The following is a 57,671-nucleotide window of genomic DNA, read 5'->3' as shown; positions in this document are numbered from 1 at the left end:
AGCTATGGAGAGTTTGTCTTAACATCTTACTACACAGGCGGACGAGCATCGGCTTTATACTATGGCCTTGACAAGCAAAGTACAGATTTCAAAAGTAAAGAACGTGATATGGATAAATCAATAAATGCGTCCTACTCATGGGATAAAAACTCTGCGTCAGGAGATTTCTCTATTGGAACAAAAGATGGCAATTCTTCCACAGCAAACGAATCTTTTTCAGAACTGCGCGTCTCTATTAAAACATTGGGTGGAGCCTATGGATATAATGTTGCAACACCTCCTTATGACGTTAAAAACACTTCCATTAATTTAACAAGTTGGCTTCAATCATTAAACGATTCAAGAACACATACAATGATTGACATTCAAGATGGCGGACTTTATCCCATATCGGATTTTATTTTGGAAGAAAACTTTAAGCAAAGATATAACGACACCCACATGGATTTTCAGCACCAAGAACAACTTGAAGAACCGTATATAGAAATAATGAAAGTATACGTCCGCAAAAGTAGATCGGGAGAGAAATTATATGATATTGTACCCGTGCTAAGCACAAGACAAGGAGATAAGCTCATTTTCTCAAATTCAAGTGCAGCAAGTCAATCCGATGCAGAATTAAAAGCGAACAGTGTTGCCGCAACCTTTACCGAAAAAAGTAATGCTATAAAAAATGAAAAGAGCAAATATTATAAACTAGCTATCAAATCTAATCCGAATAAAGTAATAAATCCTATCCTACAAACCACATTATCATTTTCAATAAACGACGTAGACGAAGCTGGAATGTATAAGTTTAAAAATGCAAATACCAATATTTGGTATATCTACAATCCGACATCGTTATATTGTTTTGCATACTACGACGATGATTATATTCTTGATGCATACGGGATCTTAGACTGGGTAAACAGTATACCTGTAAAATCCGTTTCAATGACGACTTTATATCAACGATATAGAATATTCGGTTTGTAATGAAGAGCATTAATAGATATTCACCAATAAAAAAGACAATCCTTTTAAGGAAGAGGTAAAATACGTATCATTTATTAATTCAAATTATTCGCTTATGAAAAAATTATTATTACCTTTGACCATTCTGCTGTTTTTCGGATTAGTCATATCATCATGTTCTTCAGACGATATACTTCAAAGAGAAAACAACGAACAGCCAAACATTGTAAAAAGAAACAATGAGAAAGCTCGTGAGGCTGGCATAAGATTATTAGAATCATTTGGAATGACAAAAAGTCGTTCATTAAGTACTAGTGACTATCCGGACTATTATGGAGGAAGTTATATTAACGGGGATGGTAAACTTGTTGTTTTTCTTAAAGGAGAAATAGAAAGTACCAAAGCTACTCTTATAAGGTTAATAGGCGAGAATGATGTCATATATACGCAAGGCAATTATTCTTATACGGAGTTGAATAATATTCTAACCAAAATAACTTCATTTATTAGTAGTAATAAAGATTCTCAAATTGCTAAGAATATAAAATACTATTATCTAAATGATTTTGAGAATAATGTCGTGGTGGAACTTAACAGATTTAATGAAATGGAAATAAAAGAATTTAAATCAGAAGTAGTGAACTTTTCAGGAATTGTATTTAAACAATGCACTAGAAAATTTCAAGACCACTCATTATCGCCTGGAAGTTCTATAGGCACACCTAAAGGCACTGCGTCAATGGGCTATAGAGCTACTAGATTTAACACTGACGGTTTTGTTACCGCAGGACATGCTTATAACACAGGCGACCCGGCATATTATAATAATACACTAATCGGTAGTTGTGATCTTTCAATCCAAGGAGGTTCTGTTGATGCAGCATTCATTAGTATAACAAATTTCTCCCTCGTTCCCAATAATGGAAATCTTACCGGAGAAGAATATAATATTTGGGCAGGAGATAATGTAACCAAGTTAGGAGAGACTATAGCTCAATCTGAAGGTTATATTACGAGTACCAATGCAAACGTAAATGTCGGAGGAATAAGTTATACAGACATGGGAGAAGCTACATATTTGAGTGCTTCCGGTGATAGCGGAGGTCCAGTATATCTGACAAATAGTAAAAAAGTAATAGGCATACATAAAGGAAGCACAGCTTTTACATCTATATTTGTTAAGGTTGATAATATAGCATCAAAACTAAATGCTCATTTTAACTAATATTCATCAATGGATTGGATAAGTAACTTATCCAATCCATTTCATATTTAGCTTATGTTCAAATTAATATCTATTTTGATAACCAATGGAATTGTTTTATTCATGCTAATCAGTTGTCATAATAAAACAAGCAATTCAAGAAACACTATAAATCTTGAATATGAAAATAATGCCGACTCTCTAAATTCATATAAAATGGATATATCACATTTCATTCATTCCATCGAGCCAGGAGAAACGATTGTAGAAGAAAAACAAATGCAAGGGAAAGAATTGATCACAAGAAAAAATGAGAATATAAAAGTCTACTTTTTATTACAAGACCCTTGTTCAAAAGACGGATTCTTGAATACTGAAATTACAAATGATACAAATGATACCATTTTTTATATGAACGATCTCTTTTCATACTATAAGGAAAGTAATGATTCATGGCTTCCTCTCGTTTATCCAAGTAATTATGTAAAAAATGATATTGGATATTCAATACCTTCTCAAAAGAGCATCCAAATCAAGTTCTTTTTACCTCCTCAAAAAGAATACCCTAAGGGGAAATACAAACTACAATTGCTATTTCATAGTGCTTCGAAAGATACTTACTATTATATTAATAAATTTTTTCTAAGTAACGCATCCAAATAAGTTATTAATTAATCAATCCATTTTTTATTATTATGAATACGAAAAAAATTATTGGGATTTCTTTATTATCCCTTTGCATTACATTCTTCATGAGTTGTAGTGATGATGACACTCCAAATGATCCGGCAGACACCATCACACTCAATATGCTTAATGAGCACAATGGAAAAACTTATTTAGGCGAATCAGGAACTTATATCAATGAAGCTAATAACTTCGTCACATCTTCTAATTTCATTTCTGACGTAGGAAATGGCGCAGGAGTTGGAGCAAATATTCTACCCTCGCTAACCAACCTCACACACGAAGTAGCGGTTACGCCGGGGCATATTTATCAGATTTTTGATAAAAATACACTTATAGATTTTCCGTCAGGTAATCGTGCTATTCAAGTAGAAGCAAGTTATTACCAAGTCTATGTTGTATCCAAAATATTAAATAGCGACATGACTATCGGTGCAATTGTAAAATACATACCAGTTGTCCCTGACAATAATGAACTGCCTGCATATAGGTATAATATTGGAAGTCTTCACTACATAGGTGAAACGGTTGAATTAGCATTACCCCCAAATATTGAATTTTTCTTGAAAGAACATAGCGCAGGTAAAAAAGGATTAAATGTAACATCTGCCAATAACAAATTAAGAATAACCCTAACTAAAGCACCTGACATAGTCTACGGACCTTATGGAACATTCGACCTTTATATCCGTTCAAATAATGTCTTTACAGTCGTAGAAGTGAATGTGAAATAAGAGCTTTATTATCCAGTAGAACTAAGGGAAAAGGAGAGGAATAAACATCTCTTTAATTATTGGTATCTTCATACAGTTGTTCTGAAGAGCAGTCGTACGAACCTGAAAAGATTACCTCTTTAACCCTAATGTATGACGATAAAACAGAGAAATTCGGTTTTAAATTTGCTACAAAAATGTCATACGGATATATTCTACAGAGTGATAAAACATCAGAATATCATGCAACGATATCCTGACGCCGGTATCACAGAAGTAAAAGTGAATCATGTTTGGAAGGACAATGGGATAATCCAATTAGGAGGACTTACATTTTAATTAAATTGAAAAAAGGAGGTTATTAACAAACGAAGATTGCCCTTTCATCGTTTGTCATGGAATCTATATCCAAGTCCCAGCATCAGATTGCTGGGGTCTTTAAACTTGCTCAACTGATATCCCACGTGCAAAAACAAATGCCGGGTGACATAAGTTTTGAGAGCCAGAATCTGGTAGAACCCTTTTGTATCATCCCCACTGTATATCAAGTTCCGACCGACGCCGACATTGATAGAGAAAACAGGCATCACCAGTTCTGCCCGAAGAGATAACCCCATGGCAAATTGCTTACGGAAAGGAGGACGATGAAACTTCAAATCACCCGAGTAGAACTCGCCCACTCTATACTCCTTAAGATTGGCACTCTCATCATATTGCGCATCTGCAGAAAGCCCTGTCCGAAAATAGTTATTGAAATTATACATCGGGGCGAAATTGATGCCCGCCACTCCGAACGAACCGGGAATCAGACTCGACACATCGTCTCCAATCAGTCCTCTTTTGCGGGTGGCTCCGTAAATCACCAAGTCATAGCTGACGTGAGGCTTTATAAAGAGCCGTCCGGGAGTGATGGAACCGGGCGCCTCATCCGCGCCCAAAGTACGTACGATGCCGACTCTTCCTCCAATAACATTAAGACCGCCATTAGGATAATGCGTGTTTCCATTGGAGAAATGGGTGAGATCTACGCCTGCCGCCAGTTTCCAATACCTGTGAACTTGCCAGTTCAGCAAAAAGCCGAGATTGATGTATGCATTGATCTTGGAGCCAACCAACACGTTTTGCGGATTGGATAGTTCGTCATATTTCTTCCAGCCAAAAGAAGCTCCGAAGTTCCATTCGTAATCAAGCGATAGGCGGGGCAACAGTTGCGCGATACGTGACCCTTGAAAAGCGTATACCGACACCGGATTTCCCAATTCAACGGGACTAAAGAAGGTATGGTAGGAAACGCCAATACCCTGATAGGTATGAGGAAAGAGCCTGCCTAGATTGGATTCTTTGCCGAATCTGAAAGCGTACTTGAAATGGAAAGAAAGCGATTGGTCGATTTTCTTTTGTTGCGCATTGTCTCCTTGCAGAAAACTATGGGTGGAGACGATATAGCCCGGACGGATGTCAAAGCCGAGCTGATGGCGGATCAAGGGATGGCTGACGCTGTCGTTCCGTTGTCCGATGATTGTCTGGGCTTCCAGATTTACGTTGATTGCCGGATGTACCAGAAGGCAAAGGAGGCACAGCAACCGTATGGTGTTTCTATTTCTAATCATTAATATGCTAGTTATTGAAAGGTTAGTTGTTGAGAGGAACATCCCTGTGTGTTATGTGATATTTTACAGGCATTTCGCTATGTAACGTACCGCTTACGATTCGTTGTTTCTTGGTTTTGGGGTGAGAAACATAGAGGGTATATCGCGTTTCCAACCAATCATACACCATCCATAAGGTATAGGTTCGAGCAGTCCGGGGAGGGATTATGTCTTCTTCCTGTTCCGTACTGGGGCAAGACAACATTTGTTGTGCAGAAATGAACGACACCCGTTTACCGTTCATCCCTAAATATCCGTCTTTCATGCTTGGTATTTCCACCGTCAGACCGGCTTCACCCAGTAGTTGAAAAGCTTCGGGCACATCGCTTTTGAATCTCATAAAATGGTAAAAAGACTCAAAAGGGGAAAACGTGTATGTAGAAAAAACATCTGTAAAGTTATGAAAGGAGACGCCTTCTTTTCTCTCTGTCTTGTTTTCCGGATTGTAAGAATATGCATCCAAAGAATAAGTGATGCTATCCATTACATATCTGTCTGTCGGAGAGATCTCGACATGTATCTCCTGCCACTCATACTCGTTGCTTGCCGTGAGTTGAAATTGAAAAGGAGCGGAAAGGGCATTCTCGCCCACCGTTATCTTCACTTCTTCGGGATAAACACGTTCGATGGTGAAATCAATCATCTCCCCGACACACACAATCTTGCCTAATCCGTTCAGCAATGGACCTTGATCATTTGTTACCAGGCGATTGTCCGCATCATATACTTTATATTGAAAGGGAAAACCGGAAGCTGTATACATTGTTAACCAATCCCAATTGGCAGCTGCAAATTGAATAGTGGCAACATCCCCGTTCCCGTCCAACATCAGTTCGGAATCGGAAGGACGGAAGTCGTCGACAAACACGTCTCCGTTACAACCATAAAACTCCCCCAGGATGAGAAGACAGATTGTCAGGTATAGGAATCTTTTCATATTGTTTTCTCTCTTGTTCATGCTCTTTTATTCTCTACGGACAAAAGTAACATATATTTTCAGGAACAGCATACAAACCCGCATTAAGAAGTGTTATTATCACCTGATTAATTACCATATACAGTGGCGGACGCTAAAACGGAGCTAAAACAATATATAGCAAGCAGATGGAGAGAAGTTACTAATTAATCAAACAGTTCTTTCAATACCTCCAGTGATTTCAATGCCGGAAAGTCCGGCAGATGCAAACGATAATAATCATTCATGATCGTCAGGCAGCGAGTACGCTCCGCACGGCTCATACCGAAAAGATGCATGGTCTCATAGTTCATGCGCATCAACTGACGGAGACGGGCGGCCTCTTCAGGATTGATATAAGAAGAATGTAGCTGGGGACGAATAGAAGTGAAACAGGCATTCAATAAATCGAAGTAATCGCCGGTATGATAATCTTCCAGATTCGGGTAAAGCCCCAGAAAACGCGAAAGACGCATCAGGAAAACCAGATGGAAATTGGCAAATCCCTCTCCACACTCGTCCAGCCAAATGATAGAATGTTGCAGATAGGCGAATAACGGACGGTTCTCCGCCTCCTCCCGGATAGCCCTGTAAAGAAACTCCGACAGGAAAAGTGCCATCGAAGACTTATACGGATCATAAGGTATGGAAGAAAATGGATAAAAGGATTTCGCTTCCTTCACACGATAGAGTGTTGCATTGGGCCGATAGTCGGCCTCGAACTCGATAAAAGACAACGGTTGGAAAAGTACGGATTTTACAGCCGCCTTCCGTGAACGGGGTACTGTTACAAGGAAAGAAGCCCTGCCGGACAACTCTGTATACATATCTACAATGATAGAAGTATCATTGTATTTTAATGTATGAAGAACTATTCCTTTCGTTTTTTGCAACATAACCAAATAACCTCGTTTCCAATCCGAAGCAAAGTTACAAAAAAGACAGGCCGATTGGAGACTTTTCAGAGGCATTAACAACAAAAAAAAGAAATCATGCTTCAACAATACATTAATTATAGCCAGCTATAAAAAGAGTCATAAGCACATAGATTGTATTTCATTATATATAATAAGGTATATTCAAAAACAGTTCCTCGAAGTTTTTACATAATAAAGACGCTTTTTTTACAAAAAGCAAAAGCTTATATCCCATTGAATATCAACGCAAAACGAAAGTTACTTTGAAAAAAAATACATATTCCACGAAAATTTTCCCATGAATCATTTGTCAGTTTCAAAAAAGTTCCTACCTTTGCATCCGCAATCGAGAAACAAACACAGATTCGAGAAAGCAAAACGCAGAAATGCAACAATAGGATGGCCCGTTCGTCTATCGGTTAGGACGCAAGATTTTCATTCTTGAAAGGGGGGTTCGATTCCCCCACGGGCTACAAGTTAAAAGAATAAAGAACTAAAAAAATAGATTAGTCGAGATGGCAAATCATAAATCATCACTGAAAAGAATCAGACAAGAAGAGACTAGAAGACTTCACAACAGATATTATGGCAAGACCATGAGAAATGCTGTTAGAAAGCTTCGTGCAACTACTGATAAAGCAGAAGCAGTTGCAATGTACCCAGGCATTACAAAGATGTTGGATAAGTTGGCTAAGGTGAATATTATTCACAAGAACAAAGCTAGTAATCTGAAATCTAAGTTAGCTCTTTACATCAACAAGCTCGCTTAATAGAAAGAATTTTATAATTCTACATAGCATCCAGGCTGAACTTTTAAGTTCGGCCTTTCTTGTTTATAACCCATTGAATATCAAACTTATCAAGATAGCGGAGAATCCACTCACATTCTTTATTTTTCACTGATTATTCTTCGTCAAGTCGACAATTTTCACTATATTTGCTCTGTTATTAAAGTTAGAAAGGCAATTATGAGCGAAGAACAAATCACTCCCAATAACGGGTCTTATTCTGCGGATAGTATCCAGGTATTGGAAGGTCTTGAAGCAGTAAGAAAACGCCCTGCGATGTACATTGGTGACATCAGCGTCAAGGGACTTCACCATTTGGTATACGAAATCGTTGACAACTCTATCGACGAAGCATTGGCCGGATATTGCGACCATATCGAAGTAATAATCAACGAAGACAATTCAATCACAGTACAGGACAACGGACGCGGTATTCCGGTGGACTATCACGAGAAAGAAAAGAAGTCGGCACTGGAAGTTGCCATGACTGTACTGCACGCCGGAGGTAAATTCGACAAAGGATCTTACAAGGTATCCGGAGGTTTGCACGGTGTAGGTATGTCTTGCGTAAATGCGCTGTCTACCCACATGACTACGCAAGTATTCCGTAATGGCAAAATCTACCAGCAGGAGTACGAGATCGGTAAACCGCTTTACTCTGTAAAAGAAGTCGGTACAGCCGACATCACGGGAACCCGCCAACAATTCTGGCCGGACAATACCATCTTTACAGAAACGGTATACGATTACAAGATTCTGGCTTCACGCCTGCGTGAATTAGCTTATCTGAACGCTGGTCTCCGTATTTCCCTGACCGACCGTCGAGTTGTGAACGAAGACGGAAGCTTCAAGGGTGAGCAGTTCTATTCAGAAGAAGGCTTGAGAGAGTTTGTACGTTTTATCGAGTCTTCACGCGAGCACTTGATTAACGACGTTATCTATCTGAACTCGGAAAAACAGGGAATCCCTATTGAGGTGGCTATCATGTACAATACCGGATTCTCCGAAAACGTTCACTCATACGTTAACAATATCAACACCATTGAAGGTGGTACACACCTGGCAGGTTTCCGCCGTGCGCTGACCCGTACGTTGAAGAAATATGCCGAAGACAGCAAGATGCTGGAAAAAGTGAAGGTTGAAATCTCGGGAGATGACTTCCGCGAGGGTTTGACTGCCGTTATCTCCGTAAAAGTGCAAGAGCCACAGTTTGAAGGACAGACTAAAACGAAGTTGGGTAACAACGAAGTGATGGGTGCTGTCGACCAGGCAGTGGGGGAAGTATTGGCATATTATCTGGAAGAGCATCCGAAGGAAGCAAAAACGATTGTAGACAAGGTGATTCTCGCCGCTACCGCACGTCATGCAGCAAGAAAAGCCCGTGAAATGGTACAACGCAAGTCCCCAATGTCAGGAGGCGGTCTACCAGGTAAATTGGCTGACTGTTCGGATAAGGATGCAACGAAATGTGAATTATTCCTCGTCGAGGGAGATTCGGCAGGTGGTACTGCCAAGCAGGGACGTAACCGTATGTTTCAGGCTATCCTCCCATTGCGCGGTAAGATTCTGAACGTAGAGAAAGCCATGTATCACAAGGCTTTGGAAAGTGATGAAATCCGTAACATCTACACAGCCCTCGGTGTTACTATCGGAACTGACGAGGACAGCAAAGAAGCGAATATCCAAAAGCTGCGCTATCACAAGATCATCATCATGACCGATGCCGACGTCGATGGTTCTCACATCGACACACTGATCATGACGTTCTTCTTCCGCTATATGCCACAGATTATTCAGAATGGCTATTTGTACATCGCTACTCCCCCGCTCTACCTCTGCAAAAAAGGTAAAGTAGAAGAGTATTGCTGGACAGATGCACAACGCCAGAAGTTTATTGACACTTACGGTGGCGGTTCGGAAAATGCAATTCATACACAGCGCTACAAAGGTTTGGGTGAAATGAACGCCCAGCAATTGTGGGAAACAACCATGGACCCCGAAAACCGTATGCTGAAACAAGTAAATATTGACAACGCCGCAGAAGCTGATTATATCTTCTCTATGTTGATGGGTGAAGATGTAGGACCACGCCGCGAGTTTATTGAAGAAAATGCAACGTATGCAAATATCGACACATAATTTAAATAATTACGTTTTATAAACCAACCTCACATCTTACAACGAGGAAACGCCGATGGCGAAGGAACATCCTTCGATCGGCGTTTTTCTTTTGCCCAAAGGGGCTTTCATATTCAAATCGTTCAACCGTCCATCTCTTAATAAAACCTAACAGCAGAAACGTTTTCCATACAAAATCACTATCTTGCATAAAAAGCAAAGAAAACATAACTATGAAAATGAAAACTACTGCTCCTAATCCGTTATTTGCAAAGATCAGGTTGTTTCTTATTGTATTGACTTCCTGCGTAATCGCCACTTGTATTTTCTTGATTATTATTCATCCGGAAGTATGGATGATACCGACATGCGGAATTATTATCGCATTGTGTATTTTACTATATCAGGTATATTGCATACGCAAGAACCGGAAGAGAATTTAAATGTACTGTTGCTTTTTCAGTTCTTCGGCAACAGTGACCAGCTCTTTGTACCATTCTTCACCGAACTTACGGATTAAAGGCTCTTTCAAAAACTGATATACGGGAAGATTCTCTTTTTTTCCCAGCAAAACCGCTGCTTTGCATATGTCCCAACGATTATAATTCACCGCTTTATAAGGTCCGTAATCTCCAATCCGGATAGGGTAAAGATGGCAGGACACCGGTTTATAGAAAGCAGTCTTTCCCGCTCGATAGGCCTTTTCGATTGCGCAATAACAACAACCGTTCTCATCATAACAAGTAAACACACAGTCCTTATTATTGACAATAGAAGTCACCAAATCACCTTCCTGATCCGTATATACCACTCCTTGCTTTTCAATCACCGCACGTGCCTCCGGAGCCAGTTCGTCCCAGATAACCGGCAAAACTTCTTCCAACTCCATCACCTCATCCAGCTCTACCGGAGCACCGGCATCACCTTCAATGCAACAAGCACCCTTACAGGCACCCAGATCGCAAAGAAACTTCTCCTGAAATACATCAAGAGATACTACTACATCACCTATTTGTATCATTTTAAACCTTATGTGAGACAAAAAGGGCGGAGTTCTACTCCGCCCTCCCAATTATAGAAATTTAAATTACTTAATCAAAACGTTTCCGTCCATTTCAGCCGGAGCAGCCAGACCCATAATCTTGAGAATAGTCGGAGCAACATCTGCCAGACGACCGTTTTCTACTTTCGCAGTTTTGTTCTCTGTTACATAAACACAAGGAACAGGGTTCAAAGAGTGAGCAGTGTTCGGAGTACCGTCTTCGTTCAAAGCGTGGTCAGCGTTACCATGATCAGCAATGATAATTGCTTCGTAATCCTGTGCTTTGGCAGCTTCAATTACATCTTTCACGCAAGCATCTACAGCAATAACAGCTTTCTCGATTGCTTCATAAATACCGGTATGACCTACCATGTCACCATTAGCGAAGTTCACTACGATGAAATCATATTTGTTCTCGTTGATGGCAGCCACCAGTTTGTCTTTTACTTCGAAAGCGCTCATTTCCGGCTTCAAGTCATAAGTAGCCACTTTGGGAGAAGGAACAAGAATACGATCTTCTTTGTCAAACGGAGTTTCACGTCCACCATTGAAGAAGAATGTTACGTGTGCATACTTTTCTGTTTCAGCGATATGAAGTTGGCTCAAGCCTTTAGAAGCAAGATATTCGCCCAATGTATTAGATACATTATCTTTGTCAAACAGGATATGAACACCCTTGAAAGAAGCATCGTACGGAGTCATACAGTAATATTGCAGGCCCGGGATAGTGTGCATACCGGCTTCCGGCATATCTTGTTGAGTCAATACAACAGTCAACTCTTTGGCACGGTCATTACGGTAGTTGAAGAAGATAACCACATCACCTTCTTTGATTGTTCCGTCGCAGTTGGCATTCACAATCGGTTTGATGAATTCATCTGTAACACCTGCATTATAAGAGTCCTGCATGGCCTGAACCATATCGGTAGCTTTCTCACCTATGCCGTTTACAAGCAGGTCATAAGCTTCTTTTACACGTTCCCAGCGTTTGTCACGGTCCATAGCGTAATAACGGCCGATGATAGAAGCAATCTTGCCTGCAGATTTCTCACAGTGTGCAGAAAGTTCTTCGATAAAGCCTTTACCGCTCTTCGGGTCAGTGTCACGACCATCCATGAAGCAGTGGATAAATGTATTGTCGATGTTATATTCTTTAGCGATATCGCAAAGTTTGAAGAGATGAACGAGTGAGCTGTGTACGCCACCGTTAGAAGTCAGCCCCATAAAGTGAACACTCTTTCCGTTTTCTTTTGCATAAGAGAAAGCAGAAACGACTTCAGGATTTTTCAGGATGCTATTATCAGCACATGCACGATTGATTTTTACCAAATCCTGATAAACCACGCGTCCGGCACCGATATTCAAGTGACCTACTTCCGAGTTACCCATCTGTCCGTCGGGCAAACCTACGTTTTCACCGCTTGCCTGAAGTTGAGAGTGAGGATAAGTAGTCATCAGATAATCCCAGTAAGGAGTGGGCGTGTTGAAGATTACGTCGTCTTTCTTTTGGTCACCTAATCCCCAACCATCGAGGATCATTAAAAGGGCTTTCTTACTCATAATATTTCAATATTTAAATTATCACTCTGATTTTCGGGCGCAAAGGTACAAAAAAGATGGTTACGTAAACGTTTAATCTATGTTAAGTTACAGGGCAGAAGTGCACCAGGCTATGAATGTTTTTCTTACTTTGTAAAAGTACTTTCAATATATTGATCGAAAAACACGATACAAAAGGCGGAACCTACTTCATTTTTCCGTACCTTTGCATCGCTTTAAAAATAAAATCATAGAAATATGGACGATTCAAACCCGCGAACGTGCACAACTAGTATTAATTAAAGCGAACAGAGTCATTGAAACCTGATGCCTCTGCTCGTGTCAAACAAACGAAAGGAGGCAATAAGATGAGAACGTATCTTTATTGTGAAGCTGGCTTTGTGGAAAAAGCTCAATGGCTTCCTAACAGCTGGGTAAATGTAGTATGCCCGAATAACGATGACTTTGAATTTCTAACTCAAACTCTCAACGTACCCGAATCATTTCTTAATGACATAGCCGATACGGACGAACGTCCGCGTACGGATACGGAAGGCAACTGGCTATTGACCATTCTTCGTATCCCTGTACAGATTGCGCAAAACAGCACTCTGCCTTTCAGCACCGTACCAATTGGTATCATCACCAACAATGAGATCATTGTGTCCGTCTGTTATCATAACACTGATCTATTACCGGATTTTATTGAACACACCCGCCGAAAAGGGATTGTTGTGCGCAACAAACTGGATCTGATTCTCCGGATCATCTATTCTTCTGCCGTGTGGTTCCTGAAGTATCTAAAGCAGATAAACATAGACATCAGCGCCGCAGAAAAGGAACTGGAGCGAAGCATCCGCAACGAGGACCTGCTCCGGCTGATGAGACTGCAGAAAACACTTGTCTACTTCAACACTTCCATCCGCGGAAATGAAGTAATGATAGGAAAGTTAAGAACTATCTTCCAGGATACGGATTATCTGGACACAGAACTTGTGGAGGATGTTATTATCGAATTGAAACAGGCACTTAACACGGTGAATATTTACAGTGATATTCTCACGGGAACAATGGATGCTTTTGCCTCTATTATCTCCAATAACGTGAATACGATCATGAAACGTATGACAAGTTTATCCATCGTCCTGATGCTCCCGACATTGATTGCCAGTTTCTATGGTATGAATGTGGATATTCATCTGGAAGAGGTACCCTTCGCTTTCTCTTTGATTGTACTCTTCTCCATTGGATTGTCAACTCTTGCATTTGTGATATTCCGGAAGATAAAATGGTTCTAATACAAAAAACAGCTCACCATCTGTGATCCTTTAGAGGACTCTAAGACGGTAAGCTGTAAATTATACGTTTTTTATTCGATAGAGAATTAATTAAAAGAGAATGTTTAGAGAGAGAAATTAAAATATCTTATCCTTCTTTATTTGCTTTTCTTCCGCCCAACGGAATAGAAACTCCAACGAATCCGTTCACAGAGTTAGAGTTCTTACCTAAGAACATATAGTCAGTTCCGACAAACAGAGGACCTAATTTCAGACCCAGACCGAAAGATTTACCTGCTGACTGGATAGCTGAGTAGCTAAGTGCTACATTGAACCAGCTTTTCGGACGGTAGTTTGCAGAGAATGTTAATTCTGTAAGAGCATCAGGCTGTACAAAACGAGTTGTTGACAATACACCTACTGCTAATTTGTTATTGAAGAATCCATATTCTGCACCTAATACTAGGGTAGAAGCAAGACGAGATTTACGGGACTTGCTTGCTTCTTCCGTTCTAAGTTGCAACATTTCATAGTCAAGTACGTCACCGCCACTAACACGCTCCATATATCCATTAGCATCCGTCTGCAAATCCTTTATGTTATTTTCAATAGCAGTAATACTTCCAGGGATATTATTAGGATCAATACCTGATGTGTAGTCACTTCCCTTCATATCAATGCCTGCTGCTTTAGCATTAGCTATTTGAGTGCTACTTTTCGACCATGATATAAACCCCAAGTCCAAAATAGAAGCAGATACAGTCAGATTATCCATAATCTTGTAAGACGCTCCCAAGTCAATACCGAAGCCGTAACCTGCGATTCCCATGTCTTTGCTCTCAAATTCGAAATCACTAATATAATCCTGTCCATCTTCCTTTTTCAAATTCAATCCTTTGAAAGAACTTTCCAAATGAGCATCTACTGCCAGATTAGCATGGTAGCCCTCAATTTCACTTCTTAACTTCGTAATATCGTCAACACCCAAACTAGATAAATATGCTGGATCCTGTAATTGATTAATACGGGCATCACTAGGCAAATTAGCATTCATCGCAACTTTATTAAGTTTCAACTCCATGTTGCCAATACCCAATAAAGCTTTCACTCTAGCACCAACCGTCAAACGGTTATTAATCTGACGTGAAAGTCCTAAACCAACTTCAGTATAAGCATTGATATTCAATTGCTGACCACTAATATCATAGTTACTATTTCTCCAGTTTTCTTCAACTGTTTCCATCTCATTCAAGAAGGTAAACATATTCTTTGTCAGGTTAGCACCAATATCTGTACGAAGACCAATATTGAATGACCAGAAGTTTTTTCCTTTATACCATCCTGCAGAAAGAATTTCTGTACTGAAGTTTACATTCAGTTTATTATTATCTTTCAGACGATTCATGAAATCCGGTTTAGTGTAGAAATCATCGCCATCATCAATAATGTCAATGATATCCTGATAACCTAACGAAGTAGAACCAACCGTTGCATTGACAGCACCGATCACCGGAAGATTGAAGTAACCTTTAGTCGGTGTTAAAGCCGGATTCAGTTGTTGACGATAGTGAGTACCTTCCATGAAATAGGAAGTACGTAAAAACTGTGCATTTGCAGAAAGAGTGCAAACCAACATAATAAAAAATACCCCAATGAGCTTAGAAGACCATAATAGCTTGTTCGTTGCCATGATTTTAAACTTTTTAATTCTTATTATTGTTCGCAAAGATATAGCATTTCAATAACAAATAAAAGCACTAGGCAACACTTTTTTAGCCTAAACGGAACAATTTCACGGTTATCCGTAACAAAATCGTGCTTATTCTGCAAAAAAATGTAGAAAATATGTGCAAAATGAAATAAAGCGTCCTTAGAAGTTCAAAGTCAACTGTCCATCTCCCAACAGGTTGAACGTCATGCGATGGTAAGGAGTAGTGCCACGTTCGGCAATGGAGGCACGATGTTTTTTAGTTGGATAACCTTTATTGTGGTCCCAGTCATAATATGGAAATTCTTCGTGAAGACGGTTCATATAATCGTCTCGATATGTTTTGGCTAAAATTGAAGCTGCTGCTATCGAAAGATATTTCCCGTCTCCTTTCACTACTGTAGTATGGGGAACACCGGGGTATTTAGTGAAACGATTACCGTCGATCAGTAAATGTTGGGGACGGGTGGACAACTGGTCCACTGCACGATGCATCGCCAGAAAAGAAGCCCGCAGGATATTTATTTCATCAATTTCTTCCGGTGACACAATGCCAACTGCCCAAGCTATCGCTTCTTTCTCTATTACCTCACGCAATGCATAACGTTGCTTTTCGGTCAGTTGTTTGGAGTCATTCAACAGTTCATTCTTAAAATCCTTCGGAAGAATAACCGCAGCAGCATATACCGCTCCCGCCAAACACCCACGACCGGCCTCATCACATCCGGCCTCAATCAGATTCTCGTTCAAATAAGGTAATAACATATTTATCGCTTCTATTTTGATACAAAGGTAATTCAAATAAGAAAAAGGAGACTTGTTTTGTCTCCTTTTTCTTATTTCTCTTCTGCTTTTTTAGAATAAACTCCAAGCAACAGTAAGTCCTGCCATCACAATGGCGACCATACTCATAAGCTTTATCAAAATATTCAAGCTCGGACCGGAGGTATCTTTAAACGGATCACCTACTGTATCTCCTACTACGGTTGCTTTATGCACTTCACCGCCTTTTCCACCAAAGTTACCTTCTTCCACATATTTCTTTGCGTTATCCCATGCACCTCCGGCGTTAGCCATAAAGATAGCCAACACGAAACCACTGCTCAAGCCACCAATCAGCAGACCGAGTACGCCGGGAACACCAAAGATAAATCCTGTAAGAATCGGAGCAACAATAGCAATCAAGGAAGGAATAACCATCTCACGCTGCGCACCCTTTGTCGATATTTCAACACAACGTTCGTAATCCGGCTCGGCCTCTCCAGTCAGAATACCCTTTATGTCACGGAACTGGCGGCGCACTTCGTCAACCATGTGTCCTGCCGCACGTCCTACTGCATTCATTGTCAAACCACAAAACAGGAAAGCCATCATTGAACCGAGGAACATGCCCGAAAGTACTTTCGGATTCATCAAGTGTACTTCGTAATAATCCATGAAGTCGATAAAAGTGGCATTTGCTACACTGATAGAACTTCCATCTGCAAAAGTCAGGTCTACATTACCGAGACGTGTCAGGCCGATTCGGATTTCTTCAATATAAGAAGCCAGCAAAGCCAAACCTGTCAGTGCAGCGGAACCTATAGCAAAACCTTTTCCCGTGGCGGCAGTTGTATTACCCAATGAATCGAGCGCATCAGTACGTTTGCGAACTTCAGCACCCAGGCCGGACATTTCCGCATTACCTCCCGCATTATCCGCAATCGGCCCGTAAGCATCCGTTGCCAATGTGATACCTAAGGTAGAAAGCATACCGACAGCTGCAATACCGATACCATACAATCCCATGCCTACATTACCGAAATCACCTCCAGAAGCCAACAGATAGGAAGCAATGATACCAATCACTACTGCAACCACAGGAATAGCTGTAGAAAGCATACCCAAACCAATGCCGGAAATAATGACGGTAGCAGGTCCGGTCTTACCACTTTCACTTAGTTTTTGGGTAGGGCGATAGGATTGGGAAGTGTAATATTCCGTAGAACGTCCGATGACAATACCTACCAACAATCCGACTACTACGGCACAAGAAATCAAAATCCAGTTATCAAGCTGCAAGAACCACAGGATTAAGAATGTAGCTGCAACAATAAGCACGGAGCTAAGGTTCGTACCGAAAGCCAACGAACCGAGCAAATCTTTCATAGTTGCATTCTCTTTAGTACGGACAGCAAATATACCTATAATAGAAAGGATAATACCAACAGCTGCAATCAACATCGGAGCAATAACCGCCTTGAATTGCATCACTGTATCTGCCGAATGGATAAAAGCAGCAGCACCCAGTGCAGCTGTTGCCAGAATCGAGCCACAGTAAGATTCATATAAGTCGGCTCCCATACCGGCTACGTCACCGACATTGTCACCGACATTATCGGCAATGGTGGCAGGATTACGAGGGTCATCTTCCGGAATTCCGGCTTCTACTTTACCTACCAAGTCGGCTCCAACATCGGCTGCCTTCGTATAGATACCACCGCCTACACGGGCAAAGAGTGCTTGCGTAGAAGCACCCATACCGAAAGTCAGCATGGTAGTAGTAATTACACAGAGTTTATGAGTAGGTGTCAGCGCATCAGCAGGAATCACTGCATTCAACAACAGATACCAGAAAGATATATCGAGCAATCCCAGACCAACTACAACTAATCCCATCACCGCGCCGCTTCGGAAAGCAATCCTCAACCCTGCATTCAGAGAAGTGCGGGCAGCATTAGCGGTACGAGCCGATGCATAAGTCGCCGTCTTCATCCCTAGAAATCCGGAAAGTCCGGAGAAAAATCCGCCTGTAAGAAAAGCAATGGGAACCCATGCATTCTGTACATGAAAGCCATAGGCCATAATTGAAAACAGAATAACCAACCCCAAGAATACCCAGCCTACTATTTTGTATTGCTGTTTCAGATAAGACATAGCTCCTTTGCGCACAGCAGCAGCTATCTTTATCATTTGGGGTGTACCTTCGCTCTCTTTCATCATTTGCTTATGAAAGTAATAAGCAAAGCAGAGGGCTAACACGGAAGCGACTGGAACCAGCCAGAAAAGAATGTTGTCCATAGGATCAATTTTTAAAGGGTTTACGAAGGCTAAAAGTATGGAAATCAAACGAAATAAGCAAGTAAAAAAGAAAGAATTTATAAAGCTGAATCATTCTATCTTTTATACATCTCTTTAAACAAATGAACATGCTGTGGTTATTTACTTTATCCCTTATTTCCGCACTGGTTATGAACATTTCTATTTCACCACAGAGGACACCGAGTATACAGAGGAAAGAAATAATCTGTGGTGAAATGATTCATTTCTATGCCATTATAATTATCTTTGCAGCATTCTATGCCCACAAACTAACTAATACCTAATTAATTATTAAAAAACCATGAAGAAACTTTTCGTATTACTTATGGCATTGTTTACCCTGGCGCAAGTGGACGCCCAAGAAAAGAACGTTATCCGCATCGCAACGGACAACACTGACTTAATTCTCCAAGTAGCTCCTAACGGACGACTCTATCAGGTTTATCTGGGCGATAAGTTACTGAACGAGAAAGACATCAACAACTTTTCTCCTTACGTAAAAGGAGGAAGTGACGGTAGCGTATCCACCCGCGGATGGGAAGTATATCCGGGCTCCGGCGCCGAAGATTATTTTGAACCGGCTGTAGCCATCACGCACAATGACGGGAACCCGAGTACGATTCTCCGCTATATATCATCCGAGCAGAAGGCAGTGGCGGGCGGAACGGAAACGATCATTCAACTAAAAGACGATCAATACCCGGTGGAAGTCACACTGCATTACATCGCTTATCCGAAAGAAAACGTCATAAAGACGTGGAGTGAAATCAAACATGCAGAAAAAAAGCCTGTGACCTTATGGCGTTATGCTTCTACAATGCTTTATTTCTCCGGAAACGAATATTACCTGACAGAATTCAGTAGCGATTGGGCAAAAGAAGCACAAATGAGCACACAACCTCTGTTGTTTGGTAAAAAGGTGATCGACACCAAACTGGGAAGCCGTGCTGCCATGCACACCCACCCGTTCTTCGAGCTTGGTTTTGAACAACCGGCACAGGAAGCACAGGGACGTGCCATGCTAGGTACTATCGGATGGACAGGAAACTTCCAGTTCACTTTCGAAGTGGACAACGTAGGTAATCTCCGTGTAATCCCTGCCATCAATCCTTATGCATCTGATTATGAACTGAAGCCGAATGAAGTGTTTACAACTCCTGAATTCATCTTTACTTTCAGCAACAACGGTACGGGCGAAGCCAGCCGCAACCTTCACGCATGGGCACGTAACTATCAGCTGAAAGACGGACAAGGCGACCGTATGACTTTATTAAACAACTGGGAAAATACTTACTTCAAATTCAATGAGGAACTGCTTGCCGAACTGATGAAGGAAGCTAAACATCTTGGTGTAGATATGTTCCTGCTGGATGACGGCTGGTTTGGCAACAAGCACCCACGCAACAGTGACAATGCCGGACTGGGTGACTGGGAAGTGATGAGATCCAAACTGCCGGGCGGTATTCCTGCCCTTGTACAGTCTGCCAAAGAAGCCGGAGTGAAATTTGGTATCTGGATTGAACCGGAAATGGTTAACCCTAAAAGTGAGTTGTTCGAAAAACATCCCGACTGGGCTATCCAACTGCCTAACCGCGAAACATATTATTACCGTAATCAGCTGGTACTCGATCTTAGCAATCCGAAAGTACAGGACTTTGTATATGGTGTAGTGGATAAGATCCTGACAGAGAATCCGGAAGTGGCTTTCTTTAAATGGGACTGTAACTCTCCAATTACAAATGTTTATTCTCCATATTTAAAAAATAAACAGGGACAGCTTTATATCGACCATGTACGTGGTATATACAATGTATTGAAACGTATCAAAGACAAATATCCGAACGTGCCAATGATGCTCTGCTCCGGCGGTGGCGCCCGTTGCGACTACGAAGCTCTGAAATATTACACAGAATTTTGGTGCAGCGACAACACAGACCCGATAGAACGTCTGTTTATCCAGTGGGGATTCTCACAAATCTTCCCGGCAAAAGCCATGTGTGCACACGTAACCAGCTGGAACAAGAACACAAGCGTGAAGTTCCGTACGGATGTGGCAAGTATGTGCAAACTGGGCTTTGACCTTGGACTGAAGGAACTGAATGCAGACGAACAGACTTACTGCCAGAATGCAGTTGCCAACTGGACGCGTCTGAAAAAAGTGATTCTGGACGGCGATCAATACAGATTGGTTTCTCCCTACGATGGCAATCACATGTCTCTCATGTATGCCTCACCGGATAAGAACAAAGCTGTGCTTTATACCTACGATATCCACCCACGTTTCGGTGAGAAACTGCTCCCGGTAAAACTTCAGGGACTGGATGCGAAGAAAATGTATAAGGTGAAAGAAATCAACCTGATGCCGAATTCCAAATCGAATCTGGCTGCCAATGAGAAAACTTATTCAGGAGATTATCTGATGAAAGTGGGAATCAATGCTTTCACAACAAATCAGGCTTTCAGCCGCGTAATTGAGCTGACTGCTGAATAAAAAGGAAGGAAATAATCGATAAAAAAGGGGGATTCGCTGTTATCAGCGTTTCCCCTTTCTTTTTACATACAATAATATTCAATTCATCTTCAATCGCAACAGCTGTTTCAATGGTTACAACTATTCTATTAGACGGAGGAAGTCTCTAAAAAAGTTGCAGCTACACCGTAACTTTTTACGATATAGCTGCATTAATGTTAAAGAGAGAGAATTTATATAATATAAGCATGGTCTCACGACCCTCCTGATATTCAATGAACATTTTGTTTCTTTACCTATTAGACGCACGAAAGCTCAAATCACTGCACTCGAGGCCCTCTTTTTTTAGTTAAAGAATAAAAAAAGCCGCTACTCCACAGGAATAGCAGCTCATATCTTTAAAACATCTTGCTGACACGTTCAATTCCTGCCACCAAAGTGTCTATTTCCGATTTGGTATTGTACATGGCAAACGAAGCACGTACAGTTCCTTCTATGCCAAGACGTTGCATGAGAGGTTGTGCACAATGATGCCCTGTTCTCACGGCAATACCTAGACGATCCAGCAACGTGCCGAGGTCGAAATGATGGATATCTCCCACCAGGAAAGAAATGACCGCTCCCCGTTCGGCTGCTTCACCGAATATACGTATATGGGGGATTTCTTTCAGACGTTGCAAAGCGTAAGTTGTCAGTTCATGCTCATGGGCGGCTATCTGTTCAATGCCATGTCCGTTCACATAATCAAGGGCTTTTGCCAGTCCGGTAGTTCCGATATAGTCGGGCGTACCGGCTTCAAACTTGAAAGGAAGTTCATTAAAAGTGGTCTTCTCGAAAGAGACATGCTGAATCATCTCTCCTCCTCCCTGATAAGGTGGAAGGCGATCTAACCATTCTTCTTTTCCGTAAAGCACTCCGACACCTGTCGGGCCATATATCTTATGGGCGGAGAATACCAGAAAATCGGCATCCAACTCCTGTACATCTACTTTCATGTGAGGAATAGACTGTGCAGCATCTATCAGGCAAGGCACACCATGCGCATGAGCTGTTGCGATCATCTCCTTCACCGGATTCACTGTACCCAGTACATTCGATACATGAACTACGCTGACTATTTTCGTACGTTCGGAAAATAGTTTTTCATATTCATCCAGCAGAAGTTCGCCTTTATCATTCATCGGGATGACTTTTATGGCAATTCCTTTACGGGCAGCCAACAGTTGCCAGGGAACGATGTTGCTATGATGTTCCATCACGGAAACAATCACTTCATCCCCTTCTTCCATAAACTCGTCGCCGAAGCTGGAAACAAGCAGGTTGATACTTTCTGTTGTTCCGCGTGTAAAGACAACTTCATTCGTGCTATGGGCATTGATAAACTCACGTACCGTTTCACGGGAAGCTTCATGCAGTTCCGTAGCTTGCTGGGAAAGATAATGTACGCCGCGATGCACATTGGCATTGACGGAATAATATTCATCCACCAACGCATCAACCACCAGACGGGGTTTCTGTGTTGTCGCACCGTTGTCGAAATAAACCAAAGGTTTACCGTAAACCGTACGGCTCAATATCGGAAAATCTTCACGTATCTTTTGAATATCCACGTTCATTATTTTTTAGTGGTTACTTACAAATGGCACAACCCTGACATCTATTCAACTCGCCACGGAAACGTTTCTCTACCAATAGATGCAAACGATCTTTCAGCGCTTCCAAACGAATGGTATCGATCACTTCGTTGACAAATGCGAACATCAACAGCAGACGGGCTTCTTTCTCTGCAATACCGCGCGAACGCATGTAGAATAATGCGCCTTCATCCAACTGGCCTACTGTTGCTCCATGCGAACATTTCACATCATCCGCATAAATCTCCAATTGAGGTTGTGTATACATTCTTGCATCACGCGTAGCACAAAGATTCCGGTTAGTCTGTTGGGAATTCGTATGTTGTGCATCGGGACGCACGAGTACCAATCCGGCAAACGCACCTACCGATTGATCGTCGAGTACATACTTGAACAGCTCATTGCTGGTACAGTTCGGTACGGCATGGTCAATACTTGTATGATTGTCTATATGCTGGTTCTTATCGGCAATTGCCATACCACAGAGGTTTATTTCAGCTCCTTCTCCTGCCAACAACACTTCGGTCGTGTTGCGGGTAGTACCATTATGCAAAGTCATTCCGTTGAGCAATACATTACTGTTGGCCTCTTGCTTTACATACAGGTTACTGATACGAACTGTGCTTGTATGTGTTTCTTCCAGTTCATACATATCGAATACCGCATTCTCACCGGCAAATACTTCAATAACTTGTGTCGCCAGGAAGTTCACATTATCCATTGCATGGTCACAAATCAGCAAACGGGCTTGCGCGCCATCCTCCAGGATAATCAGTACGCGACGGTTCACCATAAAGTTAACATCTGCACGCAGGATATTTACCAACTGGATTGTTTTTTCCACCACCACATTCTTCGGCACATAAAAGACAACGCCATCTTGTGCAAAAGCGGTATTAAAAGCAGTCACACCATCTTTGGAGGTATCTGCCAGTTGACCGTAATATTTCTTCACCAATTCCGGGTGTTGCTCGGCCACTTCTTTCAGACTACCGAAAATCACACCTTCCGGCAGATTTCCTGTGGGAAGCGCTCTATTATAAAATGTGTCATTTACCACAAAATACAAGGAGGTACTCATATTCGGCACATCACACTTAAACACTTCATACGGATTGACCGGAATAGCCAAACGATTCAAGTTCAAACCGAAATCCGGTTCAAAGTACTTGCTCACATCCGTATATTTGTACTTCTCCATCTTACGGGTCGGAAATCCGAGTCGCTCAAAATCGGCAAATGCTGACGCACGAGGCGCATTCAGCACTTCGGCACTATGCTTACAGATCATCGCTTCCGTCTGTGAGAAAAGTTCTATATATTGTTGTTCAACCATCATCGTTTTATATTTGTCATTCTCCTACTTCTTTCTTGATCCAATCGTATCCTTTTTCTTCCAGTTCCAGAGCAAGTTCCGGTCCGGCAGTTTTTACGATACGACCTTTATAAAGGACATGCACAATATCAGGCTTGATATAATCGAGCAAACGTTGGTAGTGGGTAATAACGATTGTACTTGTTTCAGGAGTTTTCAACTTGTTCACCCCTTCCGCAACAATACGGAGCGCATCAATATCCAAACCGGAGTCTGTCTCGTCGAGGATGCTCAAACGCGGTTCTAGCATAGCCATCTGGAAAATCTCGTTCCGTTTCTTCTCACCACCGGAAAAGCCTTCATTCACCGAACGGTTAGCCAGTTTATTATCCAACTCTACCACCGCACGTTTCTCACGCATCAGTTTCAGAAACTCACTGGCTGTCAGTGCAGGCAGACCTTTATATTTACGTTGCTCATTCACAGCAGCACGCATAAAGTTCACCATGCTCACACCCGGGATTTCCACCGGATACTGGAAACTAAGGAAGATTCCTTCATGGCTACGATCTTCGGGGCTCAACTCCAACAGATCCTTTCCATAAAAAGTGACCGAACCTTTTGTTACCTCAAAAGCCGGATTACCCACCAATACGGAGGAAAGCGTACTTTTACCGGAACCATTCGGTCCCATAATAGCGTGCACCTCACCGGGATTCACCGTCAGGTTAATACCTTTCAATATCTCTTTGCCATTAATGCTGGCATGCAGGTCTTTTATTTCTAACATGATATATTTACGATTTTACGATTTACTATTAAAAAGTCAACATCACCCCACGCTTCCTTCCAATGAGATGGTAAGCAGCTTCTGTGCTTCTACCGCAAACTCCATCGGAAGTTTATTCAACACTTCCTTTGCATATCCGTTCACAATAAGTCCGATAGCATCTTCTGTCGGAATACCGCGCTGGTTGCAATAAAATATCTGGTCTTCACTAATCTTACTTGTCGTAGCTTCATGCTCTACCACTGCCGTCTCATTGTGAATATCCATATACGGGAAGGTATGTGCACCACACTTATCTCCCAGCAATAGAGAGTCACACTGGCTATAATTACGGGCATTATCCGCTTTCTCGGCCACGCGTACCAACCCACGATAGGAGTTCTCACTATGTCCGGCAGAAATGCCTTTACTTACAATCGTACTACGAGTGTTCTTACCCAGATGAATCATCTTCGTTCCGGTATCTGCCTGCTGATAGTTGTTCGTTACAGCTACGGAATAGAATTCAGCAGTCGAGTTATCGCCCGTCAGGATACAGGAAGGATATTTCCAAGTGATTGCCGAACCGGTTTCCACTTGTGTCCAGGATAATTTACTGTCCACTCCTTTACAGTTACCGCGTTTAGTCACAAAGTTGTATACACCGCCCTTGCCTTCTGCATCTCCCGGATACCAGTTCTGAACGGTACTGTATTTTACTTCTGCACGGTCGTGCACAATGATCTCAACGATAGCGGCATGCAGCTGATTCTCATCCCGCATCGGAGCCGTACATCCTTCCAGATAAGAAACATACGAATCATCATCCGCTATAATCAGCGTACGCTCAAACTGTCCCGTGTTACGGGCATTGATACGGAAATAAGTGGAAAGCTCCATCGGGCAACGTACTCCTTTCGGAATATACACGAAAGAGCCGTCAGAGAACACTGCGGAATTCAACGCTGCAAAGAAATTGTCCCGATAACCTACTACCGAGCCCATATATTTCTTCACCAGATCCGGATGCTCCCGCACGGCTTCACTGAACGAGCAGAATATAATTCCTTTCTCCATCAGCGTTTCCTTGAAGGTAGTCTTTACGGAAACAGAGTCCATAACGGCATCCACTGCCATTCCACTAAGAGCCATTTGCTCTTCCAAAGGAATTCCCAGTTTATTAAACGTCTTTATCAGTTCAGGATCGACTTCCTCCATGCTCTTCGGTCCTTCTTTCTTCTTTGTCGGATCGGCATAATAAGAAATCGCCTGATAATCAATTTCAGGGATACGGAGATGTGCCCAGGTAGGCATTTCCAGCGTCAGCCAATGGCGATACGCTTTCAGTCGAAACTCCAGCAACCACTCCGGTTCGTCCTTTTTCGATGAAATCAAACGAATGACATCTTCATTAAGTCCACGCTCAATGATGTCCGTATGCACCTCTGTGGTGAAACCGTATTTATATTTCTCCTCCGCAAATTTCCGGACAAACTCATTATCAGTCTTCTTTTCAAGTTCGTCTTTCTGATTGGGTTTCATTTTATTGGGTTCTTGTTGCATCTTTATCTTTATTCTCTAATATATATTGTTGCGTCATATTCTTCGCAGCAGGGAAAAAGATCCCCGCAAACGTTTCCATCGGATAATATAACAAAGATTCTTCCTTTTTTGTTGCACTAATTAACTTATTATCGCTGTCCACAAACTCTATCGCACCAATCACTACACTCGTTAACAACAGAAACTTAAGTGCTCCCAGCCCACTTCCTAACCAGCGATTCAGCCAGTTCAGCGAAATAGCCTGCATTGCTTTTGTCAATAGCGAGGCAATCAATACAAAGATCAATGGTACGGCAATCCAGATCATGATAAAAGCCAACACTTGCGCAACTGTCATTGAATCCGTCACTGTCGGGCAAAGCTTTTCCGCCAAAGAAGCATACAGAGCTTTCGCTGCCAACAGACCGACTATTAACCCCAAAATAGAAGCCAACTGACGAATGAAGCCTTTTACAAAACCTACAATCGCTCCGGCGCCTATTACAATAAGGATAATTATATCAATCGTTGCCACGTTTATTATGTTATAAGCTATAAACCAATAAGTCGTATATAAGCTGATTATAATGAGAAGGTGCCGAATGATAAAAAATAAGGTGGTAAGGTGGTGTTCTGCAAACAGTACCACATTACCACCTCTTTATCATATCATGACCTCTGCTATATTATAACATTATAATACACTTATAACCTTACTATATTTACAGCGTCTGTTTCACTTCTATTTCTTCGAATGTCTCGATCATATCGCCTACCTTCATGTCGTTGCAGTTCACCAGACTGATACCACACTCGAAGTTTGTACCTACTTCCTTCACATCGTCCTTGAAACGTTTCAATGCGTTGATGTTTCCGGTAAAGATCACAATACCATCGCGGATCAAACGAGCCTTGTCGCTGCGTTTCACCTTTCCGGTCTTCACCATTGCTCCGGCTACAAGACCGACTTTCGTAATATTGAATACTTCGCGGATTTCGATGGTTGCAGTAATCTGTTCCTTTACTTCCGGAGCCAACATACCTTCCATAGCAGCCTTTACCTCTTCGATTGCATCGTAGATGACAGAATACTTACGGATGTCAACACCCTCTTGGTCGGCCATCTTACCGGCAGCACCCGAAGGACGTACCTGGAATCCGACAATAATCGCATCCGAAGCAGCAGCCAGAGAAACATCAGATTCAGAAATTGCTCCCACACCCTTATGGATAACATTTACCTGAATTTGTTCCGTAGACAACTTAATCAACGAATCGCTCAACGCTTCCACAGAACCATCCACGTCACCCTTAACGATGATGTTCAATTCCTGGAAGTTACCCAAAGCAATACGACGACCCAATTCATCCAATGTAAGGATCTTCTGCGTACGCAAACCTTGTTCACGAGCCAGCTGCTCACGTTTATTAGTGATCTCACGAGCTTCCTGATCGCTTTCGACTACATGGAATGTGTCACCTGCGGCAGGAGCACCATTCAATCCCAGAATCAATGCCGGTTCGGAAGGTCCTGCTTCCTTGACGCGTTGGTTACGTTCGTTGAACATAGCCTTCACACGTCCGTAGCTGGTTCCCGCCAATACGATGTCTCCTACTTTCAAAGTACCGTTAGATACCAATACAGTAGCTACATATCCGCGTCCCTTATCCAGTGAAGATTCGATGATGGAACCCGTAGCATTACGGTTCGGATTTGCCTTCAGGTCGAGCATTTCCGCTTCGAGCAATACTTTTTCCAGCAAGTCTTCCACACCCATACCTTTCTTGGCAGAGATATCTTGTGACTGATATTTACCACCCCATTCTTCAACAAGGTAATTCATTGCAGCCAGTTCTTCTTTAATCTTATCCGGATTTGCAGTCGGTTTATCTACCTTATTGATTGCAAATACAATAGGTACACCGGCAGCCATCGCGTGATTGATCGCTTCTTTCGTCTGTGGCATCACGTTATCATCGGCAGCCACAATAATGATAGCAATATCCGTTACTTTGGCACCACGTGCACGCATAGCGGTAAACGCTTCGTGACCCGGAGTATCGAGGAATGTAATACGACGACCGTCTTCCAATTGCACGTTATAAGCACCGATATGCTGGGTAATACCTCCGGCCTCACCGGCAATTACATTCGCCTTACGGATATAGTCAAGCAAAGAAGTCTTACCGTGGTCAACGTGTCCCATCACCGTTACAATCGGAGCGCGCGGTTGCAAATCTTCCGGAGCATCTTCTTCTTCAACGATAGCTTGTGCCACTTCCGCACTTACATATTCAGTCTTGAATCCGAATTCTTCAGCCACCAGATTGATGGTTTCAGCATCCAAACGCTGGTTGATGGAAACCATGATACCAATACTCATACAAGTAGCGATAACCTGGTTAACAGAAACATCCATCATCGTTGCCAATTCGTTAGCCGTAACGAACTCGGTCAACTTCAATACCTTGCTGTCTGCCATTTCCTGATCTTCCAGTTCCTGCATACGGTTGGAAGCCATTTCACGTTTCTCTTTACGGTATTTGGACGTTTTATTCTTACCTTTGGTTGTCAGACGTGCAAGGGTTTCTTTTACCTGTTTTGCTACGTCTTCCTCGCTCACTTCCTGTTTGATAACCGGTTTCTTGAAGCGATCTTTATTGTTGTTATTTCTTCTGTTGTTATTTCCCTGTCCATTGGCCTGGCCACCCTGACCGTTACTATTGCCGCCTTTACCCTGTACATTAGGTCTTGGAGCAGCAAAGTTGGAGGTTGCAACATTGTTAACGTCCACCTTCTCTTTATTGATACGGTTACGTTTCTTCTTGTTAGCAGCCGCTTCCGCACTGTCCTTAGGTCCGCTCTTCGCCAATTTAGAATCATCCTTACGGATTTCCTTGATGATAGCTTCCTTCATCAACTTCTTCTGATCCTGACGGATTTTTTCCTTTTCTTCACGTTCGCGACGTTTCTCTTCCTTCGATTTCTTCTTGGGACGAGTAGACTGATTCAATGCAGCCAAGTCGATCTGACCGATCACATTAATCTTTGCGCCTAATTCCGGTTGACGGATTTTGAAAACACCATCATCCTCCGGAGCCTTTTCCGCTACCGGGGTTACTTCAGCCTGTGCAGTTTCCACCTTTTCTTCTTCTTTATGTTCTTCCGCCTTCACAGGTGCAGCTACTACTACCTTCGGCTCTTCTTTTTTCACTTCTTCTACTACTTTTTCAACTTCTACCGGCTTCGTCTCCACTACAGGTTCCGGCACTACTACGGGTTCAACCACCACTGGAGTAGGCTCTACTACAGAAACAGGAGGTGTCACCACCTCTTCCTTCTTCACCTCGGGTTCTCTCTTCTCGGGCTCCTTTTTCACTTCGGGTTTAACGACAGGCCGTTCCACAACCGGTTCTTCCTGTTTCTGTTCCGGTTCTTTCTCTACCTTTTCAGGTTTACGACCGTTCAATTTATCCAAATCTATTTTTCCGACAGGTTTAAACTTCGGACGTGCATCCTCAGGTACGACTGTCTTAATCACATCTTCCGACTTCGGTTTTTCGGGCTGCTTTTCGAAGCCCTCAATCGATACCGACGCCTTATTACGTTCCTTATTCTGACGTTCCTGTATGAAACGCTCCGATTCAAGTCTAAGGTTCTTATCTGTACTAAACTCCTTTACGAGTATAGCATATTGCTCCTCGCTAATTTTAGTATTAGGATTAGCCTCAACGGTATGCCCTTTCTTTTGCAGGAACTCAACTACCGTCGCGATTCCTACGTTCAAATCTCTTGTAACTTTGTTTAACCTTATCGTCATATTTTAAAATTAATGAATAAATGGAGCTTGTTTAATTGAAAATTGAGAATTAAGAAATAAAAGTCTGCTGCATTATATTGTATCGCAACTTTTAATCTTTAATTTCATCTTTATTTTCAATTGAAGGATCTTCTTCTTCAAACTCCGATTTCAAAATGCGTATTACCTCGTCCACTGTCTCTTCTTCCAAGTCCGTCTTTTCAATCAACATCTCACGAGGAGCATTCAACACAGCCTTCGCTGTATCGATGCCGATAGCTTTGATAGCGTCGATCACCCATCCGTCGATTTCGTCTCTAAACTCGTCGAGATAGATATCTTCGTCAGCTACATTCTCATCCAACTCACGGAACACGTCGATAGTGTACTCAGTTAACATACTGGCCAGTTTGATATTCAAACCGCCTTTACCGATAGCCAGCGAAACTTCTTCCGGTTTGAGGAATACCTCTGCTTTCTTCTCTTCCTCGTTCAGACGAATAGAAGAAATCTTAGCCGGGCTTAAAGCGCGCTGTATAAACAATGAGATGTTCGATGTATAATTGATTACGTCGATGTTCTCATTGCGAAGTTCACGAACAATGCCATGAATACGACTTCCCTTTACACCTACACAGGCTCCTACAGGGTCGATTCTGTCATCGTAAGATTCCACCGCGATCTTGGCACGTTCGCCGGGGATACGGGCAATCTTCTTGATGGTAATCAAACCATCATTAATTTCGGGTACTTCCATCTCGAACAGGCGTTGCAGGAAAACGGGAGAAGTACGTGACAAGATAATCTTAGGATTATTATTCTTGTTATCCACGCGGGCAACTACTGCACGAGCCGTTTCACCTTTACGATAAAAGTCGCTCGGGATTTGTTCGGTCTTAGGTAACAGCAATTCGTTTCCTTCATCGTCTAAAAGCAACATCTCTTTTTTCCAGATCTGATATACTTCTGCATTGATGATAGTACCTACCTTATCTATATATTTATTATAAATACTGTCTTTTTCGAGTTCCAGAATCTTGGAAGCCAGTGTCTGGCGAAGATTCAGGATCGCACGACGTCCGAACTTGGCAAAGATAACCTCGTCAGTCACCTCTTCACCTTCTTCGTAAGAAGCATCAATTTTCTGTGCTTCGCTCAACGAAATCTGCATATTCGGGTTAGTCAAATCTTCATCGGCCACAACTTCACGGTTACGCCATATCTCGAAGTCACCCTTGTCCGGGTTCACGATTACGTCGTAATTTTCATCGGTGCCAAACATTTTCGCGATTACGCTACGGAACGACTCTTCGAGTACGCTAACCATCGTCGTTCTATCGATATTCTTCAGTTCCTTAAATTCCGAAAATGTATCAATCAAGCTGATTGTTTCTTCTTTTTTGGCCATAACTATTTAAAGCTAATTAAGTATTTAGTATATTTTATTTGCTCATAAGTGAAGGTTTCGTCCTCTTCTACCAATTTCGGGCGCTTTGATCCTTCGGTTTTTACTTTCTTTTGTACGCCTACCGTAAACTTCTCTTCATCGGCATCTTTCAGTATACCGGCCAGCTTCCGTCCGTCTCCGGTCAGCACTTCCACCTCTTGTCCGATGTGGATATAATACTGTTGCAGAACTTTAAAGGGTTGTCCGATCCCAGCCGACCCTACTTCCAGTTCATAATCTTCCTCTTCGCGGTTCAGTTTCGACTCTATGAAGCGGCTAAGCTCCACGCAATCTTCAATCCAAACACCTTCTGCATGGTCTATTTCAACCACAATCTTGTCATCCGGGCTCACGGTTACCTCTACTAAAAAGTAGTCTTTTCCTTCCAGCCACTCTTCTACAATCTGACAAACAGTTTTCTTTTCTATCATTTATTAGCTATATAAGAACAAAAAAAGGAGCTTAATTGCCCCTCCACCTTTCATCCGTTTTCGGTTGCAAAGATATAAATAATCTGTTCGACTACAAAACATTAAAGAAAAAAAGTATGAATTAACAGTGCTATATTCGTATCTTTACGCCGTAATTCAAAAAATAACGACTATGGCACATCGTCTCAACACAAATAAACAGTTTATGGTAGGTAACGGAATTCTTGCTTTTGCCGTCATTTTTGTCGTGGTTATTTTTGTCTATATGAGCATGCGGCTACAACGGGAAAAGCAGGAAGAACGTCATTTCATCGAAAGCTATACGATCAGTCTGGTAAAAGGTTTTGCCGGAGATTCTATCTCTTTATTTGTCAACGACAGTCTGATCTCCAACAAAACCATGTCGGAAGAACCTTACACTGTAGAAATAGGACGTTTTGCCGAACAGAGCGCCTTGTTGATTGTAGATAATAACACAGAATTAGTGTCTACGTTTGATCTTAGTGAAAAAGGAGGAACTTATCAGTTCGAAAAAGAATCAGACGGGATTAAACAATTAGCCAAGTAATAAAAGTATTAACTAAGTCTGTGCCACCATATTGGCACAACCATGCCATCGCATTGTCACGACTGTGCCAGCGTGTTGACACAAGTGTGCCAACACGATAGCACTATCCTGGCAATAAAATATTCTAAATCTCCGTACGATACTTTCTCAATTCCCCCCGCAAAGCCAATGCTTTTCCTTCTGTAAATTGATTGAGCAATACCCAAAATCGTTCGCTATGATTCATCTCGCGAGTATGACATAATTCGTGCAGCAACACGTAGTCTATCAAATGAGAAGGTAACAGAACCAGGTAATAGGACAAATTAATATCCTTTCGAGCCGAGCAACTGCCCCATCTGCCCTGACTGGAGTTTATTTTCACACTCGAATAAGGAAGTCCGCATTGCTTGGACAAGGAAGCCAAACGTGAAGGAAGGATACTTTTCGCATTCCGCCTCAACGATTCTTCAATCACCTTATGCAACCAGCTTTGCAGTTTCTCGTCCGTAAAATCCGCATGAGGCGGACAAACAATTTCCATAACCCCCAACCGGGAATTAGCCAAAAACTGATCCTTTTCACCGGACACCAAGGACAACTTAAAGTGTTCCGCATCAATTTTATAGCCCAAATCAATCAATGGCCGGGCTAATTTTTGACGGGAGGCCAGAAGTTTACCACGCAGATTCTCGATTGCCTGCTTCACTTCTTTCAATGTAGTGCCGGGAGGAACTGAAACATAAACAGCATCACTCTTTGTACGAAACACAAGACTCCTCGCACGTGAATTGACACGCACTATCAGACGTCCTAATTCGTCATCTTCTACGATCTTATCCATTATAATCCTCCTATCAACAGCCACAAAAGTAATAAAAAAGAAGATTCCAATGAAAAACTTCGCGGAAGATGCAACTTTATATCAGTTTCTTCCGTCTAACTGTCATATCAATCATAGAAAAACATAATTATGAAAACAAGTTTATTGCTCGTATTAGTCACCGGATTGTCTCTAGTACTTACTGCCGGCTCTTGCTTGCAGGGAAAACACGTAGTAGGCAGCAAAAACTACATCTCCCAAGAAGTAAAAGCCGATCATTTCAATGAAATCAAACTATTGGGAAGTGCCAATATCAGTTATCACCAAGACACACGCAGTCACGTGGAGATACATGGTTCCGACAACATTATACCACTTGTAGAAACGTATGTAGACGGTAATACATTAATGATAAAATTCAAGAAGAATGTCAGTATATGGAAAGGAAAACTGGAAATAAAAGTTTTTGCTCCGGAACTGAATAAGCTGTCAATCAACGGATCGGGAAATATAAAATTAATCAATGGAATACAAACCTCTAAAGATATCGAGTTCCATATAAATGGTTCGGGGAACATTCAGGGAGAAGGGCTTAATTGCCGAAGAATGGCTGTTTCAATTAACGGATCGGGAGATGTTAGACTGCAACAAATAGAGAGCCAGGAATGTCAGGCAGGAATTTCAGGTTCGGGTAATATTAATCTTAAAGGTAAAGCCATTCAAGCAAAATATGCTATTGCCGGATCGGGAAACATTCAGGCCGCAGATTTAGAAGCAGAGAATACGGATGCAAGTATCAGTGGATCCGGAAACATCAGTTGTTATGCAAGTCAAAAACTGGTTGCCCGCGTGAAAGGAAGTGGCGATATTGCTTATAAAGGCAATCCACAAGAAGTGGATGCTCCACGGAAAAACATACGGCAGATCAAATAAAGACAATTTGAACAAATACAGTCTAAAAGCATAAAAGGGCTACTGCATCACGCGGTAGCCCATTTATTTAGTTAGTTTTAATCTAAAAATTTGAGAGAATTGAAAACTTCACAGTTTCGCCTTCGTTGTTGTTTTAATTAAGCACACTAACTATATTATATGTTTAAAGCAAATGAAAATGTCTATTCGTTTATAACTTGCACCTTGTGGTTAACCCTCGCCAAACTATCGGCTAGAACCTGTTCCGCTTTCACATCATTTGAAATAGCGACCGATGGTGCTGTTACTTGTTTACCAATGGTATCCGTTGCCAATACACTTCCGTCATCTCCGGAGAAAGAATGTTGTGCCACATTCCCCAAAGAAAGGATGATTGCAATCACGGCAGCGGCTTTGAACAGAGGAATAAAACGACCGGTCAGTGTCAAGCGTTTCGCTTTTACGACCGTAGGCTCCACCTCTGCCAGAATACGTGCATCAAAGTCTTCGCCCAGTCCTACTTCCTGCTGAACCTGTTGATAAACAAACAGGTTTTTATAGCGAAGCAAATGAGCAGGAACTTCCTCCTTTGCGAAGAAGTCGCGCAATGTTGCTTCCTCCTCAACGGAAGTTTCGCATTGCCAGTATCGCTCCAGGAGCTGTTCTATATCCTTATAATCCATATTCGTCAATTTCTAAATACCTTTGTTTTACTTTTTGTCTGGCTCTGAAGAGGTTCACTTTAACTTGTTCCTCTGTCAGATTCAGCAACCCTGCAATTTTCTTATAGCTTTCACCTTCAATGTCCCTCAGTTGCATGATAAGCCGCTGTTTTTCGGGAAGTTCGTTTACCAGTCTATTAATAATGTTCATTCTTTCATCATGAATCATCTGGTCATACGGACTGTTTGCATCAGGTTCTTCTTCCATCTCGGGGGTGAGTTCCACGTTTTGAGCTTCTTTCTTTTGACTTCGATCTATCGCCAGATTCTTTGCCACTGTCAGGCAATAGGCTTCGACCGATTCAAATTGAGACCACTCATCACGCTTATTCCACACTCTTATCATGGTGTCCTGAACGACATCCTCGGCTTCGGCCCTATCCAGGGTGATTCTGAGAGCCAATCGAAAGAGTTTATCCTTCAACGGCAAAATATCGTTTCGGAAGCTGATTTCTTGCATCTCTATAATAATGACGGGCTAGGATATGAAAAGTTACAGTCGCCCACTACTTTTTTTGAATTATTTTTTTATTCTTGTTCCACCAGAGTTATTAATCGCTGATGCTAAGGTGATTACCACTTCAGATACTCCTGCATTTATTGCTTCAAAAGAATTCTCCAACTTGGGAATCATACCTCCCTGAATAACGCCATCAGCTACATATTGTTCAAATTCGGCACGGGTGATTTGGGGAATCACACTGTCGTCATCATTCTCGTCACGCAGCACGCCTTTCTTCTCAAAACAATATACCAATGTCACATCAAACAAGGCCGACAACGCTTTCGCTGTCTCCCCAGCAATGGTATCTGCATTCGTATTCAGCATATTGCCGTGGCCGTCGTGCGTCAATGGAGCCATCACAGGAACAACGCCTTTATGTATCAAATCCGACAATAAAGTAGCGTCCACCTGTTCCACATCTCCCACAAACCCGTAGTCTACTTCTTTCACCGGACGTTTCACCGAACGGATTACATTCATATCCGCACCGGTCAATCCGAGTGCATTGACTCCGCGTGCTTGCAGACCTGCCACAATATTTTTATTCACCAATCCGCCATACACCATCGTTACGACTTTCAATGTTTCGGCATCGGTAATCCGACGACCATTTACCATCTTGCTTTCAATACCCAGTTGTGCGGCAATCTTTGTTGCCGAACGACCGCCACCATGAACCAACACTTTATGTCCGTCGATAGCGGCAAAGTCATTTAACAACTGACGAAGGGTGGCTTCCTCTTCTACGATTTTGCCACCCACCTTAATAACTGTTAGTTTTTCTCTCATTTCTTGATTTCTAATAAGTTCACCGAATGGAGAATCCGGCTCCGGCCCCCTGCCGGTTATTCCAAATAAGTATATCCGTAAAGCCCCGAACGATAGTTGGAAAGGAATTCTTTTCCTTCTTCCAAAGAAATCTTTCCTTCTTTCACTGATTTCGTCACCCAAGTTTCGAGCGTACGTACCAGTTTCTTCGGATTGTACTGCACATAGTCCAACACCTCCGCTACCGTTTCTCCGTCGATAATCTGTTCGATATTATATCCTTTCTCGTTCACCGAAACATGCACGGCATTCGTATCACCAAACAAATTATGCATATCTCCCAAAATCTCCTGATAAGCTCCCACCAGGAACACAGCCACATAATAAGGTTCTGTTTTCTTCAGTGCATGTACAGGCAGATAATGAGCCACGTTACGGGTAGAGATAAAGTTGGCAATTTTGCCGTCCGAGTCGCAGGTTATATCTTGCAAGGTAGCCGAACGCTCCGGTTTTTCATCCAACCGCTGAATAGGCATGATCGGGAATATCTGGTCAATTGCCCAAGAGTCAGGAAGTGACTGAAACAACGAGAAGTTACAGAAATATTTATCGGCAAGCAGTTTGGACAATCCACGGAATTCATCGGGCGCATGCTTCAAACCGGCTGCAATCTGATTAATCTCACGTGTAATAGACCAATACAGACGCTCGATTTGTGCGCGGGTTTTCAGATCCACGATTCCATGACTGAACAAGTCCAGCGCTTCCTCCCTGATCTGCTGCGCATCGTGCCATGCTTCCAACATCTTGTTCTGGTTCAGCGAATCCCAGATTCCATATAACTCCTGCACCAATTCGTGTGCATCCGGAGCAATTTCCTCCTCGTCATCCCATTCGGGCAATGTAGCGGTTTCAAGTACCTCAAAGATAAGAACAGAATGATGTGCCGTCAATGCACGTCCACTCTCCGTTATGATATTCGGGTGTGGGATACCATTTTTATCGCTCACGTCCACCAAAGTAGAAATAGAGTCGTTTACATATTCCTGGATGGAATAATTCACGCTGCCTTCGCTATTGGACGAACGGGTTCCGTCATAATCCACTCCGAGTCCACCGCCAATATCTACAAATTCCACATTGAATCCCATCGAATGCAACTGCACGTAGAACTGTGAAGCCTCACGCAAAGCCGTTTTGATACGACGTATCTTTGTCACCTGACTGCCGATATGGAAATGAATCAATTTCAAACAATCCTTCATCCCTTTGCTCTCCAGGAAGTCGAGCGCTTCGAGAAGTTCACTGGAAGTCAAGCCGAATTTGCTGGCATCACCTCCAGACTCTTCCCACTTTCCGCTACCGGAAGAAGCGAGTTTGATACGTATACCGATGTTAGGCTGCACATTCAGCTGTTTTGCCATCTTTGCAATCAGCTTCAGTTCGTTCATCTTCTCTACAACGAGGAAGATACGTTTACCCATTTTCTGGGCAAGCAAAGCCAGTTCGATGTAACTTTCGTCTTTATATCCGTTACAGACAATCAATGAGTCAGAATCCGTATTGACCGCAATCACTGCATGGAGTTCCGGTTTGGAACCGGCTTCCAGTCCGAGATTGAACTTCTTTCCGTGGCTGATAATCTCTTCCACCACCGGGCGCATTTGGTTGACCTTAATCGGATAAATTATAAAGTTCTCGGCTTTATAACCATACTCTTCGGCCGCTTGTTTAAAGCAGGAAGACATCTTTTCAATACGGTTGTCCAAAATATCCGGAAAACGTATCAACATGGGAGAAGCCACATCACGCAATTGCAACTCATCGACCAGTTCTTTCAGATCGACAGTCACTCCGTCTCTACGAGGTGTAACAACTACATGACCTTTGTCATTAATACCAAAGTACGAGGTACCCCAACCTGTGATGTTGTAGAGTTCCTCAGAATCTTCAATACGCCACTTTCTCATTTTCTGTTATTCAGTGTTTTTAGTAAATAATTGGACGGCAAAAATACGGATTAATCTACATGTTGGCAATTAATTAGACATTAAATCTTTCAAACGGTCCATATAACCACTATTTCCGTTACGGGCGTCATAGCGACGTGCCAGCTCTTCTGCCTGTTGATAGAAATAATTGCGAAGTTCGTTTACCTGATAAATTCCATCCGGACGATAAAGCGGGAACTCTTCCGGCAAAGACAACGAGACTTCCGGACGGGTTTCATATTTCAGAGCCTCTACCATATCACAGGAGAAACGATAACTCTTCAGCGTATTAGTACGCAAACTCCAACCAATACAGCGTTCAGCATATTCCCAAGCTCTTTCCGGCTTCGTCATCATATTATAGGCAATAAACAATCCCAGATAGAGCAAAAGATATTCATCCTTCTCTCTTCCCACCAATGCTTCTTCGGCACGTGCACACATATCGGCGGCAATCTCCGGTTTACCTGCTTTCTGCGCATAATAAGCAAGCTTCAAATAGGCCCGCAAATTGGCTTCATAACAAGTGATCTGCTTATTAATCAACGGTTGCGCGCGGCTGTAAGCCTCATCAAACTGTCCCGTTTCCAGATAATAATCCAGCATAAAGTTCAATTCACAAGCCTCACACGACTGATCGTCTATCTTCTCATTCAACATTTTATCAATGTATTCTTTCGCCTTGTCATACTGCCGCATCCAGACACATTCCACAGACCAGCGGTGATAATAACTCCGCAAAGAATACCCGTTCCGGAGGATACGGGTTTTATAATCCTCCCCAATTGCCTGTACCTGCTCCATCGGGATCTCCGGAAGATCGAACGTACAAGCCCATATCCACTTATATTTCCACAACAAGTCATCTTCCTTAATCACATCCTTGTGGTTCTCGTAATCATCCAGAATTTTAGAGAACACGGTAATCTCTTCAGCATCCGCCGAAAGAAGATTCAGTTCATAAATAAGATCCAGTCTCAACTCCGTAGCCCATTCCACATCTTCGTTCTCATCGGCGATGCGGATAGCTTCTTTCAATAGATTGGCTTTTTCGCGGGGATGCAGGTTGTTATTCTGTGTCTGCAACAGCAATTTTTGTATTTCAAGTGTGTATCTCATACTCTTTTTTAATTCAGGAAATTTATAAAATCATTCATTTTCGAAGTCATCAGTTCACTTAGCGAATGGTTGAAAAGCTCCATTTCTTCGCTGTTTACCGGATATTTACCTTGCAGAAGCGATTGTACATACAATATATGCACCACATGCTGAAACAGTTTATTGTCTCCTTGTATTTGCAATAAGGTCTGCACCATTTCATTATCCGCATTGAAAGTGAGTGTCGGCGGAATCTGCTTTGTAGTATTCACAGCTCCCAGTACAGCCGCCAACGGATTATTAGCACTTTTAGCGGCATTCTCCTTTTCCTCCGCCACAAAAATAACCGGAATATCCACCGGAGTAAAATGCTTCAGACGACAGATACAGCCAAACCGCTTCAACAACTCGTTCGCTTTCACCTCAAAAGCCTGAAACTCCTGGTTCGCCTCCACTTCACCAAACTGCTCCAGCAACCGTGAAGGAGATATTTCATCCAAAGTAAGTTCCGGATTCAGGCGGACATACTTTTTCAATAACGTTTCATCAAACGTATAAGCAGCATTCACGACCAGCCAACCCTGTGCTCCGGCTATACGCCGCACTTGCCGGAAATCCTCCAGATTCTTGGTATAACATATCACATTGCTTGTCGAACGAATACTTCCAAAGCTACGCAAACCCTTATTGGTTTCAAAAGGAAGATAATCCATAAACAAACGAAGCAATTCATTATCCTCCGAAGCAATCGCCTTGATATGAAAGTGATGAACATCCAGAATCCGATTGAACATGGCACGGTCATTCTGCACCAATCCCCGCAGATAATCCTTGATAGCCACCCCGATCTCTTTCCGGGCATCTTTCAGTTGGTCATTACTCACCAAAGACTCCCGGGAAGCGGTAGACAGCAACCCGTCCGCATTCACCAGACAACGGATAAAGAAAGCCCACGACGGCAACAGATTGCAATCATCCTCACTCAACAGCATACGTTTGAGATAGACCTTATGAGAGTTGCGCACTGAAAATTGTGTACGGAAAGGCAGGACATAAAGCACCCCTTCCACCTTGCCGCTTTCAGTATAGATCCGGAAAGCATCGAGAGCAGACGACTGAAACACTTTCGCCCCATAATCCAGCAACTCCTTACGAGTCGCCTTCGGGTCAAGCCATACAGGCGAAGGCGTATTTACCAACTCCTCTTCCCCCTGATAATGCAGATAGATAGGATACGGCAGCACTTCTCCGTAACCGACCAGTATCTTCTTAAATGTTTCATATTCAAAAAGATGCATCCAATCTCCTTTCGGGTGCAATACTACCTGCGACCCGATGGGCCGTTCTTCGTCTGATAAAGTCAGCTGATACGTCCCATCCACTTTTCCACACCAGCAAACAGGCTGTCCGCCCATTGCAGAACGACTCTCTACGGTGATTTCATTGGTCACCACAAAACAAGATAACAATCCGATACCGAACCTTCCGATAAAATCGTCCGCATCGGGAGTATCCCGCTTTGAGCTCTCCCCGATAACAGTCAGAAAGCGATAAACTTCCTCCTCTTTCAGTCCGATACCATTATCCCGAAATACCACTGTCTTGTCCTCATTCAGAAAGACATCGATGCGACCTTTATAATTCTCGTCAATATTGCGTAGTGCCGTGATGGCATCTACGCAATTCTGCAACAGTTCGCGAACAAAAGTATTCGGGTTACTATAAATGTGCTCTGATAACAGGGCAATCATACCTTTAAGATTGACCTGAAACAGATTATTTCCTTCTTTTTCCATGTTCCTCTTTTACTTCCTCCTCCTTCCGGTGATTTTAAGAGCTTTCTCATTGCCATGCTCTGCGGCCTTTTCGAACCACTCCATTGCAATTTCATCGTTTTCTTCCACGCCATTTCCTGTCAAATAGGCATTTCCAAGTTCAAATTGTGCTTTATCGTTATTTTTCTCGGCAGCTTTCAGCAACCATTGCACTGCAGCTTCCGGATCAGGGTTACAACCTTCGCCATACATCATCATCTTGCCCAGATAATAAATTGCAGCGACATTCTCATTCCCCGCCGCATCCGTGAACCAGCGATAGGCCTCGGCATAATTCTGTTTCACACCTACTCCGTTATAATAGCAAAGTCCGGTACGATACATACTTGTCGTATTTCCATTATCCGCAGCCAGTGTATAATATTTAAAGGCTTCCGTTTCATTCTCTTCCACTCCGATACCCATTTCATAACAGATACCCAGTCCTTCACTATACCATTCATATTCGGCAGCTTTCTTGAAATAAGCAAAAGCCTTTTCCGACTCATTCAGGCTATCATAGTCATACAGATAATATTCACCCACACGCAGCATAGCCATCGGAATCTCATTAGCCACTGCCTTTTCATACCATTCCACTGCCGTTTTATTATCTTCCAGACAGGGACCGCAACCGAAGAAATAATAATCTCCCATCTTAAACTGAGCATAGCCATAATCCTGTTCAGCAGCCTTCATCATATATTCCACTGCCTTCTGTGGATTCTCTTCCACGCCATTACCATTCTCATAAGCCATCCCCAGTTCCGTCAGACAACGGGCTTCATTCTTTTCCGCCCCTTTACTAAACCATTCGAGTGCCCTATCCCAGTTTTCTTCCGTTCCGATACCTTCTCTATAGCAACGTCCCAAAGCAAAGATCGCATCATTATCGTCCGCTTCAGCTGCCTTTGTATACCAGGCAAAGGCCTCTTCCGGTTTCACTTCACCAAGAACACCCTTTTCCATATAAAGACCTACACGGAACATTGCATAAGGATAACCCTGTTCGGCAGCCTTGCTAATCAGTTCAAATGACTTTTCATAATTCTTCTCCACTCCATCGCCATTCTCATATAAGAATGCCAGTTCCACAAGGGCAAAGCAAGCACCCAGTTCGGCCGCTTTTTCATAATATTCCCTTGATTTTACAGGGTCCTTCACACCGCTATATCCATTAGCCAGATAAAGAGCCACACGGCAATACCCATCGGCATTATTCAGTGAAGCCGCTTTTTCATAAAACTCTAAAGCCTTCACATAATCCGGTTCTTCAGACAAGAAGCCACGTTCATACATCCAGCCCAAACGATAAGCTGCACTTCCCGAACCCAATTCAATGGCTTTCTCCAACAACTCTTTCGCGCGATTCATGTCTTCCGGCACCAAATCACCGTTGAAATAGATATTGGCCAGTCCTTCGATACCTTGTATGTAATCATCCTCCACGCAGCGGTTCAGACACATCAGTCCACGTTCCACGTCCTTATATTCATCATTATACAGGTAGATCAATGACAGTTCATACGCACTGTATGGTTCACAATAAAGCATGCCCTTTTCCAGCCACTCAATCGCCTTAGGCATATCCAGCCATTCCTCTTCCTGATAGTTATATCCCAGGAAATTGGCGGCAGACCACACACCGGCATGCCAGGCCTTTTCCCAAAGTTCGAAGCTCAGTTCTTTCGGTTTATTCAGTTCCGGATAACGAAAATAAAGCGTAGCCATATTTTTAAGACTATAAAGATTGGGAACAATTTCCAGAGCTTTTTCGTAGTAAGCAGCTTCCTCTGCCACGTTACCTTCCGCCCTGTCGAGCGCATCTCCCAACGACGCATATACATGAGCACGCAAACGTTCACCTTCAGGCAGTTCGGCAAGCAGGTCATTCCGTATCTGTAATGCCTTTGCTTTATCTCCTGTAAATTCTTCGACAAAAGCACGATAATGCTTTCCCCACCAAATAGCTTCGGGAGAAGTGAGAGCGGCAAAACGCCGTTCCCCCTCTTCTTTATCTTGTTCACAATAAAATCCCATGTATCGCCAATAGGCAACAGTTGCTTCCGCTTCAGCCCACCCCATATCGGCAGCTTTCTCGTAGTATGGAAACAAATAACTCATATCCCGCTTTCCATAACGGGCTTCAGAATATTGTGCACCTTTCTGCGCCCATCCCGCACCGCTAAACTCTGCTACACGGTCGCATACCTGCATCACCTTTTCCCACCAGAATTCATATTCTTCCGCGTTGAGTTCCACCTCTACGTTACAGTCAAAAGCACTGAATATCAGTTCAAAAAAATCTTCTGTTAATTTTTCGTCTTCTTTTGTGTCCAAAGCATATTCACATACAGCCAATGCCTCCCACCAGTTTTCCGCACTTAATAATGAAGCCGGTGTATACTGCGGAAACCATACCCTTGCAGGTTGTCCGGATGCTTTAATTTTAGCGGATAACTCCTCAAATTTCTCTTTTAAAGTTTTCATGATATAGACTTTACCTTAATTTTGTGTCACTAGTCAATAAAAATCTCATAACGAGTGCAAGGTACAAATATTGACCGAATGCACAAACAAGAGTCTCAAAAAAAACGAAGTTCCAACAAAAAGAGAACATTACAACTACCTGATTTCTGAATACAGTAAAATTCCTCCCAATAATCATTCATTATCAGGCACAAATTACACACATTCCACAGCTTTCCAAATGACGATTACACAAAATATAACGACTGTTACTTCTACAACCCCAAAAGTTGTCGCAAACATTGCACCGATGTTTCAATCTGCCAACGATCTTCCAATTCGTCTGCATTAAAGATATATTGTGCCTGATGATAAAAAGGAGCACGCTTCTCGAGTGCCTGAATAATGAACGCTTTCAGTTCTTCATCCTCTTTACCCTGAAGAATAGGACGTTGTTGTTTAGCCACACGCAAGCGCCTGAACAACACATCCGGATGCACCTCCAGAAAAACAGTCTTTCCGGTCCGGTTCATAAAATCCATATTATCATAAAAACAAGGCGCTCCACCCCCCGTCGAAATTACCACATTCTCAAACTCGGCTACTTCATGGAGCATATTTCTCTCCAGCTCCCTGAATCCTGTTTCGCCTCGTTCAATGAATAATTCTCCAACGGTTTTGTGAAAACGCTCTTCAATATACCAGTCCAGATCGATGAACGGTATATTCATATATCGGGCAAAAGCCTTACCCAACGTCGTTTTTCCGGCACCCATATAGCCGGTAAGGAAGATACGAACCATAAATGATTAATTTTGCTCACAAAATTAATCATTTAATGAAGAATGAAGAATGAAGAATAAAGAATTTTAGCCATTATGCCATCCAATTCTTCATTATTCATTCTTCATTCCCGATTTATTTAAAGATTCTCACCCGTTCTTCAAGCGGCTGGAATTCTTTTTCACCCGGTTTGCCGACAGGAAGTCCGAACGGCATTTCCGCAATCAAATGCCAATGTTCCGGCAAATCCCATGCACGGCGCACTTCTTCATCAATCAACGGGTTATAGTGTTGCAGCGACGCTCCGAAACCTACATCTTCGAGCATTACCCAGATAGCTAACTGATGCATGGCAGAAGTCTGCAATGACCATCCCGGGAAATTCTCCTGATAAGCCGGGAAAGCCTCCTGAAGCCCTTTCACCACTTTTTGATCCTCAAAGAACAGTACAGTTCCATAACCACAGGCAAAGGAATGATCTATCTTCTCTTCTGTCTTGACAAACGCTTCAACCGGTACAATCTTCTTTAATGCGTCCTTCACAATCTGCCACAATTTCTTATGCGATTCTCCCAATAGAAGTACCACACGGGTAGATTGCGAATTGAATGCCGACGGTACGTGGCGCACGGTCATATTAACGATACATTCGATCTCCTGATCGGATATAGGTGACTGATTAGTAATTGAATAGTAAGTTCGACGTTGTTTCAAAGCTTCACTAAAAGATCTTTCCATAATAGTTCCTTTCTTATTTTATATTCTTAAAACTCTCTTTTTTTTATAACAAGTAGCCCCCCTAACTTGTTCAGTTAGAGAATATATTTGTACCTTCGCAGCGTCAATTCATTGACTATCTAAAATTATCGTCAGAAAAAATGGCTAAACAGAAATTTTATGTAGTATGGGAAGGTGTCACCCCCGGAGTTTATACTTCCTGGACAGACTGCCAACTTCAAATCAAAGGATATGAAGCTGCCAAATACAAATCATTTGATACGCGCGAAGAAGCGGAACGCGCGTTGACAATGTCTCCCTATGCTTATATCGGCAAGAATGCAAAGGCTAAATCAGGAGGTCCTAAACCTTCTTCGGATACTTTACCTTCTTGTGTGATCGACAATAGCCTGGCTGTCGATGCAGCCTGTAGCGGTAATCCGGGACCGATGGAATATCGCGGCGTACACATTGCCAGCCGTCAGGAGATTTTTCATTTCGGCCCGATGAAAGGCACGAATAATATCGGTGAGTTTCTAGCCATCGTACACGGTTTGGCGTTGCTGAAAAAGAAAGGTTTCGATATGCCCATTTACAGTGACAGCGCGAATGCCATCAGCTGGGTGCGACAGAAGAAGTGCAAGACCAAACTCCCCCGAACCCCGGAAACAGAAGAACTCTTTCTGTTGATTGAACGGGCAGAAAAATGGTTGCAGGGAAACACCTATACCACCCGTATTCTGAAATGGGAAACGAAAGAATGGGGAGAAATTCCGGCCGACTTCGGCAGAAAATAAAAGAACATAAATTTCAATATAAGATAAAGATGAAAACATTGACTTCAAACAAAGCTTTCTGGCTGTTACTAGTCATTTGCGTAGTTACTATCCTGCCTTTCCTCGGTTTATCGGAGTACCACACCAAAGGGGAGCCTCGCGAATCTATTGTCTCCTACTCCATGCTGGATAGCGGAAACTGGATTTTACCCAGAAACAACGGAGGAGAAATGGCTTACAAACCGCCTTTCTTCCACTGGAGCATAGCCGCTGTTTCGGCAGCAGTAAACGGAGGGCAAGTCACAGAAATGACCTCCCGCTTGCCGTCTGCCATCGCCCTGATCGCCATGACCCTCTGCGGCTTTCTGTTCTTTGCCAAAAGAAAAGGAGTGGAACTGGCGTTGTTGGCCGCCTTTATTACCCTGACTAATTTTGAGCTGCACCGGGCCGGAGCAAACTGCCGGGTGGATATGGTATTGACAGCGCTCACCGTTGGCGCTCTATATTGTCTCTACAAATGGTATGAGAAGGGACTCAAAGGTATTCCCTGGCTGGCCATTCTCCTGATGAGCTGCGGCACACTGACTAAAGGACCGGTAGGTACTATCATTCCATGTTTAGTGGTAGGCATCTTCTTGTTACTCCGGGGTGTCAACTTCTTCAAAGCATTCTTGTTACTTTCCGCCTGGGCCATTCTTTCACTCATCCTGCCTTTCTGCTGGTATGTCGCTGCTTACCAACAAGGTGGAGAAGAGTTCCTGGCATTAGTTATGGAAGAAAACTTCGGTCGTATGACTAATACCATGAGTTACAATTCATGCGTGAACCCCTGGCATTATAATTTTGTGACCCTATTTGCCGGATACGTTCCCTGGACACTGTTAGTCGTGCTCTCCCTGTTCAGCCTGACTTACCATAAATTCAGCATCCAACCGGCAGCCTGGTGGAAACGCTTCACCACATGGATAAAGAATATGGACCCGGTGGATTTATTCTCTTTCACCAGTATCGTTGTAATCTTCGTCTTCTACTGTATTCCGCAGAGCAAACGTAGTGTATATCTGATGCCGATCTATCCTTTCATTGCTTATTTCCTTGCCAAATATCTATTCTATCTGGTCAAGAAGCAATCTAAAGTCATCAAGGTATACGGAAGTATTCTTGCAGTAATCAGCCTGCTACTGTTCACCTGCTTCATCGTATTAAAATGCGGACTCATCCCTGAAACTATTTTCCAGGGTCGTCACGCGCAGGACAATATTAATTTCATGCGTGCAATACAGAATATCAGCGGAGCAGGGGCCTTATTCCTGATTGCCATTCCTACCATTCTCGGTATCTACTGGTGGTTCTATCAACGGAAAAATGCATTGAACAACCGTTTCCTATACGCTCTCGTTGTGCTTACAATGGGATTATACCTTGCATTGGACGGTGCTTATCAGCCGGCAGCATTAAATTCGAAGTCGGTCAAATTCATCGCTACAGAAATAGAAAAGGTTGCGCCGGAAAGCGAAGGAACGATGTACGAATTCATTGAAGAAAGTCTGCATGCAGCAGGTGACCCCGTACATTATTTCGAACTCAATTTCTATCTGCACAATCGTCTCGACAACTTCTATGAGAAACGTCCTTCGGAAGGTTTCTTGTTAATCGGCACGAATGATGCAGAGAAATATCTTCCCGAATTCGAGAAAGAAGGGTATCAGTTTGAGGAGGTATATGAATCCCCTAAACGAGTACTCCGGCAAATAGCCAAGATATACAAGTTCGTTAAAAACCAACAGCCTGAAAATACCGAAACGACTCCTATTGTTGAGTAAAAGGTATAGAATTAAGCGTTTTTCCATGCTTCACAAGGAACTCCGCCGATTGGAGCATGGAAAAACTATATTCTTTTAAAGGCAAAAAGCTATCATCCATCGGAACAGCATTCAATTTGCCGTTACCGATATCATAAGTAAGCTCCTGCTGAGTCTCGTAATTATAAAGGTAGAGTAACGTGTCATTGCGTCCCACCACCATATTGTCAGCAGTATAGAACATACAGGGACGTTCTTCCTTCAGCAAGTCCACTCCAAAATTATTCTGTAGATAATCAATATTCAACAGCCCTAATATTGTTGGCTGTATATCTACCTGACCGCCAAATGTAGTTTTCTCTTCCGGCTGAATACGGCTGGAGTAAATCATCAGTGGAATATGATTATAAGATTCCGGTAGTTCACATTCGGCGTCTCCCACCAGTTTGCCATGATCTCCTTCCAATACGAATATCGTATTATCAAACCAGGGTTGTTTACGCGCCTCTTCAAAGAACTGACGCAAAGCCCAATCCGCATACTCAACGATCTGCGTCTCCGGTTCACTTGTTTTCGGATGGAAGAAAGGAGGTATCACATACGGCGGATGATTACTGATGGACAGTAAAGTAGCAAAAAACGGTTGTCCGGTGGCAGCCCGCTGATTCAATACCGGAATTGCGTAGTCATACAAGAAATCATCCTGCACTCCAAAGCTATTCACAACCTTATCAGCCGGATAGTCTTCTTGTGAAAACACTTCATCATAGCCGTTCGTCCGGAAGAAAGCGTTCATATTATCATACTGCCCTTCATGCGTCATAAAGAAAAGGTTGTAATAGCCGTTTTCTTTCAGTACGGTAGGCAGTCCCGAATAGCGGGGAATGACAGAGCCTTTCATCAGGTTCCGTTTCATCATAGCCGGAAAAGAATACAAGGTGGCATACAAACCATGGTTCGTATGGATTCCTGCCGAATAGAAATTGCGGAAACTGATAGAACGGGTATACAGGCTATCCAGGAAAGGAGTCAAAGTCTCCGATTGCCCGAAATGCTTCATAAACTTGGCGGACATAGACTCCATCATAATCAAGACGACATTAGGACGGCGTTGTTGCACGCTATCCGCTTTTGCAGCATGCCTGTAAACAGCCAACGGGGAAACATTCGCATCTCCCGGACGGTTGAGCAGAGCTTGCGCCTTGGTGATGGCTTCCTGTTCATCCATCAGATGCAAATATTTATTTTCAGGCCTCATATCATCCATCACACTCGTCAGCAGGTTAAAAGTAGGACTTACTCCCAGTTGATTGAGAAAAGCATCCTGACAGAAATATGCCGCACTTACTTTGATCGGGTTATAGCCTGTACGCCCCCGGATTCCAAAGATGCAGAGTCCGATTAAGCAAGCACCGATCAGAACCGCCCCTCCTCGCTTCCAATAAGGAAACGGAGCGGAAATGGTAAGGCTACGATGATGGAAATAACGTGCCAGATAGATAAGCCAAACTACGAATCCGGCCAGAAAGAGAAGGAATAATCCGATGGACAGATAATAGGCACTTTCCCCCAATATCATTCCGGCGGTAGTTCCCGCATAACCGAACCATTCGAATATGGAAGAGTTGATATGTTTAAAGAAATAGGCAAAATAAGGAATGTCTGACGCACTGATTAAATAAACCAATCCATAAAAGACACTGAAAAAGATCGTAAAGAAACGGAACAACGCTTTCCCATAATAGTTGCAAACTCCACATACCACCGCAACTACCAGAGGCAACAGAAGTATGTAACAGCCTATCACATTGTCAAACCAGACACCATGCACAAAAGCAAGCATCGGAAGTGTCTTATCCGACAAGGCTTCAGAGGTCAACTGATGATAAGATGAGATAAAAAGTACCAGGCGAAACAGTCCTGCGATCAGTAAAGCCGAAACATGTATGGTAAGAATATATACAACGAGATTTAGAAAACGTTTCATAATAGCCTTTTCTTTTTATGAATTAAATGAAAGGGATTGAATAGTGTTATTTCCTCCCTTTATAGATATAAACGAAATGAAGAATCAGGAAATTGATAGGCACCACGATAATCATTACCAGTATCGGTGCAAGCAGTTCACCCGCCCCTACCCAGAGGAAGAGATTCAGTAAGCCGATCTCAAGCAGGTAATTAATCAGATGACTAAAACCAAAGCCGATCGCATTATGCGAGGATGGTTTGGAACGAAAGGTGAAGAAAGTAGTCAGGAAGTAGTTGCAGACAAATCCTACAGCATAACCAGCCGTAAAGGAGATATTGGCATTCGCAACCAACAAGACCAGGCAATATACGCCGTAATGAATGGCTGAAGATATAGTGCCGACAACTCCAAAACGAACAAACTGCCAGAACTTATCCCGCCAATCCGGGTGCTTCTCAAGTATAGCCTTACTTATTCTGATCATCGTACAACACTTCTTCCACATTATAGAGCGGACGACGTTTTACCTCTTTATAAATCTTGCCAATATACAGTCCGACAGCTCCTATGGATAATAAAACAACCCCGCCAACAAACCAGATAGACAACATCAAAGAGGCCCAGCCATGTTCCGCAGTACCCGAAATCAATGCGTAAAGAACATAGATTCCAATCAAAATACTGATAAAAACAAAGATACCTCCCAGATAAACGATTCCGTAAATGGGCTTTACCGAGAAAGAGGTTATTCCGTCCAAAGCCAGACTGAACATCTTTCTCACTGTATATTTGGAAGTTCCGGCTGTCCGTTCCCGGATCACATCATCTACCGTAGTAGAAGGGAAACCTAGCAACGGGATAATACCACGCAGATAGACATTGCGTTCCTGATAATGAGACAACTGTTCCAGCACTCTCCGGCTTAGAAAACGAAAATCCGCATGATTGTAGATAGTCTCCACTCCCATCCGGTGCTGTAATTTATAAAAGGCTGTTGCAGAAAGACGTTTCAACACGGGGTCTGCCTGACGAGATACTTTCACTCCATATACAACATCATATCCTTGCGTATAAGCATCGATCATCTCCTCAATCGCATTCAGATCATCCTGCAAATCGGCATCAATGGTAATAACGGCATCACTCCAGTCTTTAGCGGTCATCATACCGGCCATGATCGCATACTGATGTCCCACGTTCCGTGCCAGATTCATTCCTTTTATATAAGGATTCGTCCCGTGCAGTTTCTTAATGATGCTCCATGTACGATCTTTGCTGCCATCATTCACAAAGAGCACAAAGCTGTCGGCACTGATCTTTTCTTTCGCCACCAACTCATCAAACAAGGCTGTCAAACGGGCGGCCGAATCTTCCAACACTTCCTCCTCATTATAGCAGGGGGATACAATAGCCAATTTTATCATTTTTCGTCCGGTTTATTTAGTTCAGCCAGTTTTATCTGTGCAAATTCCGAGTAAGTCATAAAAGCATATCCTTTTTCTTTCAGTTTGCGGATAAGCATATCCAAACGTTCTTCCATTCCTTTACCGGAATGATTGCGGATAATAAAAGGCATCTTAAATTCAGGATGTTCACCCAACGGGTAGAATTCCCACGGGTGGAAATAAGTCACAAAATATCCGTCATGCTTCAATACCCGGTTTACCAGGAGTTGATACAGCCACATCGGCAGATTATGACAAGACAACCAGAATAGCGGGAAGCGAATCCACGGAGTTACAGAAGCCGGGATTTGAAGTAACTTACCCGTCATAAAGCAGGTACGGGGCTCCGACAAATGCATATATCTTCCGGGGATAAATGCGGGATTCAATGAGGAGTTATATACATACCCCATCCGTTCAAGTTCCGTATCTGATACGGGGAACATACGCGGCTGGCGATAACCTTGTATCGTCCTGCCGGTAAGGCGTTCCAGAATTTCTTTTGAACGACTGACATCCGAAGCCTGTGGCTGCCAATGGTCACATCCATGCGCAGCAACTTCATGCCCTTCGTCCATAATGCGCCGCATCACTTCCGGCGCATTTTCTGCAAAATTGCTTGTACAAAAGAAAGTAGCTTTCACCCCGTTTTTTTTCAGGCAGTCCAGTATCTTGTTCGTACCATAGACTGACACTTTCATTGCTTCATCCAGCGGAAAGTCTACACCATGCTCACGAGGTACATCAAATTCTTCTGTATCAAAACTTAATAATATCATTACAATATCAAGAATTACAACTGCTGCATATCATGCAGACGTTTATAGTAACCGTTTAACTCTATGAGTTCTTCATGCTTACCACGTTCCACAATCTCACCCTCATACAGTACACAGATTTCATCTGCATTCTTAATCGTAGAAAGACGGTGGGCAATAGCAATCGTCGTACGTGTTTTCATCAAACGTTCCAACGCTTCCTGTACAAGACGTTCTGATTCGGTATCCAAAGCAGAAGTAGCCTCATCAAGAATCAGAATCGGAGGATTCTTCAAAATAGCACGCGCAATACTGATACGCTGACGCTGACCACCGGACAATTTTCCGCCACGGTCACCGATATTCATATTATATCCTTCCGGTTTCTCTATAATGAAATCATGCGCATTGGCAATCTTCGCCGCCTCTATAACTTGTTCCATTGTCGCATTCTCCACGCCAAAAGCAATGTTATTGAAGAATGTATCATTAAACAGAATAGCCTCCTGGTTTACATTACCAATCAAACTGCGCAAATCCGCAATACGTACATCACGAATACTTGTTCCGTCAATGGTAATATCACCTTCCTGCACATCGTGGTAACGCGGCAACAAATCGACTAATGTAGATTTACCGGATCCCGATTGGCCAACCAGTGCGATTGTTTTTCCTTTGGGAACTGTCAGGTTTACATGCTTCAACACCTCTCTCTTACCATCATAGCTGAAAGAGATATCTTTAAATTCGATTCTATCATTCAAACCTTTCAACGGTTTCGGATTCGGAATCTCCTTAATCTTATTCTCTGCTTTCAGGATTTTATCCACACGTTCCATAGAAGCCAAACCTTTCGGAATGTTGTATCCCGCTTTAGCAAAGTCTTTCAACGGATTGATTACACTATACAGGATAACCATATAGAAGATAAATGTCGGAGCATCGATGGTTGCATTCTGTCCCAAAATCAATGTACCACCAAACCACAGTACGGCTACAATCAGAATAGTTCCCAAAAACTCACTCATCGGATGTGCTAATGCCTGACGTATAGCAACTTTATTCGAAGCATCACGCAATTCATTACTACATTTGGTAAAACGATTAATCATCTTATCTTCTGCAATAAAAGCTTTGATAATACGCAATCCACCCAATGTTTCTTCCAATTGCGACATCGTATCACTCCATTTGCTCTGTGCCTCCAATGACTGGCGTTTCAGTTTTCTTCCGACCGCTCCCATCAGCCAGCCCATTCCCGGCAATACGACGATGGTAAAAAGCGTCAACTGCCAACTAGTTATAACCAAAGTGATAAAATAAAGAAGAATCAGAATCGGACTCTTCATCAACATATCCAACGAGCTAGTAATGGAGTTTTCCACCTCTCCCACGTCACCACTCATACGAGCTATGATATCTCCTTTTCTTTCTTCAGAGAAAAAAGACATTGGCAAGCGCATTACTTTTGCATATACCATAATACGAATATCACGTACCACTCCTGTACGCAACGGGATCATGACAGCTGAAGAAGCAAAGTAACAACCCGTTTTAAACAATGTCATTATCATCAGGAACAACCCCAAAAATATAAGGGCTATAGTAGGACCATTATCCATTATCATTTGAGATATGTAATAATAGAAGTTATTCTTGGCAACATCCGCTAAATCACCACTCCCCCATTCCATAAAATGGTATACTTTATCCGCTCCTTCTGTTTTAAACAAAATACTCAGAATAGGAATCAAGAAAGTGAACGAAAATACATTGAATACAGCAGACAAAATATTCAGCAAAATAGCCCAGCCGATATACTTCTTATAAGGCGACACGAAACGTCGCATTAGTTGTAGAAATTCCTTCATTATTTACCATTAAAAAAGTTAAGACCGCAAAGATACAATAAAACTGATTAACAGACAGTAGTTTCAGCTAATTATTAACGCGATTTATCGAAAAGCGTTCTTCAATAAATGAAAAATGACTTAATAATTCTCTTTCAGCCAAATCCCCAAAAAACGATCATATATCTGACAGATTCCCATTTCCTGAGTCACGAAATCCTTTTCCAGTAACCCTTTTAGTGCTGCCTGGACTGAACTAGCAGAAGCCAGTCTGTATTTTCTAATGAAAGCACCGGAAGTAACAGCTTTAGCCTTTCCCTCTTTAGTGATAGCAATCAGTAACTCCTTTTGCTTTTCCGGCAAACGAAAAAGGATTTCCGAATAAGTATATCTGAATGAATCAATAATCTGCCGAATAGCCTCTGACACCATTTCCACTTTACAGACTCCGTACTCCGGGGTCATATCATAAAGTGTATTCAACACTTTTTGTATATACCATGTGATTCCTTCAAACTGTTGATAAACTGTGATAACAGCACTTTCCTCTATTTCTTTGCCTGCACGTTTGAAATGCATACCTGCAAAACGAATGTATTCTTCTAAAGGAATACTTTCCAAATGCATCATTGACACACTTTGATAAAAAGGTCTGGAAGGCGTCAAAAACATATTCCCCATCACATGCCGCTGGCTCCCGGCAAAAATGAAATGCGCATTATTACAATGCTGCACATAAGTCCGGAGAGTAGCCTCTACATTTTTCTCTGCATACCCGGTAATCTGCTGAAATTCATCAATGGCAATCAAACAAGGCTTATCCGCTTGCTCTAAATACCGGAAGATTTCATCGAGCGTAGTAGCCGGAGCTTGTATATCTCCTAATCCCAAATTCAAAGAAGGCATACCATTCACATCAAAAGAGATACTGGCTTGCAAAGATTTCACACATTCCCAAAAGCTCTGCAAAGCTTTCTTCCCCACAGGTTTCAGTACTTCCAGAATCTCTTTACTAAGTGCAAATACCAAGTCGCGCAATGACCGACTGTCATATATATCAATAAAGAAGGTGTAATAGCCCTGCTTAATTTCAGGAAACTGAAAACAATGACGGATCAGCCCCGTCTTTCCCATTCGTCGGGTAGAGACAAGAGCCAGGTTATTCCCATTCATCACTTCGCGTACCAACTGTTCGCTCTCAAAACGGCGATCGCAAAAATAATCAGCAGACACATATCCACTTGTTATAAAAGGATTTCTTATCATAGCCTTCATATATCTCACGTTATTACGCAAAGATAATTATTATAAAATAATAAAATGCACATCTCATGCATTATTTCATCATCACCCTTGCCCAACAGCCACCACATGATAATAAACTCCACGTGTTTTCCTGAATGACTTTACTCCCAGCTTCTGCAAAATACGCCCGAAATAATTAACCTGTCCGGAAGAAATCTTCATTTTACTTGCCTTTTGTATCCGCTGAAGTATATCTGCAGCAAGTAACCATTCTCCCTCTTCTTCCTCTTCCGCTACCCGGTAATACACCTGGAACAACTGCTCGATTGCCGGCGACTGCTCAAACTCCCGGTTCGCCTCCGTCATAATAGCCTCTTCCTTCTCATCAAACCAGTAACGTTCATTACTACGCAGCAGTGCCATTGCCTGCGCATACAATTGCTCATAGTCAATAGGGCAGACCACATCAATCACTCCAGTCACCTCAACACCGATAAAACGGCGACTGCCGGAAGTATCCGTCAACAGATCCTTATGATTACTCGTTCCTATAAAAGAGGCATACCGACGAAGTTCCTCCACAGCCGAAGCATTCGGACGTCGTGTGTTGACAACGGGCTTTTGCAGAATATGCTTGAGGAAAGACTGCTGATTGATGCCAATCTGATCGAACTCATCCATATTAATCAATAAAAAACGATTCAAGTATAGCTCGGCATCCCGCTTCCGGCTGAAATCAATACTATCCGTATAATAAGCCTGCAAGCATGGAGGCAAAATCAACCGGCAAAATGTAGACTTACGATAAGCCTGTGGACCTATCAATATAGGAGAAGTGCTATTTGCATGATTCTTTCCCATTCCACGCCAATGCGCTATCATACTAAGAAACCAACGACGAAACAATTGCGCCCAATGAGGATGATCACAAGGAACTCGTTTGGCAAGATCGCCAATATGATCCTTACCATCCCAATGAGGAAGGTCATAAAGGAATTCCTCGATAGGCTGATAAACCGGCACATGATCCGAATTCAGGTAACGTACCACGTCTTTATCCCACAGCTTAAGCCCTTCATAATGTGCATTCATTGCAATACTTGCCATCAACCGTTTATCCACCGGATGAAAATAAAAATTAAAGCTGTTCCGTTCGCGACATTCCACTTGTGATGTCAACTGGTTGAAACGAAAATCATAACGCCGTTTCATAAACTCATCCATCTGCATGACAAATAATTGTTCCGGCAACAGACTACTTTTACTCGCAAATCCCTCACAAGTGCGGTATACATTCCGCACGGTTCCCCGAACCAATGTATCGTCCTTCGGCAAGCGATAATGAGCACGAGACCATCGCACTGTATCTTCCTCCGGAATACCGGCACGGAAACAATGTCCTGCTAGGTTAATCAACAGCGATTGTTTGTCTCCTTCCGGTTGATAATCAGTCTCTTCATCCAACGCACGTGCAAAAGCAGCTTCGAAAAGAACAGAAAGTGCATTACACTTTTCATATCCCGGCGCAAGCCGTTGCAACGGCGAAGTTTCCGTTTGTACCCGTTCGCGATAAGTCACCTCACCCGGCATAGCGGCAGGCTGCTTCATATAAATAGGCATTGCTTCGGGATTAAAATACAAGTGCGGGTCAAAAGTTAAACGACAATATTGCTCCAACGAAGGTACTTTCAGCTCGATATCATAAGGAAGTTGTGGCTGATAAAATTTCACCGCCAACCGATAGGCATGCGCATGAAAAAGCTCCGCTTCTTCAGTAGTTGTCGGCAAACGATCATTGGGATAAGTAAAGCGTACCCATACTTTCACAGACTTTCCGGAAGAACCGGTGAAAGCTAAGTAAGTCTGCGGAAGCTCCTTTACCCGTTCTTTCACCTCATCCGCTTCCATGTGTCCGGACAAGTTGTTGACCTGAATCATCACAATTCCGTTGTATTCACTCATCGTCGTTATGCCGCCTTTGCGAAAAAAAGCAGCTGCAGGTATCAGCTTCGGCACTTTCTGTACATAGTCATTTTTATCACCCGGAAGCATAAAAGGCAGGACTTCTCTCATTTTTGAGACAGGCTGTGTTTTGGTTTCCACTTTCATTTGCTCCACGAGCTGTTCAATTCTTAACGTACGCATAGTGTTCACCTTGCCATCGTCTCTTACCAGTGTTATTCTCATTACTTTATTTATTTGTCCTGCATGTGTTTTGTAGGGCGATTATTACGATACAAATATACTGTAAATATTCCACACAAACAACTTTTCAGAGAATACTTATTTTATCTTTCTACTAGAAAAGATTTTTGGTTCTTCGTCAAATTTGGTGGTACTTCTTCTATTGTGAATAAATAATCTTCGCTCTCAGTAGTTTAATTCCTGCCCTATTGTACATCTGTCTTTTTACCGCTTTAATTTTATTCACTGTCCCCTCCAGTAATCCGTTACTGAAGGGGATATCAATAGCTGCCTGTACTGCCTCCCAGTCTTTTTTCAATACCATATGCAAAGTTCGTCAGTGCCATATTCCGTGTTGCCTTCGCTTTTTCTAATCCACTTTCTAATATCCTTATCATAAGTGTTCCCACTTAATTCATATCTCTGAAATTACTGACACACGCTTAAAAG

At 42.5% G+C, this 57,671-nt stretch carries 46 protein-coding genes and 1 tRNA gene (1 of these 47 only partly in view); 14 read left to right on the top strand and 33 right to left on the bottom strand.

All coding sequences use genetic code 11. The features are described from left to right. The 4 genes from HMPREF9010_RS11480 to HMPREF9010_RS11495 all read left to right on the top strand — a co-directional run. Positions 1 to 978, top strand: partial view of an MAC/perforin domain-containing protein gene (locus HMPREF9010_RS11480; RefSeq protein WP_008649210.1) — the 3' portion only. The gene continues 672 nt to the left of window position 1, outside the view; the window shows 978 of its 1,650 coding nt (coding positions 673-1,650); the start codon falls outside the window, past its left edge; it ends in the stop codon at positions 976 to 978. Positions 979 to 1,072: 94 nt separating this feature from the next. Further along, on the top strand, positions 1,073 to 2,182 hold the full coding sequence (locus tag HMPREF9010_RS11485; protein ID WP_008649209.1) for a hypothetical protein: 1,110 nt from the start codon (positions 1,073 to 1,075) through the stop codon (positions 2,180 to 2,182). Between the two features lie 54 nt (positions 2,183 to 2,236). Then, positions 2,237 to 2,824, top strand: coding sequence for an immunoglobulin-like domain-containing protein (locus HMPREF9010_RS11490; protein WP_032852697.1), 588 nt, complete (start codon positions 2,237 to 2,239; stop codon positions 2,822 to 2,824). A gap of 32 nt (positions 2,825 to 2,856) precedes the next feature. Beyond that, positions 2,857 to 3,582, top strand: coding sequence for a DUF5036 family protein (locus tag HMPREF9010_RS11495; protein ID WP_008649207.1), 726 nt, complete (start codon positions 2,857 to 2,859; stop codon positions 3,580 to 3,582). A gap of 362 nt (positions 3,583 to 3,944) precedes the next feature. Here HMPREF9010_RS11495 and HMPREF9010_RS11500 read toward each other — a convergent pair whose 3' ends face one another. The 3 genes from HMPREF9010_RS11500 to recO form a co-directional block, all read right to left on the bottom strand. Beyond that, complete coding sequence (locus HMPREF9010_RS11500; protein ID WP_008649205.1) at positions 3,945 to 5,171, bottom strand: acyloxyacyl hydrolase; 1,227 nt, start codon at positions 5,169 to 5,171, stop codon at positions 3,945 to 3,947. Between the two features lie 22 nt (positions 5,172 to 5,193). Next, on the bottom strand, positions 5,194 to 6,147 hold the full coding sequence (locus HMPREF9010_RS11505) for a hypothetical protein (protein ID WP_032852717.1): 954 nt from the start codon (positions 6,145 to 6,147) through the stop codon (positions 5,194 to 5,196). A 185-nt stretch (positions 6,148 to 6,332) separates the two neighbouring features. Further along, positions 6,333 to 7,061, bottom strand: a complete 729-nt coding sequence (gene recO / locus HMPREF9010_RS11510) for a DNA repair protein RecO (protein ID WP_004298226.1) — start codon at positions 7,059 to 7,061, stop codon at positions 6,333 to 6,335. Between the two features lie 422 nt (positions 7,062 to 7,483). On the opposite strand from recO, the gene HMPREF9010_RS11515 reads away from it, so the two are divergent. From HMPREF9010_RS11515 to HMPREF9010_RS11530, 4 genes are all read left to right on the top strand, one after another. Further along, positions 7,484 to 7,555 (top strand) — tRNA-Glu (locus tag HMPREF9010_RS11515). Positions 7,556 to 7,597: 42 nt separating this feature from the next. Continuing rightward, entirely contained in the window at positions 7,598 to 7,852 is a 255-nt protein-coding gene (gene rpsT, locus HMPREF9010_RS11520; RefSeq protein ID WP_004298235.1) for a 30S ribosomal protein S20, read from the top strand. 198 nt (positions 7,853 to 8,050) lie between these two features. Next, a complete protein-coding gene (gene gyrB / locus HMPREF9010_RS11525) occupies positions 8,051 to 10,009 on the top strand; it encodes a DNA topoisomerase (ATP-hydrolyzing) subunit B (protein ID WP_008649203.1) in 1,959 nt (652 codons plus the stop codon). Positions 10,010 to 10,221: 212 nt separating this feature from the next. Further along, positions 10,222 to 10,431, top strand: a complete 210-nt coding sequence (locus HMPREF9010_RS11530; RefSeq protein WP_008649201.1) for a hypothetical protein — start codon at positions 10,222 to 10,224, stop codon at positions 10,429 to 10,431. Here the strand turns inward: HMPREF9010_RS11530 and HMPREF9010_RS11535 are convergent. Then, positions 10,428 to 11,009 (bottom strand): DUF3109 family protein, encoded by a 582-nt coding sequence (locus HMPREF9010_RS11535; protein ID WP_008649198.1) that lies wholly within the window; start codon positions 11,007 to 11,009, stop codon positions 10,428 to 10,430. The two genes, HMPREF9010_RS11530 and HMPREF9010_RS11535, sit on opposite strands and share 4 nt — an antisense overlap. Positions 11,010 to 11,075: 66 nt before the next feature. Beyond that, complete coding sequence (gene gpmI / locus HMPREF9010_RS11540) at positions 11,076 to 12,590, bottom strand: 2,3-bisphosphoglycerate-independent phosphoglycerate mutase (RefSeq protein ID WP_008649189.1); 1,515 nt, start codon at positions 12,588 to 12,590, stop codon at positions 11,076 to 11,078. Positions 12,591 to 12,937: 347 nt separating this feature from the next. Here gpmI and HMPREF9010_RS11545 point away from each other — a divergent pair, with 347 nt between their 5' ends. Further along, positions 12,938 to 13,867: a magnesium transporter CorA family protein gene (locus HMPREF9010_RS11545; protein ID WP_008649186.1), complete on the top strand. Its 930-nt coding sequence runs from the start codon at positions 12,938 to 12,940 to the stop codon at positions 13,865 to 13,867. A 127-nt stretch (positions 13,868 to 13,994) separates the two neighbouring features. On the opposite strand, the gene HMPREF9010_RS11550 is transcribed toward HMPREF9010_RS11545, so the two are convergent. The 3 genes from HMPREF9010_RS11550 to HMPREF9010_RS11560 all read right to left on the bottom strand — a co-directional run bounded on the left by HMPREF9010_RS11550 (position 13,995) and on the right by HMPREF9010_RS11560 (position 18,614). After that, positions 13,995 to 15,536, bottom strand: coding sequence for a DUF5723 family protein (locus HMPREF9010_RS11550; protein WP_008649185.1), 1,542 nt, complete (start codon positions 15,534 to 15,536; stop codon positions 13,995 to 13,997). A 180-nt stretch (positions 15,537 to 15,716) separates the two neighbouring features. Next, positions 15,717 to 16,319 carry a ribonuclease HII gene (locus HMPREF9010_RS11555; protein WP_008649183.1) on the bottom strand — a complete coding sequence of 201 codons (603 nt, stop codon included), beginning with the start codon at positions 16,317 to 16,319 and terminating at the stop codon, positions 15,717 to 15,719. Positions 16,320 to 16,409: 90 nt separating this feature from the next. Further along, a complete protein-coding gene (locus HMPREF9010_RS11560; RefSeq protein WP_008649182.1) occupies positions 16,410 to 18,614 on the bottom strand; it encodes a sodium-translocating pyrophosphatase in 2,205 nt (734 codons plus the stop codon). 322 nt (positions 18,615 to 18,936) lie between these two features. On the opposite strand from HMPREF9010_RS11560, the gene HMPREF9010_RS11565 reads away from it, so the two are divergent. After that, on the top strand, positions 18,937 to 21,126 hold the full coding sequence (locus HMPREF9010_RS11565) for an alpha-galactosidase (protein ID WP_008649180.1): 2,190 nt from the start codon (positions 18,937 to 18,939) through the stop codon (positions 21,124 to 21,126). 377 nt (positions 21,127 to 21,503) lie between these two features. Here HMPREF9010_RS11565 and HMPREF9010_RS11570 read toward each other — a convergent pair whose 3' ends face one another. From HMPREF9010_RS11570 to rimP, 8 genes are all read right to left on the bottom strand, one after another. Continuing rightward, entirely contained in the window at positions 21,504 to 22,715 is a 1,212-nt protein-coding gene (locus HMPREF9010_RS11570; protein ID WP_008776065.1) for an aminotransferase class V-fold PLP-dependent enzyme, read from the bottom strand. Positions 22,716 to 22,734: 19 nt separating this feature from the next. After that, on the bottom strand, positions 22,735 to 24,078 hold the full coding sequence (sufD, locus tag HMPREF9010_RS11575) for a Fe-S cluster assembly protein SufD (RefSeq protein WP_008649179.1): 1,344 nt from the start codon (positions 24,076 to 24,078) through the stop codon (positions 22,735 to 22,737). Positions 24,079 to 24,091: 13 nt separating this feature from the next. Beyond that, entirely contained in the window at positions 24,092 to 24,844 is a 753-nt protein-coding gene (gene sufC / locus HMPREF9010_RS11580) for a Fe-S cluster assembly ATPase SufC (protein ID WP_004298251.1), read from the bottom strand. Between the two features lie 42 nt (positions 24,845 to 24,886). Next, a complete protein-coding gene (gene sufB / locus HMPREF9010_RS11585; RefSeq protein ID WP_008649177.1) occupies positions 24,887 to 26,365 on the bottom strand; it encodes a Fe-S cluster assembly protein SufB in 1,479 nt (492 codons plus the stop codon). Between the two features lies 1 nt (position 26,366). Beyond that, positions 26,367 to 26,900 carry a CvpA family protein gene (locus tag HMPREF9010_RS11590; RefSeq protein ID WP_008776068.1) on the bottom strand — a complete coding sequence of 178 codons (534 nt, stop codon included), beginning with the start codon at positions 26,898 to 26,900 and terminating at the stop codon, positions 26,367 to 26,369. 187 nt (positions 26,901 to 27,087) lie between these two features. Beyond that, positions 27,088 to 30,186, bottom strand: a complete 3,099-nt coding sequence (infB, locus tag HMPREF9010_RS11595; RefSeq protein ID WP_004298254.1) for a translation initiation factor IF-2 — start codon at positions 30,184 to 30,186, stop codon at positions 27,088 to 27,090. Positions 30,187 to 30,277: 91 nt separating this feature from the next. Beyond that, a complete protein-coding gene (gene nusA / locus HMPREF9010_RS11600; RefSeq protein ID WP_004298255.1) occupies positions 30,278 to 31,573 on the bottom strand; it encodes a transcription termination factor NusA in 1,296 nt (431 codons plus the stop codon). 2 nt (positions 31,574 to 31,575) lie between these two features. Then, positions 31,576 to 32,043, bottom strand: a complete 468-nt coding sequence (gene rimP / locus HMPREF9010_RS11605) for a ribosome assembly cofactor RimP (RefSeq protein ID WP_004298256.1) — start codon at positions 32,041 to 32,043, stop codon at positions 31,576 to 31,578. Between the two features lie 172 nt (positions 32,044 to 32,215). On the opposite strand from rimP, the gene HMPREF9010_RS11610 reads away from it, so the two are divergent. Next, positions 32,216 to 32,611: a hypothetical protein gene (locus HMPREF9010_RS11610; protein WP_004298257.1), complete on the top strand. Its 396-nt coding sequence runs from the start codon at positions 32,216 to 32,218 to the stop codon at positions 32,609 to 32,611. Between the two features lie 124 nt (positions 32,612 to 32,735). On the opposite strand, the gene HMPREF9010_RS11615 is transcribed toward HMPREF9010_RS11610, so the two are convergent. Next, a complete protein-coding gene (locus HMPREF9010_RS11615) occupies positions 32,736 to 33,434 on the bottom strand; it encodes a SprT family zinc-dependent metalloprotease (protein WP_008649174.1) in 699 nt (232 codons plus the stop codon). A 129-nt stretch (positions 33,435 to 33,563) separates the two neighbouring features. Here HMPREF9010_RS11615 and HMPREF9010_RS11620 point away from each other — a divergent pair, with 129 nt between their 5' ends. Beyond that, a complete protein-coding gene (locus HMPREF9010_RS11620; RefSeq protein WP_004298259.1) occupies positions 33,564 to 34,346 on the top strand; it encodes a head GIN domain-containing protein in 783 nt (260 codons plus the stop codon). A 182-nt stretch (positions 34,347 to 34,528) separates the two neighbouring features. Here HMPREF9010_RS11620 and HMPREF9010_RS11625 read toward each other — a convergent pair whose 3' ends face one another. From HMPREF9010_RS11625 to HMPREF9010_RS11665, 9 genes are all read right to left on the bottom strand, one after another. Next, complete coding sequence (locus HMPREF9010_RS11625; RefSeq protein WP_008649173.1) at positions 34,529 to 35,008, bottom strand: hypothetical protein; 480 nt, start codon at positions 35,006 to 35,008, stop codon at positions 34,529 to 34,531. Continuing rightward, positions 34,998 to 35,507 carry an RNA polymerase sigma factor gene (locus HMPREF9010_RS11630; protein ID WP_004298261.1) on the bottom strand — a complete coding sequence of 170 codons (510 nt, stop codon included), beginning with the start codon at positions 35,505 to 35,507 and terminating at the stop codon, positions 34,998 to 35,000. Before HMPREF9010_RS11630 ends, HMPREF9010_RS11625 begins: the two co-directional genes overlap by 11 nt. 60 nt (positions 35,508 to 35,567) lie before the next feature. Further along, positions 35,568 to 36,341, bottom strand: coding sequence for an acetylglutamate kinase (gene argB, locus HMPREF9010_RS11635; protein WP_004322481.1), 774 nt, complete (start codon positions 36,339 to 36,341; stop codon positions 35,568 to 35,570). A 56-nt stretch (positions 36,342 to 36,397) separates the two neighbouring features. Next, positions 36,398 to 38,290 carry a biosynthetic arginine decarboxylase gene (speA, locus tag HMPREF9010_RS11640; protein ID WP_004309449.1) on the bottom strand — a complete coding sequence of 631 codons (1,893 nt, stop codon included), beginning with the start codon at positions 38,288 to 38,290 and terminating at the stop codon, positions 36,398 to 36,400. Positions 38,291 to 38,359: 69 nt separating this feature from the next. Next, positions 38,360 to 39,430 (bottom strand): hypothetical protein, encoded by a 1,071-nt coding sequence (locus tag HMPREF9010_RS11645; protein WP_004307405.1) that lies wholly within the window; start codon positions 39,428 to 39,430, stop codon positions 38,360 to 38,362. A gap of 8 nt (positions 39,431 to 39,438) precedes the next feature. After that, positions 39,439 to 41,205, bottom strand: a complete 1,767-nt coding sequence (locus HMPREF9010_RS11650) for an HSP90 family protein (protein WP_008649170.1) — start codon at positions 41,203 to 41,205, stop codon at positions 39,439 to 39,441. A 9-nt stretch (positions 41,206 to 41,214) separates the two neighbouring features. After that, complete coding sequence (locus HMPREF9010_RS11655) at positions 41,215 to 43,713, bottom strand: tetratricopeptide repeat protein (protein ID WP_008649168.1); 2,499 nt, start codon at positions 43,711 to 43,713, stop codon at positions 41,215 to 41,217. 254 nt (positions 43,714 to 43,967) lie between these two features. After that, positions 43,968 to 44,495 (bottom strand): shikimate kinase, encoded by a 528-nt coding sequence (locus HMPREF9010_RS11660; protein ID WP_004307408.1) that lies wholly within the window; start codon positions 44,493 to 44,495, stop codon positions 43,968 to 43,970. 115 nt (positions 44,496 to 44,610) lie between these two features. Beyond that, the gene (locus tag HMPREF9010_RS11665; protein ID WP_008649167.1) at positions 44,611 to 45,213 is read right to left on the bottom strand and encodes a nitroreductase family protein; all 603 of its coding nucleotides are present in this window, start codon (positions 45,211 to 45,213) and stop codon (positions 44,611 to 44,613) included. A gap of 140 nt (positions 45,214 to 45,353) precedes the next feature. Here HMPREF9010_RS11665 and HMPREF9010_RS11670 point away from each other — a divergent pair, with 140 nt between their 5' ends. Together HMPREF9010_RS11670 and HMPREF9010_RS11675 are read left to right on the top strand one after the other, a co-directional pair. After that, positions 45,354 to 45,989 (top strand): viroplasmin family protein, encoded by a 636-nt coding sequence (locus HMPREF9010_RS11670; protein WP_004298269.1) that lies wholly within the window; start codon positions 45,354 to 45,356, stop codon positions 45,987 to 45,989. A 29-nt stretch (positions 45,990 to 46,018) separates the two neighbouring features. Next, on the top strand, positions 46,019 to 47,791 hold the full coding sequence (locus HMPREF9010_RS11675) for an ArnT family glycosyltransferase (RefSeq protein WP_004307409.1): 1,773 nt from the start codon (positions 46,019 to 46,021) through the stop codon (positions 47,789 to 47,791). Here HMPREF9010_RS11675 and HMPREF9010_RS11680 read toward each other — a convergent pair. From HMPREF9010_RS11680 to HMPREF9010_RS11710, 7 genes are all read right to left on the bottom strand, one after another. Further along, positions 47,778 to 49,757: an LTA synthase family protein gene (locus HMPREF9010_RS11680; RefSeq protein WP_008649161.1), complete on the bottom strand. Its 1,980-nt coding sequence runs from the start codon at positions 49,755 to 49,757 to the stop codon at positions 47,778 to 47,780. The genes HMPREF9010_RS11675 and HMPREF9010_RS11680 overlap by 14 nt on opposite strands. Before the next feature lie 46 nt (positions 49,758 to 49,803). Continuing rightward, on the bottom strand, positions 49,804 to 50,223 hold the full coding sequence (locus HMPREF9010_RS11685; RefSeq protein ID WP_008649160.1) for a GtrA family protein: 420 nt from the start codon (positions 50,221 to 50,223) through the stop codon (positions 49,804 to 49,806). Then, positions 50,207 to 51,163 (bottom strand): glycosyltransferase family 2 protein, encoded by a 957-nt coding sequence (locus HMPREF9010_RS11690; protein ID WP_004309442.1) that lies wholly within the window; start codon positions 51,161 to 51,163, stop codon positions 50,207 to 50,209. The genes HMPREF9010_RS11685 and HMPREF9010_RS11690 overlap by 17 nt, the downstream gene beginning before the upstream one ends. After that, positions 51,160 to 51,963 (bottom strand): polysaccharide deacetylase family protein, encoded by an 804-nt coding sequence (locus tag HMPREF9010_RS11695; RefSeq protein WP_004309441.1) that lies wholly within the window; start codon positions 51,961 to 51,963, stop codon positions 51,160 to 51,162. The genes HMPREF9010_RS11690 and HMPREF9010_RS11695 overlap by 4 nt, the downstream gene beginning before the upstream one ends. A gap of 14 nt (positions 51,964 to 51,977) precedes the next feature. Further along, the gene (locus tag HMPREF9010_RS11700; protein WP_008649157.1) at positions 51,978 to 53,813 is read right to left on the bottom strand and encodes an ABC transporter ATP-binding protein; all 1,836 of its coding nucleotides are present in this window, start codon (positions 53,811 to 53,813) and stop codon (positions 51,978 to 51,980) included. A 120-nt stretch (positions 53,814 to 53,933) separates the two neighbouring features. Continuing rightward, on the bottom strand, positions 53,934 to 55,067 hold the full coding sequence (locus HMPREF9010_RS11705) for an AAA family ATPase (RefSeq protein ID WP_008649155.1): 1,134 nt from the start codon (positions 55,065 to 55,067) through the stop codon (positions 53,934 to 53,936). Positions 55,068 to 55,139: 72 nt separating this feature from the next. Beyond that, positions 55,140 to 57,224 (bottom strand): BT4734/BF3469 family protein, encoded by a 2,085-nt coding sequence (locus HMPREF9010_RS11710; RefSeq protein WP_008649153.1) that lies wholly within the window; start codon positions 57,222 to 57,224, stop codon positions 55,140 to 55,142. Positions 57,225 to 57,671 lie beyond the last annotated feature (447 nt).

Origin of the sequence: Bacteroides sp. 3_1_23, from assembly GCF_000162555.1 — a bacterium.
Taxonomy (GTDB): Bacteria; Bacteroidota; Bacteroidia; order Bacteroidales; family Bacteroidaceae; genus Bacteroides; species Bacteroides ovatus.
Note: the sequence above shows the minus strand (reverse complement) of the source record. Positions and strands in the feature narration are given on the sequence as shown.

What these genes read in the sequence shown, in the direction of transcription:
- HMPREF9010_RS11485 (WP_008649209.1), top strand. Translation starts at nt 1,073, where the DNA reads ATGAAAAAATTATTATTACCTTTGACCATTCTGCTGTTTTTCGGATTA.
- HMPREF9010_RS11490 (WP_032852697.1), top strand. Translation starts at nt 2,237, where the DNA reads ATGTTCAAATTAATATCTATTTTGATAACCAATGGAATTGTTTTATTC.
- HMPREF9010_RS11495 (WP_008649207.1), top strand. Translation starts at nt 2,857, where the DNA reads ATGAATACGAAAAAAATTATTGGGATTTCTTTATTATCCCTTTGCATT.
- HMPREF9010_RS11500 (WP_008649205.1), bottom strand. Translation starts at nt 5,171, where the DNA reads ATGATTAGAAATAGAAACACCATACGGTTGCTGTGCCTCCTTTGCCTT.
- HMPREF9010_RS11505 (WP_032852717.1), bottom strand. Translation starts at nt 6,147, where the DNA reads ATGAAAAGATTCCTATACCTGACAATCTGTCTTCTCATCCTGGGGGAG.
- recO (WP_004298226.1), bottom strand. Translation starts at nt 7,061, where the DNA reads ATGTTGCAAAAAACGAAAGGAATAGTTCTTCATACATTAAAATACAAT.
- rpsT (WP_004298235.1), top strand. Translation starts at nt 7,598, where the DNA reads ATGGCAAATCATAAATCATCACTGAAAAGAATCAGACAAGAAGAGACT.
- gyrB (WP_008649203.1), top strand. Translation starts at nt 8,051, where the DNA reads ATGAGCGAAGAACAAATCACTCCCAATAACGGGTCTTATTCTGCGGAT.
- HMPREF9010_RS11530 (WP_008649201.1), top strand. Translation starts at nt 10,222, where the DNA reads ATGAAAATGAAAACTACTGCTCCTAATCCGTTATTTGCAAAGATCAGG.
- HMPREF9010_RS11535 (WP_008649198.1), bottom strand. Translation starts at nt 11,009, where the DNA reads ATGATACAAATAGGTGATGTAGTAGTATCTCTTGATGTATTTCAGGAG.
- gpmI (WP_008649189.1), bottom strand. Translation starts at nt 12,590, where the DNA reads ATGAGTAAGAAAGCCCTTTTAATGATCCTCGATGGTTGGGGATTAGGT.
- HMPREF9010_RS11545 (WP_008649186.1), top strand. Translation starts at nt 12,938, where the DNA reads ATGAGAACGTATCTTTATTGTGAAGCTGGCTTTGTGGAAAAAGCTCAA.
- HMPREF9010_RS11550 (WP_008649185.1), bottom strand. Translation starts at nt 15,536, where the DNA reads ATGGCAACGAACAAGCTATTATGGTCTTCTAAGCTCATTGGGGTATTT.
- HMPREF9010_RS11555 (WP_008649183.1), bottom strand. Translation starts at nt 16,319, where the DNA reads ATGTTATTACCTTATTTGAACGAGAATCTGATTGAGGCCGGATGTGAT.
- HMPREF9010_RS11560 (WP_008649182.1), bottom strand. Translation starts at nt 18,614, where the DNA reads ATGGACAACATTCTTTTCTGGCTGGTTCCAGTCGCTTCCGTGTTAGCC.
- HMPREF9010_RS11565 (WP_008649180.1), top strand. Translation starts at nt 18,937, where the DNA reads ATGAAGAAACTTTTCGTATTACTTATGGCATTGTTTACCCTGGCGCAA.
- sufD (WP_008649179.1), bottom strand. Translation starts at nt 24,078, where the DNA reads ATGATGGTTGAACAACAATATATAGAACTTTTCTCACAGACGGAAGCG.
- sufC (WP_004298251.1), bottom strand. Translation starts at nt 24,844, where the DNA reads ATGTTAGAAATAAAAGACCTGCATGCCAGCATTAATGGCAAAGAGATA.
- sufB (WP_008649177.1), bottom strand. Translation starts at nt 26,365, where the DNA reads ATGAAACCCAATCAGAAAGACGAACTTGAAAAGAAGACTGATAATGAG.
- infB (WP_004298254.1), bottom strand. Translation starts at nt 30,186, where the DNA reads ATGACGATAAGGTTAAACAAAGTTACAAGAGATTTGAACGTAGGAATC.
- nusA (WP_004298255.1), bottom strand. Translation starts at nt 31,573, where the DNA reads ATGGCCAAAAAAGAAGAAACAATCAGCTTGATTGATACATTTTCGGAA.
- rimP (WP_004298256.1), bottom strand. Translation starts at nt 32,043, where the DNA reads ATGATAGAAAAGAAAACTGTTTGTCAGATTGTAGAAGAGTGGCTGGAA.
- HMPREF9010_RS11610 (WP_004298257.1), top strand. Translation starts at nt 32,216, where the DNA reads ATGGCACATCGTCTCAACACAAATAAACAGTTTATGGTAGGTAACGGA.
- HMPREF9010_RS11615 (WP_008649174.1), bottom strand. Translation starts at nt 33,434, where the DNA reads ATGGATAAGATCGTAGAAGATGACGAATTAGGACGTCTGATAGTGCGT.
- HMPREF9010_RS11620 (WP_004298259.1), top strand. Translation starts at nt 33,564, where the DNA reads ATGAAAACAAGTTTATTGCTCGTATTAGTCACCGGATTGTCTCTAGTA.
- HMPREF9010_RS11625 (WP_008649173.1), bottom strand. Translation starts at nt 35,008, where the DNA reads ATGGATTATAAGGATATAGAACAGCTCCTGGAGCGATACTGGCAATGC.
- HMPREF9010_RS11630 (WP_004298261.1), bottom strand. Translation starts at nt 35,507, where the DNA reads ATGCAAGAAATCAGCTTCCGAAACGATATTTTGCCGTTGAAGGATAAA.
- argB (WP_004322481.1), bottom strand. Translation starts at nt 36,341, where the DNA reads ATGAGAGAAAAACTAACAGTTATTAAGGTGGGTGGCAAAATCGTAGAA.
- speA (WP_004309449.1), bottom strand. Translation starts at nt 38,290, where the DNA reads ATGAGAAAGTGGCGTATTGAAGATTCTGAGGAACTCTACAACATCACA.
- HMPREF9010_RS11645 (WP_004307405.1), bottom strand. Translation starts at nt 39,430, where the DNA reads ATGAGATACACACTTGAAATACAAAAATTGCTGTTGCAGACACAGAAT.
- HMPREF9010_RS11650 (WP_008649170.1), bottom strand. Translation starts at nt 41,205, where the DNA reads ATGGAAAAAGAAGGAAATAATCTGTTTCAGGTCAATCTTAAAGGTATG.
- HMPREF9010_RS11655 (WP_008649168.1), bottom strand. Translation starts at nt 43,713, where the DNA reads ATGAAAACTTTAAAAGAGAAATTTGAGGAGTTATCCGCTAAAATTAAA.
- HMPREF9010_RS11660 (WP_004307408.1), bottom strand. Translation starts at nt 44,495, where the DNA reads ATGGTTCGTATCTTCCTTACCGGCTATATGGGTGCCGGAAAAACGACG.
- HMPREF9010_RS11665 (WP_008649167.1), bottom strand. Translation starts at nt 45,213, where the DNA reads ATGGAAAGATCTTTTAGTGAAGCTTTGAAACAACGTCGAACTTACTAT.
- HMPREF9010_RS11670 (WP_004298269.1), top strand. Translation starts at nt 45,354, where the DNA reads ATGGCTAAACAGAAATTTTATGTAGTATGGGAAGGTGTCACCCCCGGA.
- HMPREF9010_RS11675 (WP_004307409.1), top strand. Translation starts at nt 46,019, where the DNA reads ATGAAAACATTGACTTCAAACAAAGCTTTCTGGCTGTTACTAGTCATT.
- HMPREF9010_RS11680 (WP_008649161.1), bottom strand. Translation starts at nt 49,757, where the DNA reads ATGAAACGTTTTCTAAATCTCGTTGTATATATTCTTACCATACATGTT.
- HMPREF9010_RS11685 (WP_008649160.1), bottom strand. Translation starts at nt 50,223, where the DNA reads ATGATCAGAATAAGTAAGGCTATACTTGAGAAGCACCCGGATTGGCGG.
- HMPREF9010_RS11690 (WP_004309442.1), bottom strand. Translation starts at nt 51,163, where the DNA reads ATGATAAAATTGGCTATTGTATCCCCCTGCTATAATGAGGAGGAAGTG.
- HMPREF9010_RS11695 (WP_004309441.1), bottom strand. Translation starts at nt 51,963, where the DNA reads ATGATATTATTAAGTTTTGATACAGAAGAATTTGATGTACCTCGTGAG.
- HMPREF9010_RS11700 (WP_008649157.1), bottom strand. Translation starts at nt 53,813, where the DNA reads ATGAAGGAATTTCTACAACTAATGCGACGTTTCGTGTCGCCTTATAAG.
- HMPREF9010_RS11705 (WP_008649155.1), bottom strand. Translation starts at nt 55,067, where the DNA reads ATGAAGGCTATGATAAGAAATCCTTTTATAACAAGTGGATATGTGTCT.
- HMPREF9010_RS11710 (WP_008649153.1), bottom strand. Translation starts at nt 57,224, where the DNA reads ATGAGAATAACACTGGTAAGAGACGATGGCAAGGTGAACACTATGCGT.